This window comes from Streptomyces sp. NPDC006134 (assembly GCF_040628835.1).
Taxonomy (GTDB): domain Bacteria; phylum Actinomycetota; class Actinomycetes; order Streptomycetales; family Streptomycetaceae; genus Streptomyces.
This window is the reverse complement of sequence record NZ_JBEXTV010000001.1, coordinates 168,773-225,092: the sequence shown is the minus strand read 5'-3', so window position 1 is coordinate 225,092 and position 56,320 is coordinate 168,773. Positions and strand designations below refer to the sequence as shown.

Below are 56,320 nucleotides of genomic sequence, written 5' to 3'. Positions count from 1 at the left end.
GCCAGGCCCTGCTCCTCGTCGGGGACGCCGGAGGTGACGGTCAGGCCGTAGGAGACGATCGCGCCCAGGTGGAACATGCTGGCCAGCGAGACGGCGGCGGTGGCGAGCCACACCGACCCGCCGCCCTCGCCGAGACCGAGCAGGGCGGCGGTCAGGACGCCCTGCCCGGCGAGGGAGCCGACCAGCGTGCGGCGGGCGCCGAAGCGGCCGATCACCTTCGGCGCGCAGGCGCCGGCCACCACCGACAGCACGCCCTGCACACCGAAGACCAGGCCGGTGGCGAAGGCCGACAGGCGCAGGACCTCCTGGAGGTAGAGGGTCAGCACGAAGACGACCGTCGACATCATCGAGAAGGTGACCAGGCCGCCCAGGTTGCCCCACGCCACCGTGCGGCGGCGCAGCATCGGCAGGGAGACCAGCGGCGCCTCGCTGCGGGACTCGACGACCGCGAAGGCGGTGAGGAGCAGGACGCCCGCGACCAGGGCGACGAGGACGTCGGTGCGGCCGAAGCCGTGGTCGGCGGCGGTGGACAGGGCGTAGATCAGGGCGAGCAGGCCGCCGGTGACGGTGACCGCGCCGGGGACGTCCAGGCGCGGGCGGTCGGGGGTGCGGGACTCGGGCAGCAGGCCGGGCGCCAGCGGCAGCACGATCAGCGCGAACAGGGCGAGCAGGCCCATGGTGGAGCGCCAGCCGAGGGTGTCGGTGAGGACGCCGCCGGCCACCATGCCGATGGTGAAGCCGAGGGAGAGCAGCGTGCCGGAGATGCCCAGGGCGCGGTCCCGGGCGGGCCCTTCGGGGAAGGTCGTCGTCAGCAGGGACATGCCGGTCGGCACGATCGCCGCCGCGCCCACGCCCTGCAGGGCGCGTCCGGCGAGGAACGACGCCGGGTCCCAGGCGAGCGTCGCCAGCAGCGAGGCCGCGCCGAAGAGGGCGAGGCCGGACAGGAACAGCCGGCGGCGGCCGTACAGGTCGCCCATGCGCCCGAAGAGCAGCAGGAAGCCGCCGGAGGGCAGGGCGAACGCGGTCACCGCCCACTGGAGGGCGGACTGGCCCAGGCCCAGGTCGGCGCCGAGGACGGGCAGGGCCACGTTCAGGACGGAGAAGTCGAGGGCGACCATGAACTGGGCCGCGCACAGCACGAACAGGACGAGCTTGTCGCGGGGCGACAGCCGGGCGGCCGGGGCCGGTGTCTCCCGCGCGGGGGTGGGGGTCGGGGTGGAGGTGTCGATCGCCATGGGCATGATGCTTCCGGCGCCGGAATAGGCGTGGGGAGCGGCCAGTTGTCCTGGTGGTGCCACCACCAGGCATCCGCCCGGCGGGCGCCGGGCGGGCAGAGAGCAGGGGGAGTACGTGCCGGGCGTGATCGAGACCGAGGCGGGCCGGGCCCATCGGCGGCGCGAGCTGCGGGAGTTCCTGATGAGCCGCCGGGCCCGGGTGTCACCGGCCGAGGCCGGTCTGCCGGAGGGCGGAGGGCGGCGCCGGACGCCGGGGCTGCGCCGCGAGGAGGTCGCCGTGCTGGCCGGGGTGGGCGCCTCCTGGTACCAGTGGCTGGAGCAGGGCCGGGACATCTCGGTCTCCCCGCAGGTCCTCGACTCCGTCGCCCGGGTGCTGCGGCTGAGCGACGCCGAGCGCCGCCACCTGTACGTCCTGGCCGGGCTGAACCCGCCCCCGCCCGCGGTGGAGCCGGCCAAGCGGGACATGTGCGACGGGCTGCAACGGCTCCTGGACACCTGGATGCCGTACCCGGCGAACATCATGGACCGGTACTACAACTTCGTGCTGTGCAACGACGCGGCGGTGACGGTGTTCGGCATGCGCCCCGACGGCACGCGCAACTGCCTGGTGGACTTCTTCACCGACCCGCTGTACCGCTCCCGCGCCCGCAGCTGGGAGCACAACGCCCGCGCCGTCGTCGCCCAGTTCCGCGCCGCCTGCTCGGCCAGCCCCGGCGACGAGGGGTTCCAGGAGGTGCTGGCGCGGGCGAAGGCGGCCAGCGAGGAGTTCGCGCGGCTGTGGGAGGAGCGGGACATCGAGGACGCCGGGCAGATCCGCAAGGAGCTCGACCACCCGCTGGTCGGGCTGCTGTGCGTGGAGGCGACGGCGCTGAAGGTGCCCGCCCGGCCGGATCTGACGATCGTGCTGCACACCCCGCTGGACGAGGCGAACACGGCGGCGAAGCTGGAGTGGCTGGCCTCCCCGGAGGGGCGGCGCGGGGCGATGTACCCCGTGGCGGGATGAGCGGCGGGGCGCTCCGTATGCTCACCTCATGACCGACACCAGCGCGCTCGACCCCGAGGACCGCAAGATCGTCACCCTGGCCCGCTCCGCCCGGGCCCGCAACGGCGTCCCCGAGGGGGCCGCCGTACGCGACGAGACGGGACGCACCTACGTCGCCGGCACCGTCGCCCTGGAATCGCTGCGGCTCAGCGCCCTGCGGACGGCGGTGGCGATGGCCGTGGCGTCCGGCGCGAAGTCGCTGGAGGCGGCGGCCGTGGTGACCGAGGCGGAGTCGGCGGCGGCGGAGGACCTGGCGGCGGTACGCGACCTGGGCGGGCCGGGGACGCCGGTGCTGGTCGCCGCGCCGGACGGCACGGTACGGGCCGCGGTGGACGCCGGCTGAGGAACGCGGCGGCCCCCGCCGGGTCCCGTCGCGGCGGGACCCGGGCCGGTGCGGGGGCGCGATGGTACGGCGGTGCCCTGTGGATCAGGGACAATGGGCGCCATGAGCGTTCGCAGTCAGTCATCCGAGCCGTCGGAAACGTCCGAAGCCGTCCATCGGGCGGGCTTCGCCTGTTTCGTGGGCCGCCCCAACGCGGGGAAGTCCACCCTCACGAACGCTCTGGTCGGCCAGAAGGTGGCGATCACCTCCAACCGGCCGCAGACGACCCGGCACACCGTGCGCGGCATCGTGCACCGCCCGGACGCGCAGCTGATCCTGGTGGACACCCCCGGCCTGCACAAGCCGCGCACCCTGCTGGGCGAGCGGCTGAACGACGTCGTGCGCACCACGTGGGCCGAGGTCGACGTGATCGGCTTCTGCCTGCCGGCGAACGAGAAGATCGGCCCCGGCGACCGGTTCATCGCCAAGGAGCTGGCGGGGATCAGGAAGACCCCGAAGGTCGCCATCGTCACCAAGACCGACCTGGTGGACTCCAAGACCCTGGCCGAGCAGCTCATCGCGATCGACCAGCTCGGCCGGGAGCTGGGCATCACCTGGGCGGAGATCGTCCCCGTCTCGGCGACCGCGAACAAGCAGGTCGACCTGCTCGCCGACCTTCTCATCCCGCTCCTCCCCGAGGGCCCCGCGCTCTACCCGGAGGGCGACCTGACCGACGAGCCCGAGCAGGTCATGGTCGCCGAGCTGATCCGCGAGGCCGCGCTGGAGGGCGTCCGGGACGAGCTGCCGCACTCGATCGCGGTGGTCGTCGAGGAGATGCTCCCGCGCGAGGACCGCCCGGCCGACAAGCCGCTGCTCGACATCCACGCCAACGTCTTCATCGAGCGCCCCAGCCAGAAGGGCATCATCATCGGCCCCAAGGGCAAGCGCCTGAAGGAGGTCGGCATCAAGTCCCGCAAGCAGATCGAGGCGCTGCTGGGCACCCCCGTCTTCCTCGACCTGCACGTGAAGGTGGCCAAGGACTGGCAGCGCGACCCCAAGCAGCTGCGCAGGCTCGGCTTCTGAGTCCCGCCCCCTCACGCCCGGTGCGTCAGGCGCCTTCCTTCAGCACCCTGGAGATCAGCGTGCGCTGCTCCTCCGTCAGCCGGGGATCGGCCGCGTACACCGTCGTGCCGTCCACCGTGATCCGGTAGCCGAACCCGTCCGGCACCCCGGCGGGGGGCGTGTCCTGGCCCGCGGCGAGCGCCGCGCGGGCCAGGGCGTGCCACTCGGCCGCGTCGGCGCGCCCCGCGGTGTCCACCTCCGCCCGGCGCTCGATGCCCGCGAAGCCCCCGGTCCGCCTCACCTGAATACGCATGGAACCGTGTCTAGTACGGAACTACGGCGTGCGCACCCCGACCTGCTGCCACGCCTTGTTCACGGCGTCCAGTTCCTCCCCGTCGCCGTAGCGGGCCCGGGCCGCCTTCACCGTCAGCGCGGCGAAGTCCGTGAACCGCGCCTCCTGCTCCAGCTCGCCGCCGGTCAGCACGTCGTACCAGACCTGTCCGGCCCGCTCCCAGGCGTGGCCGCCGAGTTCGGTGGCCGCGAGGTAGAAGGCGTGGTTGGGGATGCCGGAGTTGATGTGGACGCCGCCGTTGTCGCGGTCGGTGCGGACGTAGTCGTCCATCGTCGCGGGCTGCGGGTCCTTGCCGAGGACGTCGTCGTCGTACGCGGTGCCGGGTGCCTTCATCGAGCGCAGCGCCTTGCCGGTGACGCGCGGGGCGAGGAGGTCGGCGCCGATCAGCCAGTCGGCCTCGGCGGCGCTCTGGCCGAGGGCGTGCTGCTTGACCAGGGAGCCGAAGACGTCCGACAGCGACTCGTTGAGGGCGCCGGACTGGCCGTAGTACGCCAGGTTGGCGGTGTACTGGGTGACGCCGTGGGCGAGTTCGTGGCCGATGACGTCGACGGACCGGGTGAAGTCGAGGAAGATCTCGCCGTCCCCGTCGCCGAAGACCATCTGCTCGCCGTCCCAGAAGGCGTTGTTGTACTCGCGGTCGTAGTGGACCGTCGCGTCCAGCGGGAGGCCGCCGCCGTCGATGGAGTCGCGCCCGTACGCCGTCAGGAACAGCTCGAAGGTGGCGCCGAGGCCCGTGTAGGCGCGGTTGACGGTGGCGTCGGCGCCGGGTTCGTCGCCCTCGCCGCGCACCTTGGTGCCGGGCAGGTCGGTGCCGTGTCCGGCGTCGTAGACCGTGCGGTGCGGCTTGCCGGGCTCGGTGCCGGCGCGCGCGACCGCGGCCCGGGCGCCGGCGGTCGCGGCCAGGTGGCGCCGGGTGCGCGCGGAGGCGTCGCGCTGGAGGGTGCGGCGGGCGGGACCGGACAGGCGCGGGTCCTCGGCCTGCGCGAGCCGGTCCAGGACGTGCGGCGGGACGATGGTGCAGAAGACGGGCGGACGGCCCCCGGTGGTGGTGATGGTCATGCTCGCACCATCGCACTGCGTGACTCTCCTGTCACCAGACGCAACCAGGATGGGCGGCGTGCGGGGCCAAGAGGGCCCGTCGATCGGCGCGAAGTGGTATACGGCACTTTTCGCCCCTCTCCTCCCTCCGGTCCCGCATACTGATACGCACCCGCGCATCCGGCGGGCCTCGGCTAGGCTGCGGAGCATCATGCGTTTCGGGCTGCTTCTCCTTAGCTGCCGCGGCGAGGGCCTGTAGTCGAGGCCGACCCCCTCCCCGCGGAGCTTGGTGTTGCGTCGTCGGCCGTCCATCGGACACGCGGACACCGCGGACATCCTGAGGAGCCCACGCGATCATGGCCAATCGCCAGCAGCCCAGTTCCATGCCGATCCACAAGTACCGCGGCTACGAGCAGGTCGACCTCCCCGACCGCACCTGGCCGGACCAGCGGATCACCCAGGCCCCCCGCTGGCTCTCCACCGACCTGCGCGACGGCAACCAGGCCCTGATCGACCCCATGTCGCCCGCCCGCAAGCGCGCGATGTTCGACCTGCTGGTCACGATGGGCTACAAGGAGATCGAGGTCGGCTTCCCGGCCTCCGGCCAGACCGACTACGACTTCGTCCGCTCCATCATCGAGGACCCCGGCGCCATCCCGGACGACGTGACGATCTCCGTGCTGACGCAGGCCCGCGAGGACCTGATCGAGCGCACGGTGGAGTCCCTCCGGGGTGCCAGGCGCGCCACCGTCCACCTGTACAACGCCACCGCTCCCGTCTTCCGCCGGGTCGTCTTCCGCGGCTCCAGGGACGACATCAAGCAGATCGCCGTCGACGGCACGCGGCTGGTGATGGAGTACGCCGGGAAACTGCTGGGCCCCGAGACCGAGTTCGGCTACCAGTACAGCCCCGAGATCTTCACCGACACCGAGCTGGACTTCGCGCTGGAGGTCTGCGAGGCGGTCATGGACGTCTGGCAGCCCGGCCCGGACCGCGAGATCATCCTCAACCTGCCCGCCACGGTGGAGCGTTCGACGCCGTCCACGCACGCCGACCGCTTCGAGTGGATGCACCGCAACCTCTCCCGCCGGGAGTACGTCTGCCTCTCCGTCCACCCGCACAACGACCGCGGTACGGCGGTCGCGGCGGCCGAACTGGCGCTGATGGCCGGCGCCGACCGCGTCGAGGGCTGCCTGTTCGGGCAGGGCGAGCGCACCGGCAACGTCGACCTGGTCACCCTGGGCATGAACCTGTTCTCCCAGGGCGTCGACCCGCAGATCGACTTCTCCGACATCGACGAGATCCGCCGTACGTGGGAGTACTGCAACCAGATGGAGGTCCACCCGCGCCACCCGTACGTGGGCGACCTGGTCTACACGTCCTTCTCCGGCTCCCACCAGGACGCCATCAAGAAGGGCTTCGACGCGATGGAGGCCGACGCCAAGGCGCAGGGCAAGACGGTCGACGAGATCGAGTGGGCCGTGCCGTACCTGCCCATCGACCCCAAGGACGTCGGCCGCTCCTACGAGGCCGTCATCCGCGTCAACTCCCAGTCCGGCAAGGGCGGCATCGCCTACGTCCTGAAGAACGACCACAAGCTGGACCTGCCGCGCCGGATGCAGATCGAGTTCTCCAGGATCATCCAGGCGAAGACCGACGCCGAGGGCGGCGAGATCACCCCGAAGGACATCTGGGCGGTCTTCCAGGACGAGTACCTGCCCAACCCGGCCAACCCCTGGGGCCGCATCCAGGTCAAGCACGGCCAGACGACGACCGACCGCGACGGCGTGGACACCCTCACCGTGGAGGCGACCGTCGACGGCGCGGACACCGTCCTGACCGGCTCCGGCAACGGCCCGATCTCCGCCTTCTTCGACGCGCTCCAGTCCATCGGCATCGACGTACGCCTGCTGGACTACCAGGAGCACACGATGAGCGAGGGCGCCTCGGCGCAGGCCGCCTCCTACATCGAGTGCGCCATCGGCGACAAGGTCCTGTGGGGCATCGGAATCGACGCGAACACCACGCGTGCCTCGCTGAAGGCGGTCGTCTCCGCCGTCAACCGGGCGGCTCGCTGACCAGCCGAATCGGTGGTTTGAGGCCCCGCTCGCCGGAAACAGGCGGGCGGGGCCCCGTCGTATACCGGCCATCCGCGCGAGCAGATCACGGAGAGGTCTCGTCCGGGGTACTGACTCCATGACGGCGATGTGGCTAACATCACGCCATCGCGGCGAGGGTGCCGCGGGGTTACGGAGGTGCGACGTGCTGCCTGGACGGGGACGAAACGGCCGAGCTGCCCGATGTGCGCGCATCCTGGGCACCCGTACCGCATGGACGCCCGCCGGGGACGGGGAGTTCTTCTGCCCCGGCTGCGGGGGCGACCGCAACTACCAGCGCCTCACCGGCCGCCGCCGCTTCACCTTGCTCGGGGTGCCCGTGCTGCCGCGCGGCGAGACGGGGCCGGTCGTCGAGTGCGCGGCCTGCCAGGAGCGCTTCGGCACCGGCGTCCTGGACCACCCGACGACCCGCCGTTTCTCCGCGATGCTCCGCGACGCCGTCCACACCGTCGCCCTCGCGGTCCTCGCCGCGGGCGGCACCGGCTCCCGCACGGCGCTGCACACGGCCGCCGTCGCCGTGCGCGCGGCCGGCTTCGAGGACTGCACCGAGGAGCGGCTGGCCGCGCTGGTCGAGGCGGTGGAGGCGGACACCGGGCGGTACTACGAGGAGCCCTGTGTGCCCGGTCTGGCCATAGAGCTGCACGAGGCGCTGGACCCGCTGGCCCCGCACCTCGCCCCCGCCGGCCGCGCCTCGATCCTGCTCACGGGCGCCCGCATCGCCCTGGCCGACGGCCCGTACACCCCCGCCGAACGGGACGTCCTCGCCACCGTCGGCGCGGCGCTGACCCTCTGCGCCGAGGACGTGACGCGGCTGCTGACGGAGGCGCGTACGCCCTCGTCGTGACCCCTGCCGTCCCGCGCCCGGCGCGACGCCTCCCGCAGGCCGGGGTCAGCCGCAGCGGACGTCCCGCTCGGGCCGCTCCCCGGTGGCCAGGAAGCGGGAGACCGCGCGGTCGCCGCAGGCGGTGCCGTTGGCCAGGTAGGCGTTGTGGCCGGTGGCGTCGTTGGTGACCATGACCGCGCGCCGGCCGAGCGCCTCGCGGAGCTTCAGGGCCCCGGCGAGCGGGGTGGCGACGTCCCGGGCGTTCTGGACGAGGAGGATGTTCGACGGCCCGCGGCCGGTGATCCGCACGGGTGCCTCCCGGGGCGGATACGGCCAGGCGGCGCACAGCAGCGCGTTCCGCGGCATGCCCGCGGTGAGCGGGTACGCCGCCCGGCTCTCGGCGACGTCCTTCTCGTACGCGGCGGCCGAGGCGGGCCAGGCCACGTCGTTGCAGACGGTGCCCACGCTCACGGCGGTGACGTTCTGGAGCACGGCCTCGGGCGGGGTGGCCGGCGCGGGCGGCACCGTGCCGCGCTGCGCGGCCCGTATCAGCTCGGCCAGGGCCGGGTAGCGGCCGGGCGCGTACAGGCTGTCCAGCATGGTCTGGCGCAGCACGTTGCCGTTCAGCTCGGCCGGGTCGGCCCCGGGCCAGGGGATCGGCTCCCGGTCGAGGCGGGCGGCCAGGCGCAGGAACAGCGGCCGTACGTCCGCCGCCCGCCGCGCCACCCGGTCCGGGTTGCCGGGCGCCGCCGCCCACGCCGCGAAGTGGGGGAACGTGTCCTCCACGCCCCGCTCGTACGCGGCGAGCCAGGCGCGGTTGACCCGGACGGGGTCGGGGTCGTCGTTGCTGTCCAGCACGATGCGGTCGGTGCGGTGCGGGAACAGCTCGCCGTAGACGGCTCCCACGTACGTCCCGTACGACACTCCCCACGCGGAGATGCGGCGCTCGCCGAGCGCGGCCCGGATCCGGTCGAGGTCACGGGCCTCGTCGGCCGTGCTCAGGTGCTTGATCAGCTCGCCGCCGTTGCGGGCACAGGCGTCCGCCATGCGGCGGGCGGTGGCGAAGTTGCCGTCGATCGAGCCGTCCGGGGCGGGCCAGGGACGCGTTCTGGTGGGGGAGAGGTCGCCGTACTCCAGTCCGCAGCTCACGGAGGTGGAGGGGGCGAGCCCGCGCGGGGCGAACCCGATCAGGTCGTAGGCGTCCCGGACCTCCTGCGGCAGCCTCTGCCCCTTGCCCGAGGGGTCGTTGAGACTGGAGCCGCCCGGTCCGCCCGGGATGAGGAAGAGCGTTCCGCGCCGGGCGGCGGGCTTCTCGCTCGGGATGCGGGAGACGGCGATGTCGATACGCGGGCCGTCCGGGTCGGCGTGGTCCAGGGGGACCCGGACGGTGGCGCACCGCTGGCGGGGGTCCACGGCGGCGCCGCCCGCGCACGGGGTCCAGTCGAGCGAGGCGGCGGCCGGGGCGGCCGGGGCGGCCGGTGGGGAAGCCGCGGCCACGGAGGCGGTCACGGGCGCGGTGAGCATGAGGAGGACGGCGGAGGCACCGACGAGGGCGGCGCCCCGGCGGAGCTGCTGGGTTTTCCCGGGCTGCGTCATGCCATGAGCCTCACGCACCACCGGCGTCCCTCACATCCGGGCAACAACCCCATTCCCATGGGGGTTTACCCCAGGGCGGGACCTCGGGATGCCCCCGAGCGGACGAACGCCGCCCAGGCCGCCGCCCCGACGACGACCACGGGCCCACCGGGCACCTTGCTGTCCCGGACGGGGACGACGCCGGGGACTCCGTCGGCTACCTCGACGCAGTCGCCGCCGTTGCCGTCGCTGTAGCTGCTCTTGCGCCAGCGGGCGGCGCCGGGGAAGTCGTGGGCGACCTCGACGCAGTCCTCCCCGCCGTTGCCGCCGCTGTAGCTGCTCTTGCGCCAGCTCGCGTTGGTCAGGTCGTACTCGCGCATCGTCTGTAGTCCTCCGCCGCCGACTCGATCAGGGCCAGGGACGCCTCGGTCGACAACGCGGCGGCCCTGAGCAGATCGTAGGACGAGCGGGTTCGCTTCACCACCGTCGGCTCGTCCAGCAACCTTCCTGAAAGCACCCCCTCTGTATAGACGGTCGGCGGCGCGTCATCGAACTCCATGAGCTTCATCAGCTTGCCCATCTCCGGGTGCGCGCCCGCCGCGAACGGCAACACCTGGAGCACGGCCACGCGCTCGCGCGACAGGGCCGCGAGGCGGTCCAGTTGGTGGGCCATGACCTGCGGTCCGCCGACGGGGATGCGCAGCGCCGTCTCGTGCAGGATCACCCAATACACGGGGCGTGTTGCGTCCTTGAGAAGCCGCGACCGGTCCATGCGGCCCTTGATCAGCTCCTCGATGTACTCCTCGGTGGCGAGTGGGTTGTTGGCCAGGAACACCGCCCGCGCGTACTCCCGGGTCTGGAGGAGCCCGGGGACCACCGTCGGCGCGTACTCGCAGATCTCCGTCGCCAGCCGCTCCAGCTCCACTACGTGAGCGAAGTACTCCCGATACGGCTGGTCCTTGATGAGTTTGCGGCACAACCGCTCGAAAATACCGTCGGATTGCAGTACCTCGTCGATCCGCTGGGCGATATCGAGCTGAGGTTTTCGAATGGCCTGCTCGAACTGCCCGATATAGGCACCGGAGACGAAGACGCGCGCCCCCAGTTCCACCTGAGTGAGCCCCGCGTCCTCCCGGCGCCGCTTGAGTTCCGCGCCGAAGAACTCCCAGGCCGCCTGCCGTGATCCGTGTGAACCATTGGCCATGACCAACCCCCTTGAGCTGCTTCGCTCTTGTAGAGCGTCGTCTCCTGCCGAGTGTAGGTGTGGGGCATCATGCTGGAGATATAAAGAGGGAAAAGAGAAAGGGAAGGGGAGCACGTTGAAGGAACAACATTCTGAGCTCTGTGCCGAAGAGGCGGAGGAGGTGGTGGAAGAATTGCGGGCGGCGCTGGCGAAGGCCGGAATTACCCTTCCGTCGCTCGGTGTCGACCCGGTGAGTCTTGCGCGGCGGACGCCCTGCCCGCTCATCGAATTGGGGCGGTGTTCCGTGGAGACCGCCCGCCGGCTCGCGGCGGTGCTGCGGTGAAGCCGCCCGTCGGGGCGTATGTGGTCGACACCCGTACGGGGCGACTCGGGATCGTCATGGGACACGAAGGGCCGTACGTGCAACTGCGTCCGTACGGCGGTGGCCGGGAGTGGGACGCCGACCCGGGTGCCGTGCGCTGCGCCACCCAGGCGGAGCGGATCAGCGCGGTGACGGCGTACGCGAACGCGCGCAGCCGGGGCGAGGTTCCTTGAAGGGGGCGCCGGGGCCCGGGCGGCCGTCAGGCCCTCCCGCGCCGGGCCCCGGCCCACAGCAGGGCCAGTACCACCGCGACCAGGGCGCCGTAGGCCACGCCGACGGCCGCCATGCCCGAGGCCGCCGACCGCAGCCCGGGTCCCGCCGCCGTGAAGAACAGGGCGCCGAACACGGCGACCCCGAGGGACGCGGCGAACTGCTGGGCCGTGTTGACCACGCCGGACGCCGCCCCGGCCGCCTCGGGGCCCACCTCGGCCAGGGCGAAACCGATCAGGGGAGGCAGCAGCAGGCCGTTGCCGAGACTGATCACGGCGAGGGTGGCCACCAGGGCCGGGAGCGCCACCCGGTCGCCGCAGACGGCCAGTTGGGCCACGAGTGCGGCCAGGCCCGCGACCGCCAGCGCGCCCCCGGCCGCGGGCACCGCCCTGCCGTGGCGGGCCGTGAGCCGTCCGCTGAGCAGCGAGGCGGCGCTGAAGAGCACGGCCGCGGGCAGGAAGACGAGGGCCGCGGTGAGGGGGTCCTGGCCCAGCCCGGCCTGGAGCAGGAGGGCGAGGGTGAACATGTAGGCGCCGAAGTAGAGCTGGAAGAGGGCGACCGCGGCCACGCCCGTCACATACGGGCGGTTGCGCAGCAGCGCCGGGTCCAGCACCGGGGCGCCACCGCGCCGTCGCAGGGACCGTTGCCCGCGCAGCGTCAGCGCACCCGCCGGAACGGCCGCCGCCAGGCTCGCCCACGTCCACAGCGGCCAGCCCTGTTCCCGGCCCAGGGACAGGGGCGCGAGGAGCAGGCCGAGGGTCAGCGTCACACCGGCCGCGCCCCGCAGGTCGAAACGGGCGGCCGGGACGCCCCGCGGCGCGGGCGGAGGCAGGAAGCGTACGGCGAGAGCGGCGGCGACGGCGCCCACCGGCACGTTCACCAGGAAGACCGCGCGCCAGCCCAGGCCCGGCACGTCGGCCTGGAGGAGCAGCCCGCCCAGCAGCTGACCGGCTACGGCGCCGATGCCGCCGGCGGCGCTGTACCAGGCGGTGGCCCGGCCCCGGTGGGCCGCCGGGAAGCGGGTGGTGACCAGGGAGAGCACCTGGGGCACCAGCACGGCCGCCGCCAGCCCCTGGGCGAGGCGGGCCGCGACGAGCTGCCCCGGTGACAGGGCCAGCCCGCACAGCAGCGAGGCGAGGGTGAAGGCGGCCATGCCGGTGACGAACATCCGCCGGTAGCCGTACCGGTCGCCTAGGCGTCCGCCGGTCACCAGTCCCGCCGCGTACGCGAAGGCGTACCCGGCGACGACGAGTTCCAGCGCGCCCTCGCTCGCGTGGAGCCCGGTCCGCAGCGCCTCGGTGGCGATGTTGACCACGAAGAGGTCGAAACTCGCCATGAAAGTGCCGCTCAGCGCGACGGCGAGCATGCGCCACTCACGGGGGCCGGGGGTGCCGGGGACGGGCGGGGGCGTGGCCGCGGCTGCGGTTGCGGCTGCGGTGGGGGACGCCGGGCGGCGGGCTGATGAGGTCATGGTCATCATCGCTATCATCGACATCGAATATCCATCAAGTCCATATCCCGGTCGCCCGCCGAGTAATCTGGCGACCCATGAAGCTGTCCCAAGGCGTCGAGTGGGCCGTCCACTGCTGCGTCCTGCTGGTCCAGGCCGAGGAGGGCGAGGCCGTCTCGCGCACCACCCTCGCCGGGTACTACGGGCTGCCCGTCGCCTACCTCGCCAAGCACCTGAAGTCCCTGGTGCAGGGCGGCGTCCTGGTCGCCACCTCCGGGCCGCGCGGCGGATTCCGGCTGGCGCGGCCCGCCGCGCGGATCACCGTGCTCGACGTCGTCGAGGCGATCGAGGGCACCGCCCCGCCGTTCGTCTGCACGGAGATCCGGCAGCGCGGCGCCTGCGCCCTCCCGGCCGACCGCTGCACGGGCCCGTGCGGGGTGGCGCAGGTGATGTACGACGCCGACCGCGCCTGGCGGGACTCGCTGCGCGCGGTCACCGTCGCCGACCTCGCCGGGCGGCTCCCGGCCGACCTGCGCGAGCGTGCCCGCTCCTGGCTGCGGGACCCGTCCGCGCCCCTGCCCGCCTTCCGGTGACGGAGCACCCGTGGTGCTTCCCGTGACGGAGGGGGCGGGCGGGACAGGCAGAATGGGGTCATGAGTCTGTTCCGCGACGACGGCATCGTGCTGCGCACCCAGAAGCTGGGTGAGGCGGACCGGATCATCACCCTGCTCACCCGCGGTCACGGCCGCGTACGCGCCGTGGCCCGGGGCGTCCGGCGGACGAAGTCCAAGTTCGGCGCGCGGCTGGAGCCCTTCTCCCACGTCGACGTGCAGTTCTTCGCGCGGGGCAGCGAGCTGGTGGGGCGCGGGCTGCCGCTGTGCACGCAGAGCGAGACCATCGCGCCGTACGGCGGCGGCATCGTGACGGACTACGCCCGCTACACCGCCGGGACCGCCATGCTGGAGACCGCCGAGCGGTTCACCGACCACGAGGGCGAACCGGCGGTCCAGCAGTACCTGCTGCTCGTCGGCGCGCTGCGCACCCTCGCCCGCGGCGAGCACGCCCCGCACCTCGTCCTCGACGCGTTCCTGCTGCGCTCCCTCGCCGTCAACGGGTACGCCCCGAGCTTCGGCGACTGCGCGAAGTGCGGCATGCCGGGACCCAACCGGTTCTTCTCCGTGGCCTCCGGCGGCTCGGTCTGCGCCGACTGCCGGGTGCCCGGCAGCGTCGTACCCTCGCCGCAGGCCCTGGAACTCCTCGGCGCGCTGCTCACGGGAGACTGGGAGACCGCGGACGCGTGCGAGCCGCGGTACGTCCGGGAGGGCAGCGGGCTGGTGTCCGCGTACCTGCACTGGCACCTGGAGCGCGGCCTGCGCTCCCTGCGGTACGTCGAAAAGTAAGAGCGAGAGCAAGAGCGAGAGCTAGAGGGAGACGAGAGACACATGGCCGTACGCGGATTCCTGGGGCGTCAGCGCCGGGAGTACAAGGCGCCGGAACCGCACCCGTCCGGCGCGCGGCCCCCGAAGCTCCCCGGTGAGCTGGTCCCGAACCATGTGGCGATCGTCATGGACGGCAACGGGCGCTGGGCGAAGGAGCGCGGGCTGCCGCGCACCGAGGGGCACAAGGTCGGCGCCGAGCGGGTGCTGGACGTGCTCCAGGGCGGGATCGAGATGGGCGTGGGCGCGATCTCCCTGTACGCCTTCTCCACCGAGAACTGGAAGCGCTCCCCGGACGAGGTCCGCTTCCTGATGAACTTCAACCGCGACTTCATCCGCAAGTCCCGCGACCAGCTCGACGAGCTGGGTGTGCGGGTGCGCTGGGTGGGGCGGATGCCGAAGCTGTGGCGGTCGGTGGCCAAGGAGCTCCAGATCGCCCAGGAGCAGACCAAGGACAACGACCGGCTCACGCTGTACTTCTGCATGAACTACGGCGGCCGGGCCGAGATCGCGGACGCGGCGCAGGCGCTGGCCGAGGACGTGCGGGCCGGCCGGCTCGACCCGTCGAAGGTGACCGAGAAGACCTTCGCGAAGTACCTCTACTACCCGGACATGCCGGACGTGGACCTGTTCCTGCGGCCCAGCGGCGAGCAGCGCACCTCCAACTACCTGCTGTGGCAGAGCGCGTACGCCGAGATGGTCTTCCAGGACGTGCTGTGGCCGGACTTCGACCGCCGCGACCTGTGGCGGGCGTGCCTGGAGTTCGCCTCCCGCGACCGCCGCTTCGGCGGGGCGATCCCGAACGAGGAGCTGCTGGCCATGGAGGGCAGGCAGCAGTAGGGCGGGAGAACGGCTCCGGGGGGCGCCAGGCGCCCCCCGGGACGGTCACGGTGACCGGATCACTAGATCACTAGGTCACCGGATCGCCGCATCACGGCTGCATCACGCCTTCAGCGCGTCCCGCTTTCAGCGCATCCCGCTTTCACGCGCCTTCACCGCATCACGACTTCGCCGCGCACTCCGCGCACGTGCCGAAGATCTCCACCGTGTGCGCCACGTTGACGTAGCCGTGTTCGGCGGCGATGGCCTCCGCCCACTTCTCCACGGCCGGGCCCTCGACCTCGACCGCCTTGCCGCAGGAGCGGCACACCAGGTGGTGATGGTGGTCGTCGCTGGCGCAGCGGCGGTAGACGGACTCGCCGTCGGCGGTGCGCAGCACGTCGACCTCGCCGGCGTCGGCGAGGGACTGGAGGGTGCGGTAGACCGTGGTGAGCCCGACCGAGTCGCCCTTGTGCTTGAGCATGTCGTGGAGCTCCTGCGCGCTGCGGAACTCGTCGACCTCGGCGAGGGCCGCCGCCACGGCGGCGCGCTGCCGGGTGGCGCGTCCCTTCACGGGCGGTCCAGCGGTCGTCACCGGTTGCCTCCTCACGTCTGCTCCTTGCCCGGGTCATTGTGCCAGCCCGGACCGACAGCGGTCAGACGCCGGCCGCGTCGCCGGCCCCCCGGCTGGCCGGAATCGTGCACTCCGCCGGGTCGCCGGAGGGGTGCGCGGCGGCTGCCGCCCGCGCGCGCCGCCGGGCCAGCGGAGCCGCCAGCGCCGTCAGCACGATGAACGCGCCGATGGTCAGCAGCACGATCGTCGCGCCGGGCGGCACGTCCTGGTAGTACGAGGTGACGGTGCCGCCGAGGGTCACGGCCACGCCGACCGCGACGGCGATGGCGAACGTCGCGGCGAAGCTGCGGCTGAGCTGCTGGGCCGCCGCCACGGGGACGACCATCAGCGCCGACACCAGCAGCAGGCCCACCACGCGCATGGCGACGGTGACGGTGACCGCCGCCGTGATCGCCGTCAGCAGGTTCAGCGCGCGCACCGGCAGCCCGGTGACCCGCGCGAACTCCTCGTCCTGGCTGACCGCGAAGAGCTGGCGGCGCAGGCCCAGGGTGACCAGGACCACGAAGGCGGCCAGGAGACAGATGGCCGTCACGTCGGACTCGGAGACCGTGGACAGGGAGCCGAACAGGTACGAGGTGAGGTTGGCGTTGGAGCCGGTCGGCGCGAGGTTGATGAACATGACGCCGCCGGCCATGCCGCCGTAGAAGAGCATGGCGAGGGCGATGTCGCCGCGCGTCTTGCCGTACCAGCGGATCAGTTCCATCAGGACCGCGCCGAGCACGGAGACCAGGGTCGCCATCCACACCGGCGACCAGGACAGCAGGAAGCCGAGGCCGACGCCGGTCATCGCCACGTGGCCGATGCCGTCGCCCATCAGGGCCTGGCGGCGCTGCACGAGGTAGATGCCGACGGCGGGGGCGGTGATGCCGACCAGGACGGCCGCGACGAGCGCCCGCTGCATGAAGGCGTAGTTCAGGATTTCCATGGTGGGGCTTCTCAGCTCAGCAGTCCGGTGCGGACCGGTTCGGCGCCCGCCGGTGCGTGCGGGTGGACGTGGTCGTGGCCGGGCAGCGCGTGCTGGCCGACGGCCTTGGGGGGCGGGCCGTCGTGCAGGACGCAGCCGTCGCGCAGGACGACCGCCCGGTCGATCAGCGGCTCCAGCGGGCCCAGCTCGTGCAGGACCAGCAGGACGGTGGCGCCCGCCGCGACCTGCTCCCTGAGCGTCGCCGCCAGCACCTCCTGGCTGGCCAGGTCGACGCCGGCCATCGGCTCGTCCATGATCAGCAGCTCGGGGCCGGCGGCGAGCGCGCGGGCGATGAGCACGCGCTGGTGCTGGCCGCCGGAGAGGGCGTTCACGGAGTCCTTGGCGCGGTCCGCCATGCCGACCAGTTCCAGGGCCCGGCGGACCGCCTCGCGGTCGGCCTTGCGGAAGACGCCGAAGCGGGTCCGGGACAGCCGGCCGGAGGAGACGACCTCCGCCACCGTCGCGGGCACGCCGCCCGCGGCCGTGGTGCGCTGCGGGACGTACCCCACGCGCGCCCAGTCGCGGAACCGGCGCCGCGGGGTGCCGAACAGCTCGATCTCCCCGGCGCTGACGGGCACCTGGCCGATGACGCTGCGCACGGCCGTCGACTTGCCCGAGCCGTTCGCGCCGAGCAGCGCGACGACCTCGCCGCGGCGCACGGTGAGGTCGATGCCGCGCAGGACGGGGCGCGCGCCCAGTTCGGCGCGGACGCCGCGCAGGGATATGACGGGCTCTTCCGCGGACCCTTCCACGGGCGCTGCGGCAGATGCTGTGACGGGCGCTGCGGCAGGTGCTGTGACGGGCGCTGCGGCAGGTGCTGTGACGGGCTCGTTCATGCCGCCCTCCGGGGGGTGTGTCACTTCGCTCCCAGGGCCTGCTGGAGGGCCTTGAGGTTGGCTTCCATGACCTGGAAGTAGTCGTCGCCGCGGGACCGGTCGGTGATGCCCTCGATCGGGTCGAGGACGTCCGTCTTCAGGTTCGCGTCGGCGGCGAGGGTCTTCGCGGTCTTGTCGCTGACGAGGGTCTCGTAGAAGACGGTGGAGACGCCGTCGGCCTTCGCCGTCTCCGACAGGTCCTTCACGCGGGCGGCGCTGGGCTCCGACTCGGGGTCGAGGCCGCTGATGGCCTCCTCGGTCAGGCCGTAGCGCTCGGCGAGGTAGCCGAAGGCGGCGTGGGTGGTGATGAAGACCTTGGTCTCGGTGTCCTTCAGGCCCGTCTCGAACTTCGTGTTCAGCTCGCCGAGCCGCTTCACCAGGGCCTCGGTGTTCTTCTTGTAGTCGGCGGCGTGGTCGGGGTCGGCCTTCTCGAAGGCCTTGCCGACGCCCTCGGCGACCTCGGCGTACTTCACCGGGTCCAGCCAGATGTGGGGGTCCTGGCCGCCCTCGGCCTCGTGGCTGTGCTCGTGCTCGTGCTCGTGGCCGTGTTCCTCGGCGTGCTCGTCGGCGTGGTCGCCGGAGTGCTCGTCGGCGTGGCCGCCGACCTCGGTGCCGTGCTCCTCCAGCGAGGTGAGCGCCGCGGCGTCGATCTTCGTCTTGATCCCGGACTGGGTGATCGCCTCGTCGACGGAGGGCTGGAGGCCCTTGAGGTAGAGCGCCGCGTCGGACTCCTCCAGCTGCGCGGTCTGCTTGGCGCTGATCTCCAGGTCGTGCGGCTCCTGGCCCGGCTCGGTGAGGCTGGTGACCTTCACGTGGTCGCCGCCGATCTGCTCGGCGAGGAAGGCCATCGGGTAGAACGACGCGACGACGTCGAACTTGTCCGAGCCGCCTGCCGCCGCGCTGTCGGAGGAGCAGGCGGTGAGGGTGCCGAGGCCGAGCGCGGCGGTGGCCGCGAGCGCGATCCCGGGTATCCCGGATATGCGGTGTCGTCGTACGTTCATGACACTCATTTTCAACAAATATGGAAACGGTTGTCAACAAACGTCCTGAGCGGCCCCCGCGGGACCCGGGGCGGCACGGAAGGGGCCCCCGAGCTGCGGCCCCTACCCGGCACCGATTTGATTGAGGGGGAGCACTCGCCGGTACCCTGAGGCATTCGCTCTGAAGCGTCTCGCTTCAACGCCCGTCGTCGTAATGAAGAGAGCACCGTGGCCGCCGACAAGATCGACACCATCGTCAGCCTGAGCAAGCGCCGTGGCTTCGTATTCCCCTGCAGTGAGATCTACGGCGGTCAGCGCGCCGCCTGGGACTACGGTCCGCTGGGTGTCGAGCTCAAGGAGAACCTCAAGCGCCAGTGGTGGCGCTACATGGTGACGTCGCGCGAGGACGTCGTCGGTATCGACTCGTCCGTGATCCTCGCCCCCGAGGTGTGGGTCGCCTCCGGCCACGTCGCCACCTTCACCGACCCGCTCACCGAGTGCACCTCCTGCCACAAGCGGTTCCGCGCCGACCACCTGGAAGAGGCGTACGAGGAGAAGAAGGGCCGGGCCCCGGAGAACGGCCTCGCCGACATCAACTGCCCCAACTGCGGCACCAAGGGCCAGTTCACCGAGCCCAAGCAGTTCTCGGGCCTGCTGTCCACCCACCTCGGCCCGACGCAGGACTCCGGCTCCGTCGCCTACCTGCGCCCCGAGACCGCGCAGGGCATCTTCACCAACTTCGCCCAGGTGCAGACCACCTCGCGCCGCAAGCCGCCGTTCGGCATCGCGCAGATGGGCAAGTCCTTCCGCAACGAGATCACGCCCGGCAACTTCATCTTCCGCACCCGCGAGTTCGAGCAGATGGAGATGGAGTTCTTCGTCAAGCCGGGCGAGGACGAGAAGTGGCAGGAGTACTGGATGGAGCAGCGCTGGAACTGGTACACCGGCCTGGGCCTGCGCGAGGAGAACATGCGGTGGTACGAGCACCCGAAGGAGAAGCTCTCCCACTACTCCAAGCGCACCGCCGACATCGAGTACCGCTTCAACTTCGGCGGCAGCGAGTGGGGTGAGCTGGAGGGCGTCGCCAACCGCACCGACTACGACCTCTCCGCCCACGCCAAGGCCTCCGGCCAGGACCTCTCCTACTTCGACCAGGAGGCCGGCGAGCGCTGGACGCCGTACGTCATCGAGCCCGCGGCCGGTGTCGGCCGCGCGATGCTGGCGTTCCTGCTGGACGCCTACGTCGAGGACGAGGCGCCCAACGCCAAGGGCAAGATGGAGAAGCGCACCGTGCTGCGCCTCGACCACCGCCTGGCCCCGGTCAAGGTCGCGGTGCTCCCGCTCTCCCGCAACCCGGAGCTGTCCCCGAAGGCCAAGGGCCTCGCCCAGACCCTCCGGCAGAACTGGAACATCGAGTTCGACGACGCCGGCGCCATCGGCCGCCGCTACCGCCGCCAGGACGAGATCGGCACGCCGTTCTGCGTGACGGTCGACTTCGACACGCTGGAGGACAACGCGGTGACGGTCCGCGAGCGCGACTCCATGAAGCAGGAGCGGGTGTCGCTGGACCAGATCGAGGGCTACCTGGCCGCGCGCCTGATCGGCTGCTAGGACCCGCCGGGCCCTCGCCCGGGCCCCGCACGCGCCTCGTCCTCGAACGCCGGGCGGGCCGAGTCACTCGGCCCGCCCGGCGTTCGGCGTCGGCACCGGTTCCGCCCGGCGGTCCCGGACGGGACGGGCGATCTCCTCGGAGGTGACATTCAGGTGGTGGCCGGATGACCGGCGCGGGCCCTGGGCCGTCCCGTCTGATCGCGACGGTGGACGCCCTGCGGTCGGCGCTGGCGAAGAGCGCGGATCTGCTCGGGTTCACGCTCGGCGGGACGATCGGCGAGAAGACGGCGGCCACCGCGGAGGCCGACGGGGTGCCGCGGGAGTTCCTGGACTTCTGCCGGGTGCTGGACGGCGCGGACTGCGGGCCGTCCGTGCGGCTCTTCGGCCTGGAGGAGGCCGTGGAGCACCAGTTCTACTGCGAGCCGGTGGTCGGCTCCCCGCTGCCGCTGTCCCCGGAGAAGCTGTTCTGCGTCGGGGTGATCAACCAGGCGCCCGTGTTCCTCGACCGCACGGGCGGCGGCGTTCTCGGCGCCTTGGAGGAAGGCGCCGACTGGGTCGACGCGGAGCGCTTCGAGCGGCCGGCGCGGGGGCTGGAGGAGTTCTTCCTGGAGCGGCTGGCCACTCCTGCCGCGTACGCGCGGCTCGCCCTGGCCGACGACGAGCCGGCGGAGTACGAGGACTGGCTGAAGCTGCTGCGGCGGGCCGGGCTCACCGGCTGAGCCGCCATACGGTCAGGTCAGCCAGGACGACATGTCGAACGGGCGCAGTCCGGGTGCCTGTCCGCGCAGGTCCGCCGTCCCTCTCGCGCGCATGGGGCCCCGGCACGGGAACCGGCCCCGGCTCCCGTGCCGGGGACTGTTGCGCCGCGGCGCGCGCTCAGGCCACCGTCCGTGGCAGGCGCAGGCTCAGCAGGTCCGCCAGGGCGCCGCCCCCGGCTTGCGCTCCGGCCCTACAGGATTCGGCGTTCGGCGTTCGGTGCGGCCTTTACTGCTCTCTTCTGGCCCACAGAGTGGTCAGATCGATCTTGATGAGGCGTATCCCCTCGCGCCCGGCGATCAGCAGGTGGGCGTCACTGGTGAGGGCGAGACCGTGGACGGGGGACAGCACTGGCAGCGCGGTCATTCGCCCGCTGAGCAGGTGACACAGGTGGAGGCGCCGGTCGGACCAGGCGACGGCGAGCACCGGCCCGGCGTCGGTGTCGGCGACGGCGGGGGCGGTGGGCAGGGCGTTACGGCGCTCCACCGGGTTCTTCATGGGCTCGGCGGTGACGGAGTCCCACAGGGCGACCGTGCCATCGAGGCCCCCTGTGACGACCAGGAGGGTGTTGTCGACCTCCAGGCAGGCCACGCCGGTCACGGCGGAGCGGTGCGGCTGGAACGTGCCGGGCTCGGGGACGGGGCGGCCCAGGGGCCAGAGGTGGACACGGCCGCGCCCGTCGCCGACGGCCGCGTACCGGGCGGTCACCGCGACGGCGGTGGGCCGGTCCGAGAAATCCGGGGGAGCGGCGAGCGAGGCGGCGTTGTGGTGGAGCATGAGCGATCCGAGCCCAATAGGCGCCGGTGCGTCGGGGGTGAGAGGGAGAAGGCGCAGGGTGCCCGAGCGGTCGAGGGCCAGCAGGCAGTCGGACGACACCGGGCCGAGCGCTGCGGGCTGCCACGCGGTACCGGACGGAAGGGGCGCGAGCGCCTGCCCACCGGTGAGCGCGTACTGGGTCAGGCGGCCCAATGAGTCCGCCGAGACGAAGGCGCCGCCGGACGTGTCCGGCGCGGTGCCGGCGGGCAGGAGCGCGAGAGCGGTGGCGGTGCGTGTCGGCAGTGACCAACGGGTCATCCACGGGCTGGCCTCGGCCAGTGGCCGCAGGTACTCGGCCAGCCGTGGGTTCATGCCGACCGAGGCGGTGTGCAGGATCGCGGCCCGCTGGACATCCGGCAGATCCGGCGCGGACAACGCCGGGGCGGCCTCGGCCCAGATGGCCCGTAGACCCGGTGGTTGCGGAATCCTCGGGTCGGCAAGGGCGGCGGTGATGGCCGGCACCGAGCCGTATACCAGATAGCCGGGGTCCCTGAGCAGTTCATGGGCCGTGCCGGCGGCCAGCGCCCGGTCGAGGGCGTGTTCGCGCTCGTCGGGCGTCGCCGCGCGCCAGTCGCTGCCCGGGAGCAGCGGTGTCGCGGCTTCGCCTGGGGGCGCCGGTGAATGCGCGTCCGCATGCGCGACCGTCTGTGAGGCATCCGGCGCCGAGGGCATGTCCACGATCAGCAGGTCTTCCGCACCAAGCAGTTCCGGGGTGTCGGATTCGACGATCATGCGGACGTTCGCCAGCGCTCTCAAGGGAGTGATGAGGTTGTCCACAACTGCGCCGGGCCGGGCGGCGGGCAGGTCTGCGGGACCCCGTCCGGACCGGTGCAGGTCGGTGACGACCAGCAGGACCGGTCGCGGATCGGCGCCCAGACGCCGCAGCAACTCGTCCGGTTCGACCGGGCCGTAGCCCAGATGCCGACCTATCTGCCAGGCCAGGGTCTGGACGACCTGGCCTGCGGCGAGGCCCACGGCGTGGACGGTGATGCGCGGGTCGGAGGATGCCTTCGCCACCCCCGCGACGAACGAGGCCAGCAGCCGGCTCTTGCCCGCCCCTGGCGGGCCGATGACGACGGCGGTGCGCGGTGTGGAGTCCCCGGATCCGCTGACGTCTCCGGAGTCTGCGGCCCAAGACAGCAGCGACTGGGCGGCACGGGCGAGGGGACTGTCGAGGTGCGGCCAGACGGCTGTGGCGGTGTCGGCGCGGGGCTCCGTCCGCACGGCTTATCGCGTCCCAGGAGCCTGGGGGCGGGTGGCTTCCCGCAGCTGGCGGATGCCCTTGGCTCGTTCGGAGGCGGTGTCGCCGTACGACACGTTGTGGGTGAGCGAGGCGTCGGGGAACATCAGCTCCAACCACATCGAGCAGTAGTGGCCCGGCATGAAGCATGCTTCCAGCTCGGTGTGGATGCGGGTCACCTGTTCCGGCTCGATGCCAGCCTCGTACATCTTCGACCAGGTGCGTTCCTCGGGATGCGCGCACAGAGCCCCCGACTCGGTGACCAGGTGTCTGCCGCCGTCCGGATCGGTGAACTCGAACGTCGCGTACGCCTCGACGCTCGCGGTGGTGCGGATGTCCTCCAGCACCAGCGGCCACCAGTTCTCCGGGTCCTCGAAAGCACGGGGGTCGGCGGCACTCAGTGTCTCCAGCGTGGTGCGGAAGGCCGCCGAGGCGTCTTCCGGGGTCTCGGCGGCGCCGAGGACCTCCAGGAGGATGTCCAGCTCCAGCAGCGCCTCGGCGAACAGAGCAGGGGCGGAGCTCACGAACCGGTCGGGCTCGGCGTACCCGATGAGCACCCCCCGGACGTCGCCCTCACCCGTCACGCACAGCTCGAAGGCGCGGTCCGAACCCAGGCGGGTCCAGGAGGCTTGGTCCTCCTCGTCCAGTCGCTTGCCTATGGAGTCCGCGTAGGCGAGCAGGGACTCCGGCTCGTCCGGCAGGGTGTGGAAGTACGGCATCACCCGGAGAGGGAGGAGGAGTGGGTTCGGGGTGGTGCCGAAACGGCGGACTCCGGCAGGGCCGAAGCGGTCGATGAAGGGGGCGCCGGTGGGGGGCACGTCGGTGTCTCCTCGGGGTTCAGTCCATCAGGGCGTTACGCACGTAACGCAGGACCATGTACCAGGACGAGTCGGGGCTCTCCACGGCGACAGGATCGGCCCGGCGCATCAGGGTCAGCAGCCGCTGTTCGGCTCCCTCGGGGTCGAATCCCGCGTCGCCGGCGGCCTCGCCGTCGTATTCCGGCCGTTCCATCTCGAGTTCGTACAAGAAGTACCCCAGTGCATCGACACTGCTGTTGAGTACATGTATGTAGCGATCTTCCGGGATGCAGTACACAACTCCTGTGACGGTGTCGACGGCGACGGTGTCCATGCCGATGCCGCCCAATGTCAGCCAGGATGACATGTCGAACGGGCAGTCGGAGTACCGCTCCTGGACGGCCTGCCAGGCTTCACCACCCACTCTGAGGTCACCGTCGACGAGGTATCCGTCGGCCTCGAACCACTGCTCCCGCTCCGGCAGGCCGACATCTCGCAGGAACGCGCGGGTCGGCTCGTGAGCGATGACGGCGAGCGGTTCGTCGTTCAAGGTGACCAACTCATCGAAGACCGACTCCATCCTGGCTCGGTCGATCATAGGGCTCATCGATGCTTTTCGGCTCTCACTCGGGGACGGCTGTCCGCGATGCTATCAATCAGTGCTGCGGGTGCAGACCCTGGAAGTTGGTCCACGGGCTTCTCTTCGCGGGACGTTCACCCGGGTACATTCTGTTGAGTCGTTCCTCCATCTCGCGGTTTCCACTTTCCGTCGTCCCCGGTCCGAAATCCACACTGTGAGTGACATTGACGTGCGGCATATATTTCTGGATCCATGCCGCGCAGTCACTGCTTTCGCTGCATGGCTCCCGCTCCGTGTAGAGATCCTTCACATGCTGGCCTGTTCCGTTTTCGAGGAATGGCACGCCGAGGACCTTCTCCGAATGGACTGGGTTGTTGCTGCGGCCGACCAGGATGAACTCTTGCTGCTTGCCCTCATGGTCGTACGCCACGTGCGCCGCGGCGTAGTTGTTGCTGGTGAACTTCGGTTGATTGGTCTCCTTGTCCGCATTGTAGTTCCCGTAGCTTTTCTGCTCGTGCCGCGCCAGGGCGGTTGCCCGGGACAGCTCATCCTCGTAGAAGGGCACCTTCGTGGATTCCTTCCGGGGGCGTGCTCTTCTCTGCTCCGGAGTGTCCTTGGGATCCCAGGCGTAGGGGTTGTTCGGGTTCTTGGGTCGAGGTGGCAGCCTGTCCTTGTTCGAGCCGGTCAGCTTCAACGGGATTCCGAGCAGTTCCCGATCGCTGTCCGTCAGGTCGGCAGGACCATTCTGTGTAAGCCGCTGTATCTTCCCCCGGTCGTTCAGAAGGTAGACAGGGGTCTCGCCCAACTGTTGACGCAATTCGTCGCGGCCAGGCTCGCGTCGCTGAATCTTGTGGAGATTATGCGCGATACTCTCATCGTTGTCTCGATGGTTGTCGCGCATTTTTCCTACGCCGCTCTTCATGTCCTCGCCGACATGCTTCGCGGCTTTCTTTGCGCCCTTTTCGATTCCCTCCATAGCTGTATCCAGGGCGCTGTTCACGGCATTCGCGATCGAGTCCTTGCCGCGCGTGGCTCCTTGGCGTCTTTTCGCAGCGTGGAAGTGCGACATGCTGTCGCCGTCGAAGTGGTCGCCCGCTCTCTTGAGCGCGTTCTCCAGCGATGTGTACGACTCCAGGTCGACGCCGATCTTCCCTGCGCCACCGCCGGAACCGCCTCCTGATCCGCCGCCGCCCGACCCGGCGGAGGCGATCTGCATGGACGCCTTCCCCGCGTCATGCAGGGACTCCTTGCCCGCCTGGACGGTCTTGCCGAGGTCCACGTCGTCCTGCAGCCCCAGCGCTTTCGAGCCCGTCTGAACGACCAGGTCCCCGACCATGGCTCCGATCGCCTCCTCGATCGGAGCCGTCACCCGGGACATGATCTCTTCGACGACCTGCTGCTCGACCTCTCTGAAAATTCGTTTCACCGCTATACGGCACGCCTGGGTACCCGCCAGACCCGCCAGTGACGACAACCCCAGGGTCACCGGCGCCGCGGCCACTGCGGCGGCGATTTCCGCCGCGAGTATGCCGAGTTGGGCAATCGCGGCGAGCTTAGCGCCCTCGATCAGCACCGCGACCGCGTCCAGGCCGTCGCCGGCGGCTCGCCCGATGTCCGCCAGGCGGGTCAGGTGCTTGCCTTTGACCTTGTCCCAGTGAGCGGCCAACGCGTCGACGGCGGGCCCCTCGTTGGCGCCGAGCATGTCCTGGATCGACGCGTGCAGGTCGAACGTTCCGTTCTCCAGGCTGGCCGCGAACTCCCGCATGGAGTTCGCCATGGCGCGGTAGTCGTCCTCGTCGACGTTGGGCCACGACACGCCGATCAGGTCAAGAGCCTCGTCCAGATGGCTCGGCAGCACAACGCCCATGAACACCCCCGTGATGGTCGACCTGCGCCCAGACGTCATTCCTGCAGGCGATTGTTGGATCAACAGTGCGGATTTTGGGGAGACTTCGTGCGCATGCGTATGTGCGAGACGGGTGGTCAACAGAACAACAGGCCGTCGCCCACATGGTGCAGGGCCGTGTATCAGGACGACCCCAGGCTCTTCGGGGTGACTGGGTCGGTTCGGTGCATGAGGGCGAGGAGTTGGCCGTAAAGGGTGTCGGGAGCCGTTGCCCGTAGTCGACTTTGGGGCCGTATGCGGGCCGCGCCCTCCCTCCCACCCGCGCGCAGGACCCCGGCACGGGAACCGGGTCCGGGGCCCGTGCCGGGGACCGGCGCGTCGCGGCGCGCGTTCAGGCCACCGTCCGGGGCAGGCGCAGGCTCAGCAGGCCCGTCAGGGTCACCGCCGCCAGCTGGACCAGGAGGGCCGTCATCAGGGCGTCCCGCATGCCCAGGGGCGGGATCAGGGAGAGGAACAGGGTGCCGAGGGTGGCCACGCCCAGGGCCAGGGACGCCTGCTGGGTGGTGGACATGACGCCGCCGCCGACGCCCGCGCGGGCGGGCGGGACCTCCGACAGGACGACCCGGTAGATCACCGGGAGCTGGAGCGCCTGGCCGGCGCCGGCGAGCGCCCCGCCCGGCAGGAGCTCGACGACGCCGAGGTCCGGCCAGGAACGCCAGGCGGCCAGCGCCATCAGGGCCAGGCCCGCGCCCTGGAGCACCGCGCCCGCCGGCACCACGCGGGTGCCGTAGCGGGTGACCAGCCGCGGGCCCGCCAGCGAGAAGACGAAGAACACCACCGCCAGCGGCGCCAGCGCCAGTCCCGCGGCGACCGGGCCGAGCCCCGCGCCCTGCTGCAACGCCACCGCGATCACGAACATGAAGCCGCTGAAGCCGACCGAGAACGGCACGATCAGCACCAGCCCGCGCCGGAACGAGCGCAGGGCGAACAGGCCGGGCGGCACCAGCGGCGTACGGCCCCCGCGGTCCGCCGCGCGCTCCACGGCGTAGAACGCCCCCGCCAGCAGCGGGAACGCCGCCAGCACCGGCCAGGTCCACAGCGGCCAGCCCGCCGCCCGGCCCTCGGTCAGCGGCAGCAGCAGGGTCAGCAGGGCGGCGGCCAGCAGGATCGTGCCGGGGCCGTCGACCGGCTCCGGGCGCGGCGAGCGGGTCTCCGGGACCGCGCGGGCGGCCAGCACCAGGCCCGCCAGCACCACCGGCACGTTCACCAGGAAGACCGAGCGCCAGCCGGTGCCCGCGACGTCCGCGGCCACCAGGACGCCGCCCAGGACCTGCCCGGCCACCATCGCCAGGCCGGCCGTCGCCCCGTACAGGCCCATGGCCTTCGCCCGCCGCGGGCCGGACGTGGTCGCCTGGATGGTGGCGAGGACCTGCGGCAGCATCGCGGCGGACGCCGCGCCCTGCGCGACGCGCGCCGCCACCAGCGGCCACGCGCCGGGGGCCAGCCCGCACGCCAGCGAGGTCAGCCCGAAGGCCGCCATGCCGCCCAGGAAGAGCCGCCGCCGGCCCAGCAGGTCGCCGAGCCGTCCGCCGAGGACGAGCAGCACGGCGTACGCCACCCCGTACCCGGCGACGACGAGTTCCAGGACCGCCTCGTCCGCGGACAGGTCGGCGCCGATGGCGGGCAGGGCGACGTTGACGATGAAGAAGTCGACGAGGGGCAGGGCCGCGCCGAGCAGCACGGTGAACAGGCCGAGGCCGCCGAGGACCGGGGGCGTCGCCGGGCCGCCCGGCCGGACAGGACGTGAAGTGATGGTTTCGGTCACGGGGACGAGCCTGAGGCGGCGTTCAGACGGGTACCAGAGTGTCCTCATCCTGGTACCAGGAGTACCTGGCAACAGGGTCCGGGCGGCGGCAGGCTGGGTCCATGACGACCATGGCCGAAGAGACGGTGGCGGGCGGGGCACGGCTCCGGGAGGCGGCCCCGGGCGGGAAAGGGCTTCGGGAGGCGGCCTCGGAGGGGGTGCGGCGGGGGCAGGCGTCCTCGGTGGTGCGGCGGCACGAGCTCGCCGCGTTCCTGCGCAGCCGCCGCGAGCGCATCACCCCCGAGCAGGTCGGCCTGGTCCGCGGGCCGCGGCGCCGCACGCCGGGGCTGCGGCGCGAGGAGGTCGCCCAGCTCTCCTCCGTCGGCGTCACCTGGTACACCTGGCTGGAGCAGGCCCGCGACATCCACGTCTCCGTGCAGGTCCTCGACGCCCTCGCCCGCGCCCTGCTGCTCGACGCCACCGAGCGCGCCCACCTCTTCCAGCTGGCCGGGGCCGTCGACCCGGCGCCCGCCACCGCCTGCCCGGCGCTCACCCCGGCGCTGCGGGCCGTGCTGGAACAACTGGAGCCGTATCCGGCCTGCCTGCAGAACAGCCGGTACGACATCCTCGCCTACAACCGCACCTACGGGCTGCTGCTGTGCGACCTGGACGCGGTGCCGCCCGAGGACCGCAACTGCATGATCCTCTCCTACACCAACGAGGAGTGGCGTTCGTCGATCGTGCACCTGGAGGAGGTGCAGCGGGTGATGGCCGCCCGCTTCCGCACCGCCATGGCCAAGCATCTGGGCGAGCCCGCCTGGAAGGCGCTGCTCAAGCGGTTGCGGGACCAGTCGCCCGAGTTCCGCGCGGCCTGGGAGCGGCACGAGGTCGTCGCCCACCGCGGCAAGCGCAAGGAGTTCCGCAACCGGTACGTCGGCCGCCTCACGGTCGACCACACCGACCTGTGGCTCGGCCCGGAGACCGGCCCGCGCATGGTGACGTACGCGCCCGCCGACGACGACACGCGCGAGCGGCTGGCGCGGCTGCACGCCATCGCGCTGGAACGCCGGGCCACATCGGCGGGATGACCGCCCCGAGTGCGGGAACACGGGTCATAACGGAAGGTGATGTTCCCAGAGTATTCCCACACCCCCGCGGTGTTCCCACAGGGCGAGGACAGTCATGGCTGAGCAGACGCCGGCGCGCGAGCCGGCACAGAAGTCGGCACACACATCGGCGCAGACGCTTCCGCAGCCGCTGCACGCGGCGGCCTCGGTGCTGCAGAAGGTGCCGGGCGCCGGGATGGTCGGCAAGGCGGCGGAGGGGGCGCTGGACAGGATCGGGGCCGTGTCGCCGCGCGGGCGGCGGGTGGCCGTGTACACCGGGGCCGGAGTGCTCGGCGTCGCCGGGCTCGTGGAGTGGCCCGTGGCGCTCGCCGGGGCGGCGGTGGCCTGGCTGACGCAGCCCCGGCCGGACAAGTCGGCGGGGGCGGAGGCGGCGCGGACCGTGCAGGGCGACGGCGCGGCGGCTCCGGCTTCCGCCGGGGAGGGTGCGTCGGCCGGTACCGCCGGCACCTCCGCCGGGGGCGGCACGAGCAAGGCGGCCAAGTCCTCCGCCGGGAGCGGCACGAGCAAGGCGGCCAAGTCCTCCGCCGGGGGCGGGACCGCCGCCAAGACCACCGCCAGGACCGCCACCGCGGCCCGGCGCACGACCAAGAGCGCGGCCAAGACCTCCGCCGCGGCCGGGGGCACGGCCAAGAGCGCGGTGAAGAAGGCGGCGGCCGGCACCAAGGCCACCACCCGGAGCACGAGCGCCGCGAAGAGCCGTTCCGGCGGCGGGAGCACCGGCCGCGGCACCACCTCCGCCACCACGCGCCGCACGTCCGGAACGTCCGGCACGGCCCGCAAGGCCACGGCGTCCGCCGGACGCAGCAGCGGCAGTAGTAGCAGGAGCGGCGGCGGTACGGCGACCCGTACCCGGAAGGCAGGCTGAGAGGAAACGATGCTCGGTGGACTTCTGACGCGTTCCCAGGGCGCCGTCGCCGCGGCCGTCCTGGCCGGGCCTCGGCTGCTCGCGCGCGGCACCGCGCCCGCCGTGGGCGTCGCGGCCGGTGCCGTGGCGGGCACGGCACGGGCCGGCGTGCGGAGCGCGGACTTCGCCGCGCGGGCGGCCCGGGTCGCCCGCGCCGCGCTGCCGGGCGGCACCCGCGACTGGCGGGCCGGTGCCCGCGCCCACCTCGCGCTGACACCGGTCGCCCACGACGAGGTCCGGCGGGCGGGCGGTGTGGCGCGGGTGGCCCGGCGGGTGGCGGCGGCCCTGGCCGAGCACCCGGACGTGGCCCTCGCCTACTGGGACTCCGGCCTGTCCCGGCTGGTGGTGACCGCGACCGAGGAGGCGTTCACCGACCAGGTGGTCGACCGGGCGACCGCGCTCGCCGAGCGGCACGGCCTGGCCCGCGCCGACGACCTCGTGGAGGAGCCCGCCCACCCCGGCGACCCGGCCTCCGTGCGCGTCGCCGCGACGGCCCTCGGCGCCGACGTCCTGGGCATCGCCGCCGGACTGACCGCCTCCGCGCTGCGCCTGCCCCCCACCCCCCGCCTGGTCACCGCCGTCTCCACGCTGCTGCGCGAGAACCCGACCTTCCGCGCCTGGCTGCGCGCCCGCCTCGGCGACCAGCGCATGGAGGTGGCGCTCGCCGTCGCCAACGCGGCCGTGCACGGCGCCGGGCAGAGCCCGACCTCCCTGGTGCTCGACGGCGCGCTGCGCGCCTGCCAGCTCGCGGAGGCGGTGGCCCGGACGGCCATGTTCGAGACCGTGCACGACCGGCTGTGCGCGCCGGACCGGGGCAGCCTGCCCGCCGACGCCGCCCGCCGCCCGCCGCTGCGCACCTCCCCGGCGCAGCAGTACGCCTCCCACGCCTCGACGGGCAGCGTGGCGGGCGCGGCGGCGACTCTGCTCGTCAAGCACGACCTGGCCGAGGCCGCCGAGGCGGTGCTCGCCGGTTCGCCCAAGGCCGCCCGGTACGGGCCCGCCGCCTTCCACGCCGTCCTCGGCGGCGCGCTGTCGCGCACCGGCGTCCTGGTGCGGGACCCGGCGCGGCTGCGGCAGTTGGAGATGGCCGAGATCGTCGTCCTGCACCCCAGCGCGCTGCGCGCCCCCGGCGCCGGGGCCGACCCGTGGACGGAGTCCGTGCTGGACGCGGCGCGCCGCGCCCGGCTGCGCGTGGTGATGGTGGAGGACCCGGCGCTGGCCGACTTCACCGGCCTCGCCGACCAAGTCGTCGGCGCCGACCGCCCGTTGAGCGAGGTCGTGGACGAGCTGCGCGAGGAGGGCGGCGTCGTCACCGTCGTACGGCCCCGGCCCGGCGACGACGCGGAGGTGGCCGCCGGGCTGCTGCGCGGGGACGTGGCCGTCACCCTCGCCGACGACGAGTGCCCGGTGGCGTGGGGCGCGGACGTGCTGTGCATCAACGGCCTGGCCGACGTGTGGCGGCTGCTGCGGGCGGTGCCCGCGGCGCGCGGCGTCGGGCGCCGGTCGCAGGTGCTGGCCCGCTCCGGCGCCGCGCTGTCCGGGCTGCTGGTCGCCGTCGGCGAGGCCCGCAAGGGCGGCGGCGGTGCCCCGCTGCCGGGGCTGCGGCACGCGCCGGTCGACGCGAGCGCGGCGGCGGCCCTGCTGTCCGGGGCCCGCGCGGCCCTCCGCGTGGCCACGGCCCGCGCGCCGCACCCCCGGGCGCGGGTGGCCTGGCACGAGCTGGACCCGGCCGGCGTACGTGAGCGGCTCGAACACGAGAGGGAGCCGGAGCCGTCCGCCGTCGAGCAGGCGACCGCCCGGGTGAAGGCCGCCGTCGACCGGGCGAGCCGCACCCCCGCGCTCGCCCCGGTGCGCTGGACGGTGCAGCTGGCCGGCGCGGTGCGCAACGAACTCGACGATCCGCTCACCCCGGTGCTGGCCGTCGGCTCGGCCGCCGAGGCGATCCTCGGCTCCGTCATGGACGCCCTGCTCGTCGTCGGCGCGCTCGACCTGAACGCGCTGGTCGGCGGCTTCCAGCGGCTGCGCGCCGAACGGGCGCTGGCCGGGCTGCTCGCCCAGCAGAAGCAGAAGGCACGGGTCGCCCAGGAGGAGTCCCGCGACGGGGCGGGCGAGGCCCGGGTCGTGGACGCCGCCAAGCTCTCTCCGGGCGACGTCATCGACCTCAAGGCGGACGACGTGGTGCCCGCCGACGCCCGCCTGCTGTGGGAGGACGGGCTGGAGGTGGACGAGTCCGCGCTGACGGGCGAGTCCCTGCCGGTCGACAAGTGCGTGGCCCCCACGCCGCACGCCCCCGTCGCCGAGCGGCACTGCATGGTCTTCGAGGGCACCACCGTGGTCGCCGGGCGCGCCCAGGCCGTCGTCGTCGACACCGGCGAGCGCACCGAGGCCGCCCGCGCCGTCGCGCTGGCCGCCCGCACGCCGTCCGCCGCCGGTGTCCAGGCCCGCCTCCAGGAACTCACCCGCAAGGCGCTGCCGCTCACCCTGGCGGGCGGCGCCGCCGTGACCGGGATCTCCCTGCTGCGGGGCGCCCCGATCCGGCAGGCGGTCAGCGGCGGCGTGTCGGTGGCGGTGGCGGCCGTCCCCGAGGGGCTGCCGCTGGTGGCGACGGTGGCGCAGCTCGCCGCCGCCCGCAGGCTCGGCCGCCGCGGTGTCCTCGTGCGCACCCCGCGCACCCTGGAGGCGCTGGGCCGCATGGACACCATCTGCTTCGACAAGACCGGCACGCTCACCGAGAACCGGCTGCGGCTGGTGAAGGCGTCCGACGCCGGCGGCACGGTGTACAAGCTGGGCGAGCCGGACGCCGCCGGGACCGTACGGGTCGCCGCCCGCGCCTGCCCCCGCCTGAACGGCGACGGCGCCCGGCCCACCCACGCCACCGACGAGGCGGTGCTGGACGCCGCCGGGGACGACCCCGAGTGGGAGCAGATCGAGGGCCTGCCCTTCGAGACCTCCCGCGGCTACGCCGCCGCCGTCGGCCGCGCCGGGGACGGCACGCCCGTTCTCGTCGTCAAGGGCGCCCCGGAGACCGTGCTGCCCGCCTGCCCCGACCTTCCCTCCCACGCCTCCGACACGGCGCACGACCTGGCCGCCGACGGGCTGCGCGTGCTGGCGGTGGCGCAGCGCCCGCTGACGGACGACGAGAAGGCGGGCGACCTCCTCGAACGCCCCCTGGAGGAGCTGGACCTGCACTTCACCGGCCTGCTCGCGCTCGCCGACGTGGCCCGCGAGACCTCCCCGGCCCTGGTGCGCGGGCTGCGCGAGGCGGGCGTACGGCCGGTGGTGCTGACCGGCGACCACCCGCAGACCGCCCGCGCCATCGCCACCGACCTGGGCTGGCCCGAGGACGCCGTCGTCGTCACCGGCGACGAACTGGCCGCCGCGGACCGGCGCCGGCGCTCCCGGATGCTGCGCGACGCCGACGTGGTGGCTCGCGTCGCGCCCGAGCAGAAGCTCCAGGTCGTGGAGTCGCTGCGGGACGCCGGGCGGGTGGTCGGCATGGTCGGCGACGGCGCCAACGACGCCGCCGCCATCCGCGCCGCCGACATCGGCGTCGGCATCAACGCCCGCGGCTCGGCCGCCGCGCGCAACGCCGCCGACCTCGTCGTCACCGGCGACGACCTGCTCGTCCTGGTCGAGGCGGTGCGGGAGGGCCGGGCGCTGTGGGGCAGCGTCGCCGACGCCATCGCCATCCTCATCGGCGGCAACGCGGGCGAGGTCGGCTTCGGCATCCTCGGCACCGTCCTCGGCGGTTCGGCGCCGCTGTCGACCCGCCAGATGCTGCTGGTGAACCTGTTCACCGACCTGTTCCCGGCGATGGCGGTGGCGGTGACCTCGCCGGAGAGCGACGAGGAGGAGGGCGGCGAGGCCGACGCGCCCCTCGGTACGGCGGTCCTGGGCGAGCCGCTGATCCGGAAGATCCGGCACCGGGCGCTGACGACGGCCCTCGGCGCGACCGCCGCCTGGCTCTTCGGCCGGTTCACGCCCGGCACGGCCCGCCGGTCGACGACGATGGCCCTGTGCGCGGTGGTCGGCACCCAGCTCGCCCAGACCCTCGCCGACCGGCGCGGCAGCCACCTGGTGCAGGCCACCTCCCTGGGCTCCGCCGCCGCCCTGGTCGCCCTCGTCCAGACCCCGGCCGCCAGCCACCTCTTCGGCTGCACCCCGCTGGGCCCGCTGGCCTGGGCGGGCGTGGCCGCGGCGATCGCCCTCGCGCTGGCGGGGCAGCGGGCGGTGCCGCGCCTGGAGGAGGCGGTGATGAAGCGCTGGCCGCAGGTGGCGGAACGGCTGCCGGTGCCGGTGGGGTGAGAGGGGCCCGGTTTCCCGGGAGGCGGCAGGGGTCCGGCCCTGCCCCGCCGCCTCCCGCGCCGGGGCGGGGCCGGACCCCTGCCGCCTCCCGCGCCGGGCCGGGGGACGACGGCCGGCAGCCGGCCCGTCCGGATCCGTCATCGGCCGGCGGCCGGCCGGACGGGGGTCTCTGGCAGCATGAGCCCGTGAACACAGAGAACGACGCGGCCGACGGGCTCCGACTGCTGATGGGCTTGGAGGTCGGCGCCGTGTCTTTCGTGCGCGACCACGTCGAGCTGCACTTCGACGGGCCGGTACTGCGGGCCTTGAGCAACCCCCTGGGCGTGTACGGGGGGCGCGAGTGGCACTTCCCCGCTCCGGGGTCGCTGGACCTCATGCACCGCTACATCGGTGAGACCGTCGACGGCTGCGAAGAGGACCCCGGACGGTTTCTCGCCCTGCGCTTCGGGGAGCACCGCTTCGTCGTCCCGCTGGACGACGGGTCGAGCCTGGGGCCCGAGTCGGCCCACCTGGTCGGCGTCGACGAGGACGGCAGGACTTCCCCCCTCGGCGGAATGTGGATCTGGTAGGCGAGGGCCGCGCCGGCCCGGCGCCGGCCCTCTGCCGACCGGAGCCACGGGGGCCGGGTCAGATCCCCGCCGTCTCCCGCGCCGGGGCCGGCTGAAGCCGGTCCGCCGTGCGTTCGGCGGTGCGGCGGGCCCAGGCGCCCGTGGTCAGGGCGCCGAGGGCGAGGACGGCGACGCCGCAGGCGGTGAGGATCCACCAGCCGGGGCGGGCGGCGGAGACGAACGCGTCCCGGTACGGCGCGGAGCCCACGCCCGCCGCGAGCACCGCGCCGATCACCGCGACGCCGAGGGTCGAGCCGAGCTGGCGGCTGGTGGAGGCGACGGCGGCGGCGACGCCGGCCTGGGCGCGGGGCATGCCGGAGACGGCGGTGTTGGTGATCGGCGCGTTGACGAAGCCGAAGCCGACGCCGAACAGGACGTACCCGAGGAACAGGGTGACGTCCGAGGTCTCGGCCTCGAAGAGGGCGAACAGCAGCCCGCTCGCCGTCATCGCGCAGCCCGCGACCAGCAGCGAGGCCCGCGGCCCCCGGCTGCCGACCAGACGGCCGGACAACGGGGCGCACAGCAGGGTCGGCACGGCCATCGGCAGCATCCACAGGCCCGCGTGCAGGGCGCTCAGCCCGCGTACGTTCTGCAGGTACAGCGTCGACAGGAACAGGAAGCCGCCCATCGCGGCGAACCCGCACACGGCGATCACGGTGGCCCCGCTGAACGGCGCCGAGCGGAAGAAACGCAGGTCGATGAGGGGCTCGGCGCGGCGGGGCTCGTACAGCAGCAGCCCGGCGAGGGCGGCCAGCGCCAGCACGGCGAAGGGCAGCACCGTCGCCGGGCCCGCGTTCGGCACCTCGATGATCGCGTACGTCAGCGCGCCGAACAGCACGATCACCAGCAACTGGCCGACCGGGTCGGGGCGGCGGGCGCGCGGGGCGCGGGAGTCGGGGACGTACCGCAGGGTGAGCAGCAGGGCCGCGAGCCCCACCGGCAGGTTGATCCAGAAGATCGCGCGCCAGCCGACCGACTCCACGAGCAGACCGCCCACCAGCGGACCGGCGGCCATGGAGATGCCGACCACCGCACCCCACACGCCGATGGCGCGGGCCCGCTCGCGCGGGTCGGTGAAGGTGTTGGTGATGATCGACATGGCGACCGGGTTCAGCATCGAACCGCCCACCGCCTGCACCATCCGGAACGCGACCAGCGCCGGCAGGCCGGGAGCCAGGGAGCACAGCACCGAGCCGAGCGTGAAGACGACCAGGCCCGTCATGAAGACGCGCTTGCGGCCGATCCGGTCGGCCGTGGAACCGGCGAGCATCAGCAGCGCGGCCAGCACCAGGGTGTAGGCGTCGATCGCCCACTGGAGTCCGGAGGTGGTCGTGCGCAGGTCGCGCTGCATGGACGGCAGGGCGACGTTCAGCACGGTGTTGTCGAGGCTCACGATCAGCAGGCTCATGCAGCAGATGGCGAGCACGAGCAGGCGTCGGCGGTGGCTGAGCTCGGGCATGGGAGCCATCGTACGACGGTTTCGATAGTGCGGTTAACTAATGACCGTTGCATGTACATGGTGGGGAGCCGTGCCGGGCACGTCCCGGCGTACGCGACAATGGAGGAATGTCCACGCCCACCCTGCCCACGACGGCCCCGACGTTGCAGATCGGCCCGCACACGGTCCAGCCGCCCGTCGTGCTCGCCCCCATGGCGGGCATCACCAACGCACCCTTCCGCACCCTGTGCCGGGAGTTCAGCGGCGGCAAGGGCCTGTTCGTCAGCGAGATGATCACGACCCGGGCGCTGGTCGAACGCAACGACAAGACCATGCAGCTGATCAAGTTCGACGCGAGCGAGCGCCCCCGCTCGATCCAGCTGTACGGCGTCGACCCGGCCACCGTCGGCAAGGCCGTCCGCATGATCGTGGACGAGGACCTCGCCGACCACATCGACCTGAACTTCGGCTGCCCGGTCCCCAAGGTGACCCGCAAGGGCGGCGGCTCCGCCCTCCCCTACAAGCGGAACCTGCTGCGCGCCATCCTGCGCGAGGCCGTCTCCGGCGCCGGCGACCTGCCGGTGACGATGAAGATGCGCAAGGGCATCGACGACGACCACCTCACCTACCTCGACGCCGGGCGCATCGCCGTCGAGGAGGGCGTCACCGCCATCGCCCTGCACGGCCGCACCACCGCCCAGCACTACGGCGGCACCGCCGACTGGGACGCCATCGCCCGCCTGAAGGAGCACGTGCCGGAGATCCCGGTGCTCGGCAACGGCGACATCTGGTCCGCCGAGGACGCCCTGAGGATGGTGCGCGAGACCGGCTGCGACGGCGTCGTGGTCGGCCGCGGCTGTCTGGGACGGCCCTGGCTCTTCGCCGACCTGGTCGCCGCCTTCGAAGGCCGCACGGACGGCTTCGTACGGCCCACCCTGCGCGAGGTCGCCGACGCCATGGTCCGGCACGCCACCCTGCTCGGCGAGTGGCTCGGCGACGAGCAGCGCGGCGTCGTCGACTTCCGCAAGCACGTCGCCTGGTACCTCAAGGGCTTCTCCGTCGGCTCCGAGATGCGCAAGCGCCTGGCGATCACCTCCTCCCTGGAGGAACTGCGGGCCGGCCTCGACGAGCTGGACCTCGACCAGCCCTGGCCGTCCGGCGCCGACGGCCCCCGCGGCCGTACGTCCGGCAACAACCGCGTGGTGCTGCCGGACGGCTGGCTGAAGGACCCCTACGACTGCGCGGGCATCGGCGAGGACGCGGAACTGGACACCTCGGGGGGCTGAGCGAGGGGCGGGCGGCCTGGAACGGCCGTGGTCCGGACTGGAACGGCCGTGGTCCGGACTGGAACGGCCGTGGTCCGGAGTGGTCGTGGTCCGGAGTGGTCGTGGCCCGGAGTGGTCGTGGTCCGGAACGGGCGTGGCCCGGCGCGATTCCGTCGGCCGCTGTCAGCGGCGTGTGCCGCGCAGCGCCACCGCCGGGATCACCGCGAGGGCGAGGGCCCCTGCCGCCGCCGCCAGGACCGGGTAGCCGCCGCTCCCCATCACCAGGCCCGACGCCATGCCGCCCGTCGCGCCCGCCACGGACATCCCCACGTCCGCCAGGCCCTGCACCGCGGCGCGGTCCCCGGCGGGGGCGGCGTCCGTGATCAGGGCCGTGCCGCCGAGCAGGGCCAGGTTCCAGCCGACGCCGAGGAGGACGAGCGCGCAGGCCGACAGCGCGACGGAGGCCGGCGGGGCGAGGGCCGCGAGCAGGCCGGCGCCCAGCAGGACGGCACCGGCCGCGTCGGCGACCCGCCGCCCGCCGACCCGGTCCGCGAGCAGGCCGATCAGTGGCGACGGCAGGAACATCGCGCCCACGTGCAGGGCGATGACCAGGCCCACCGCCTGCGTCGTATGGCCGTGGCCGGCCAGGTGGACGGGCGTCATGGTCATCACGGCGATCATCACCAGCTGCGCGGTGATCATCACGGTGGCGCCCGTGACGACACCGGGGGCACCGCGCACCGGGCGGCGGGGCCCGGCACCGGGCTCGTCCGGGGCACCGTGGGGACCGTGGGGTTCGGCGGGCCGTGCCGGGAGCAGCGGCTCCGGGCGCAGCCACACCAGCAGCACCAGGGCCGCGGCCGTGTAGGCGGCCGCCGCCAGCAAGAAGGGCCCCGCCAGCCGCGGAACGCCCCAGGCGTGGGCGAGGGCACCGGTGGGGCCGACGAGGTTCGGGCCCGCGATCGCGCCCAGCGTCATGGCGAACAGCACGGTCCCGGCGGCCCGGCCGCGCCGCTCGGGCGGGGCGAGGTCGGCGCCCGCGTAGCGCGCGAGCAGCCCCGTGGCCGTACCCGCCCCGTACACGAAGAGCGCGGCCAGCAGCAGGACGGGCCAGCGCGCCGCGGCCCCCGCGACCACGCCCGCGCTGCCCAGCGCGGCGGCCGCGTTGCCGAGTGTCAGACCCGGGCGGCGCCCGAAGCGCTGGCACACGCGTCCGAGGGCCGCGGCCCCGAGGGCTCCGCCGGCGGTGAACAGCGCGGCCGGCAGCCCGGCCAGGCCGGCCGAGCCGAACAGGTCCTGGGCGAGCAGCGCGCCGACCGTGATGCCGGCCGCCATGCCGGCGCCGCCGAGCGCCTGCGAGACGACGAGCACCGTCAGGGCGCGGCGCCGCGCCCGGGAGAGGTCCGCCGCCGCGTCCGCCGTGTCCGCCGCGGCCGTCGGGGCCGCCTGGGTCACGTGCGGTCCCGCGCCGGGGCCGCCGGGCCGCCGGACGTCCGCACGGTGACGGCTCCGCCGGTGTCACCGGCGCTGTCGGTGCCGGTGGTGCCGGTGGTGCCGTCGGCCAGGGCGGCTATCTCTCCCAGGGACAGGCCGAGTTCGTCGTGCAGGAACCGCACGATCGTCCAGTGGGGCAGGGCGTCCGCGTCGAAGGGCCCGAACGCGGCCGTGTAGAGGGGGATCCAGCGCAGGGCCTCCTCGGCGGCGGTCTCCCGCCCCGGGGCTTCCTGGTAGGCGTCGTAGGAGATGCTCCGGTGGTGGATGAAGTGGCCGCCCGGCAGCCGCTGTTCGCACAGCTCGCGGTACTCGCGCGTCTGCAGGATGAGGTAGTGCCATATCTCGTCGATGTCCTGCTCGACGGGGAGGAAGAGGCCGCCGAGCCGGTCGGGGTGGCGGGAGACGAGGTAGAGGTAGCGCAGGCACTCGCGGACCTGGTGCCGGACGACGGACGTGGCCGGAGCGTGGGGCTTGCCCGCGAAGTGCCGTACCACTTCGTCGTGCAGGGCCGGGCCGAGCAACTCCTCGGCGGTGGGCGCCGGTCCGGCTGCGGTGGTCGAGAGGGCGTGGGCTGCGGAGATGGGCATGAGGCTCCTGTCGGGTGGCCGCCGCCGGGCGCGCCGGGCCGGTACCCGTGCGACGGGACGGCATCCGCGCAACGGGATGGCGCCCGCGTAACGGGACGGCCGGTGCGGAGGCGGGGTCAGGACGGGTCGGGCACGGTCAGCCAGGCGTACTTGCCGGAGCGTCCGATGGCTATGCCGGCGCGGTGCTCCACCCGGCAGGCGCGTCCGGTCAGGGCGCCGACGGACGCGGACAGTCCGGCCGTCTCGCCGGGGGTGAGCGGCGCGCCGTCGAAGGTCGTGTACGACAGCCGGCACTCGTCCTCACCGGTCAGGCGCAGCTGGTGCAGGAAGACACGGGCGCAGACGCCGGCGACGCGGGCATCGAGGTCGGCCTGGGAGACGGGCCCTCCGGGGGTGGGCAGCAGCTCCTTCTCCCGTCCGCAGAAGGAGACGATCCGCTCCGGGTCGGCGCTGCCGTCGCGGGTGCGGACACAGTCGCCGGACCGGTAGCGGACCAGCGGCATGTACGGGTTGCGGACGCTGGTGACGATGAGGCTGTGGATGCCGCTGCCCGGTGCCACCGGGATCAGCTCCACGCTCATGTCCTCCAGGTAGGGCCGGTAGCGGCCTTCGGCGTCGCTGTAGAAGAGGTAGCCGAGTTCGGTGCTGCCGAAGAGGTCGACCACGGGGCAGTCGAAGTGGGCGCGCAGGTAGGCGCGGACGTTCGACGGCGTGTACTCGTAGGCGTGGACGATGCCGGCCGGGCGGGGAAAGCCGCCCCACAGACCCCAGGCGGAGACTTTGCGGACCAGGTGCGCCAAGTGGTAGCCGGAGCAGTCCAGCAGGTAGGAGCCGCGGGGGTGGGCGCCGGCCACCTCGCGGATCTCGGCGAGCATGCGCTCGACCTCGGCACGGTCCCAGTCGGCCGGATCCAGACGGCGGTTGAGGTACAGCGTACGGTCGTCCAGCCAGCGCTCACCGGGGGTGGCGCCGGGCTTGCGGGCGTTCACCCGGGTCACGTGCTCGGTGGCGAGGACGGTGGTCAGGGAGACCCGCCGGGCGCCGTCGTGCCACGAGGCGCGGAGATCGGGGTGCTCGCTCCACAGGCGGTAGTAGGAGCGGAGCAGGAAGTAGGGCGGCCGGATGAGCTGCATGCGGGCGTGGTTGGTGCCGGTGGACAGCACGAACTCGGCGTCTCCCGCCTCCAGCGCGCGGGCCAGTTCGGGGGTCATCCAGTTGTCGGGGAAGCCCCGGGCGATCTCCGGCTTCTCCAGGATCGGGAAGTGGCCGCGTTCGAGGGAGGCGCGGTAGATCGGGATGTCGCGCACCTTGTCCAGGACGTCGGCGCTCGGCAGGCGGTTCACGGGGCTCTCCGGGGCGGGATCGACGGCGGGAGGAGCGAGCGCGGCCTGCCGGCGTGGTGACGGCCACGCCGGCAGGCGTGGGGTGGGTCAGCGGGTCAGGAGATGCAGCCGCTCTTGGGCGTGGCGCTGATGCAGCCGCTCTTCGGTGTGGCGCTGATGCAGCCGTCCTTCGCGGCCTGGGCGGAGTTGGCGGCGACCCACTTGCGCCACACGGACTCCTCCGTCATGCGCTTGATGAGCTGATCCATGGCGAAACCTCCTGAAGTGGAAGGTGTGCAAGGGCTGGAAGGAGTGCGAGGGGTGGTGCGGGGTGGAGGGGGAAGGGGCAGGGGGCGTGAAAGGTACGGGAAGAATCCGGTATTTGCTCGCGAAAGGGCGGGTTTGTGCCGATCGCCCATCGACATCGAAGGTAAAGAGATGGTCAATCGTGAGTCAAGGGGAGGCTGATCGATTGACCTGAACCGCACCCCGGCACGCGGCGGCCGGCTGGGGCCGCGGCCGTACGCCGTCGCCCGTGCTCCACGCTCCGTGCTCCCTCCCCGCGACCGCCGCCTCCCGCCCTCCCGGCCGTGGAGCCGCCGCCCCGGAGGTGTCCGAATCCATACCTCCCGGCGGCCTCCGGGGCCCCGGCCGGGGCTGCGGCGGGCACGTGGGCCGCACTCGGCTCCCCCGTGCGGGAATGGATCACGCCCCGCCGTGGCTGTCGAGCTGTGGGTCATGTCGGGTGGCGATCGCGGCACTCGGCTTCACCGGCGAACTTTGAGGGAGTGTCATCGTCATGTCCGTTACACAGCCCGCCGTCGAACGTGTGCGTGTCTCCGCGGAGCCCGACTGGTACGAGTCGGCCGGCATCTCGCTCGGCATCCGGGTCGGGAACCTGGTCTTCACCTCGGGACAGGCCCCGATCGACGCCCAGGGGGCCACGGTCGGCGTGGGGGACTTCGAGGCCCAGGCCCGTCAGGCGCTGGCGAATCTGTCCACGGTGCTGACGAACGCGGGCTCCAGCCTCGCCGACACCGTCAAGGCGACGGTGTTCGTCACCGACATCACGCAGCAGGACGTCTTCGCCCGGCTGCGCGCGGAACACTTCCCGGACAAGCCGCACCTCGCGGAGTCGTTCGTCGAGGTCTCCTCGCTCGCCGACCCCGAGTGGATGATCGAGATCGAGGCGATCGGTCTCATCCGCTGAGGAGCCACCAGGCTCCGCCAGGGTCCGCCAGGGCCTGCTAGGCCCCGCCCACCGCGGTGAGCAGCGCCAGCGGTGCCGCCGCCGAGCGGGACTCCCGGACGCACGCGTACGGATACGGCACCGGCTCCGGATGGCTGTCGCGGCCGTACCCGGCGAGCACCTCCGGCAGCCGGTGGCCGGTCGCGGCCGCCGCGCCGACCAGGCCGTGCGCCACCGCGCGGGCCTCGTCGTGCAGGCCGTAGCGGGCCAGGCCCAGCGCGATCAGCGCGTTGTCGTGCGGCCACACCGAGCCGCGGTGGTACGACAGCGGGTGGTACGCCGGCTGCCCGGCCGCCAGCGTCCGCACCCCCCACCCGGAGAAGAAGTCCGGTTCCAGCAGCCGTCGGCCGACCAGCTCGCCGTACTCCTTGTCCAGCAGCCCCGACCACAGCAGGTGCCCGGCGTCGGAGGCCAGCGCGTCGACCCGCCGGCCCGCGCCGTCCAGCGCGAGCGCCGGGAAGGAGTGCTCCGGCATCCAGAAGTCCCGCTGGAAGCGGTCGCGCAGGTCGCCGGCGGCCTGCTCCAGCAGGTCCGCGTAGACCGGGTCCCCCCACACCGCGCGCGCCAGGTGCGCGGTGCGGCGCAGGGCGTCGTACGCGTAGCCCTGGGCGCCCGCCGCCATCACCGCGCCGTGCGGCCGGGTGCCGTCGGCGGAGCAGATCGCGCCGGGGGAGTCCTTCCAGTTCTGGTTGGCCAGGCCGCCCCGGTCGGCGCGGTAGACCAGGTAGCCGCGCGAGGTCAGCCCGCCGTGGTCCAGCATCCAGCCGACCGCCGCGCGGGCGTGCGGCTCAAGGCGCCGGGCCAGGCCCGTGTCGCCGGTCCGCTCGACGTAGGCGCCCAGCAGGACCAGGAACAGGGGAGTGGCGTCGACGGAGCCGTAGTACCGCCCGTAGGGGACCTGGCCGAAGTGGGCCAGCTCGCCGTGCCGGACCTCGTGCACGATCTTGCCGGGCTGGGCGACGGCGTCCGCGCCGGTGTCCGTCGCCTGGGCCGCGGCCAGCGCCAGCAGCGTGTCGGCGGCCGGCCGCGTCCGGTAGGGGAGGAGGAACAGGGAGGTCAGCAGGGCGTCGCGGCCCAGCAGGGTCAGGAACCAGGGCGCCCCGCCGGCCGGCACGCGCACCTCCTCGCCGTCCGGGCCTACCGCCGGAATCCGGAGGGCGGCCAGGTCGGCCAGCCCGCGCGCGCAGGCCGCGGCGAGCTCCGGCCAGCCGGCCGGGAACGCCACGCCCTCGGCGAACGCCTCCTCCTCGGCCCGGAGCCGCTCGCTCACCGCGGCCGGGGAGCGGGGCACCCGCAGGGCCCGCTTCCCGCCGTGCGGGCGGGCCATCACCCGCAGCAGCAGCTCCACCGTGCCGTGCGGGGGGAGGTCGAGCGTCCACACCAGGCGGCGGGCGCCGGTACCGGTCTCCTCCACCGCGTCCGGGGCGGGCTCGGCCGTCACCGCCGTACAGGAGCGCCACGTGCCGCGCCGGTAGGCGAACTCCACGCCGTGGCCGAGGACGTCGCGGGAGCGGACGGCGCCGGGCTTGGCGTAGGTGCGGTGGTCGGAACGGAGTTCGAACTGGTCGGCGAAGTCGGCGTCGGCGGTGAGCGCGAGACGCACGGACGCCGGCACCGGGCGGTTGCTGGTCACCCGCAGCGACTCCACGAACGAGCCGTCGCCGACGGCCTGTTCCCGGAAGAGCGTGTACGCCGGCGGCTCGTCGCGTCCGCCGCGCGGCACCAGCACGCAGCGCGCGGTGTCCTCGCCCGCGACGGGCGACAGGGCCTCGGGCACGGCGCCGTCGACGGTGAGCTGCCACCGGCTCAAGTGGCGCGCGTCGCGCACGAACAGCCCGTCCGGGACGCTGCCGCCCCGCACGCCGCTGATGTCCCCGCGATCACCCACGGCGGCGAACGTCCCGCCGTGCACGAGCAGATGATGCCGGTCGGTCATCCCCGGCCCCTCCCTTGTCGCTGCGGCCGACGGCGTCACCCGGGGCCGGCGGCTCCGGCCCCGCGCCGGGGCGCGCGATCCGTCCGGGGCTACCGTGCTCCCGAAGTCGTCGCCCGTCCGTCCGGCCGGCCGGCTGCCCGTCCGGTCGCCCGCCCGGCCGACCGGTTCGGCGGTGGCTACCGTAGAGTTACGCCTATTTAACACGCAAAACCCACTATGTAATGCAGAGTTGGGAAACACAAGGGGGTGCGCATGAACGGACGGCCCGCGAGAGCGGACAGGGGTGCCAGGGCGAGCGGCCAGGCGAGCGCCGGCGATCTGCTGGAGCTGGTGCGCAGCGGCCGTGCCACCACGCGCGGGGCGCTCCAGCAGGCCACGGGGCTGTCCCGGGCCACCGTCGGCCAGCGTCTGGACCGGCTCTTCCGCGCGGGCTGGCTGCGCGAGGGCGCCGGCGGCCCCGTGGACTCCCCGCACGGCGGGCGGCCCTCCATCACCCTGGAGTTCGACGACGAGCACGCCGTCGTCCTGGCCGCCGACCTTGACACCCGGCACGCCCGCGCCGCCGTCCTGACCCTGACCGGCGAGATCCTCGCCGAGCACGGCGGGACCCTGGTGATCGAGGACGGCCCGGACGCGGTCCTCGGCGAGCTGGGCCGCTGGTTCGCGCGCCTGCTGGAGGCGTCCGGCCACCGGGCCGACGAGGTCTGCGGCGTCGGCCTCGCGGTGCCCGGCCCCGTCGACCACGCCACCGGCCGGGTGGTCCAGCCGCCGATCATGCCGGGCTGGGACGGCTACGACATACGCGGCCGCCTGGGCCGGGCCCTCACCGAGCACACGGGCGCGCCCGCCGTGCCGGTCCTGGTCGACAACGACGCCAACCTCATGGCCTACGGCGAGCAGCGCACCGCCCACCCGGACTGCTCGGCCTTCGTCCTGGTGAAGGTGTCGACCGGCATCGGCGCCGGGGTCGTCGTGGACGGCTCGGTCTACCGGGGCGTCGACGGCGGCGCCGGGGACCTCGGCCACATCCGCGTCCCCGAGGGCGCCCGGGCGCTGTGCCGGTGCGGCTCCCACGGCTGTCTGGCCGCCGTCGCCAGCGGGGGCGCCGTGGCCCGGCGGCTGGCGGAGGCCGGGGTCCCGGCGGAGTCCGGCTCGGACGTGCGGGAGCTGCTGGCGGCCGGGCACCCGGAGGCGGCGGCGCTCGCCCGGGAGGCCGGGCGGCTGGTCGGGGACGTGCTGGCGACGGTCGTGACCCTGCTGAACCCCGGGGTCTTGATGATCGCCGGCGATCTGGCCGGAACCCCCTTCCTCACCGGCGTGCGGGAACTGCTGTACCAGCGGGCGCTGCCGCGCTCCACCGCCCACCTGGACGTCGTCGCCTCCGGGCTCGGCGAGCGGGCGGGGCTGGTCGGGGCGGGGGCGCTGGTGGTGGAGCACCTGTACGCGCCGGAGCGGGTGGAGGAGCGGCTGCGGGCGCTCGGGGTGTGACAGAGACGTTTCTCCTGTGCTCGCCGGTCCATCGATCGGCCCCTCGGCCGGTCCGCATGGTGAAATCCCGTCGGCTGTGGCAGCGTGATTCTCGCCACCCTTGATAAGGGTTGCGCTCAGATGAGCGGATCAAGGGCGACTGCACTTCTCAAAGGGTGGCACTCAGTGCCACCCTTTGATCGTTCATCGAGCGAAAACAGACGTGACGAATCGCGCTCATCTGAGCGCCCCGAGCGTTCGGGCGGGGGTTGATTCGTTCAAGAAATGAATGCATGGCTGTCCGGTCGCGCACCGCGCCCTGACTTTCGATCCGCTGGCGGACGAGTGGTTACAGGCGTATGACGCGCAAGTGGACGTACCCATGAGCCTTCGATCTGGGTACATTCCCCGTCGTCAGGGCAGCCACCGCGTCCTCGAGGAGTCGAGACCCGTGTCGGAAAACAAAGATCCCCAGGGAGCTGGGCCGGGCACCAGTGTTGAGGGCGTGAAGTTCGTTTACGACTTCACCGAGGGCAACAAGGACCTCAAGGACCTTCTCGGCGGAAAGGGTGCCAACCTCGCCGAGATGACCAACCTGGGCCTTCCGGTCCCTCCCGGCTTCACCATCACCACCGAGGCCTGCAAGGTCTACCTGGAGAGCGGAGAGGAACCGGCGGCACTGCGTGACGAGGTGAGTGCGCACCTCGCCGCCCTCGAAGAGAAGATGGGCAAGAAGCTCGGCCAGGCCGACAACCCGCTCCTCGTCTCCGTCCGCTCCGGCGCCAAGTTCTCCATGCCCGGCATGATGGACACGGTCCTCAACATCGGCCTCTCCGACACGTCGGTGCAGGGTTTGGCCGCGCAGGCCGGCGACGAGCGGTTCGCCTGGGACTCCTACCGCCGCCTCATCCAGATGTTCGGCAAGACCGTCCTCGGCGTCGACGGCGACCTCTTCGAGGAGGCGCTGGAGAAGGCCAAGGCGGCCAAGAAGGTCACGGTCGACACCGAGCTGGAGGCCGCGGACCTGAAGAAGCTGGTCACCACCTTCAAGAAGATCGTCAAGAAGGAGGCCGGCCGGGACTTCCCGCAGGACCCGCGCGAGCAGATGGACCTCGCCATCAAGGCGGTCTTCGACTCCTGGAACGGCGAGCGCGCCAAGCTCTACCGCCGCCAGGAGCGCATCCCGCACGACCTCGGCACGGCCGTCAACGTCTGCTCGATGGTCTTCGGCAACCTCGGCCCGGACTCCGGCACGGGCGTCGCCTTCACCCGCGACCCCGCCTCCGGCCACCAGGGCGTCTACGGCGACTACCTCCAGAACGCCCAGGGCGAGGATGTCGTCGCCGGCATCCGCAACACGGTGCCGCTCGCCGAGCTGGAGCGGATCGACAAGAAGTCGTACGACCAGCTCATGCAGATCATGGAGACCCTGGAGAACCACTACAAGGATCTCTGCGACATCGAGTTCACCATCGAGCGCGGCCAGCTGTGGATGCTCCAGACCCGCGTCGGCAAGCGCACCGCCGGGGCCGCCTTCCGCATCGCCACCCAGCTCGTGGACCAGGGCCTGATCGACGAGGCGGAAGCCCTCCAGCGCGTCACCGGCGCCCAGCTCGCCCAGCTGATGTTCCCCCGCTTCGACGAGAACGCGAAGGTCGAGCAGGTCGGCCGGGGCATCGCCGCCTCGCCGGGCGCGGCGGTCGGCAAGGCCGTCTTCGACTCGTACACGGCCGTCAAGTGGTCCCGCTCCGGCGAGAAGGTCATCCTCATCCGCCGCGAGACCAACCCCGACGACCTGGACGGCATGATCGCCGCCGAGGGCATCCTCACCTCACGCGGCGGCAAGACCTCCCACGCGGCCGTCGTCGCCCGCGGCATGGGCAAGACCTGCGTCTGCGGCGCGGAGGAGCTGGAGGTCGACACCAAGCGCCGCCGTATGACCGTCCCCGGCGGGCACGTCGTCGAGGAGGGCGACGTCATCTCCATCGACGGCTCCACCGGCAAGGTCTACCTGGGCGAGGTCCCGGTCGTGCCCTCCCCGGTCGTGGAGTACTTCGAGGGCCGCATGCACGCGGGCGCCGAGGACGCCGACGAACTGGTCGAGGCCGTCCACCGCATCATGGCCTTCGCCGACCGCAAGCGCCGCCTCCGCGTCCGCGCCAACGCCGACAACGCCGAGGACGCGCTGCGCGCCCGCCGCTTCGGCGCCCAGGGCATCGGCCTGTGCCGCACCGAGCACATGTTCCTCGGCGACCGCCGCGAGCTGGTCGAGCGCCTGATCCTGGCCGACACGGAGGCCGAACGCGAGGAGTCCCTGAAGGAACTCCTCCCCCTCCAGAAGAAGGACTTCGTCGAGCTCTTCGAGGCGATGGACGGCCTGCCCGTCACCATCCGCCTCCTCGACCCCCCGCTGCACGAGTTCCTCCCCGACATCACCGAACTGTCGGTCCGCGTCGCCCTCGCCGAGTCCCGCCAGGAGCCGCACGAGAACGAACTGCGCCTCCTCCAGGCGGTCCACCGCCTGCACGAGCAGAACCCGATGCTGGGCCTGCGCGGCGTACGCCTGGGCCTGGTCATCCCCGGCCTGTTCACCATGCAGGTCCGCGCCATCGCCGAGGCGGCGGCCGAGCGCAAGGCCGCCAAGGGCGACCCCCGCGCCGAGATCATGATTCCGCTGGTCGGCACGGTCCAGGAGCTGGAGATCGTCCGCGAGGAGGCCGACAAGGTCATCGCCGAGGTCGAGGCGGCTTCGGGCGCGAACCTGAAGCTGTCCATCGGCACGATGATCGAGCTGCCGCGCGCCGCGCTGACCGCCGGCCAGATCGCGGAGGCCGCCGAGTTCTTCTCCTTCGGCACCAACGACCTGACCCAGACGGTGTGGGGCTTCAGCCGCGACGACGTGGAGGCGTCGTTCTTCACCGCGTACCTGGAGAAGGGCATCTTCGGCGTCTCCCCCTTCGAGACGATCGACAAGGACGGCGTCGGCTCCCTCGTCGCCGCCGCCGCGAAGGCCGGCCGCGCCACCCGCCCCGACCTGAAGCTCGGCGTCTGCGGCGAGCACGGCGGTGACCCCGAGTCCGTCCACTTCTTCCACGAGGTGGGCCTCGACTACGTCTCCTGCTCCCCGTTCCGCATCCCGGTGGCCCGCCTGGAGGCCGGCCGCGCGGCGGTCACGGCGGAGGGCAGCGACCACCGCTAGCCCCACCCGGGGCGGTCCAGCCCCGGAGCCGCCGTCTGTCACCCGACCACCCTCACCGATCGGCGGCGGCTCCGGATCACGAAAAGAGGGCGGCATCCCGTGCGGGGGGTGCCGCCCTCTTCCCTGGATTCGGTCTCCGGGATGCGTTCCGGCAGGACGTCAGCCGTACGTCCGCAGGGTGGCAACGAGTTGCCGTGCTTCCTTCGCGCCGCGCCGCATCAGGACAGCGGCCACTGTGTGGAGCTCGTTCCACGAGTGAGGGCGTCCGACGTCCGCCGCGTCGGGGGAGATCTCCAACGCCACGGAGACGGCTTGCGACGCCTCGCCCGCCTCGGCCAACGCGTGCGCCAGGCACGCCCGGTACCACGTCCTGTCGCGCCGGTATGCGTCGGGCAACGCGGCGAGCCCCACAGTGAGATGGCCGATGGCCGCCTTCCAGTCGCGCAGATGGAGCGCGGCCATGCCCCGCTGCAACGTGAACCACGTCTCGCCGTAGAAGTACATCCACGGCGGTTCGTCCTCCGGGTGCTGCGCGGCGCGGCCGATGAGGTCCTGCGCTTCGTCCAGGAGCCGGTCGGCGTCGGCGGCGTCGCCGTTGAGCGCGTGCCCTCGGGCGGCCATCTGAGCGGCCATGCCCTGAACACCGAGGGAAGTGCCGGGGGCGGACCAGCGGGCGGCCTCCGCCAGGCGTACGCACCGGTCTCCGCGTCCGCCGGACCACGCCATGTGCGCCTTCATGCTGAGCGTCGTGGCGGCCATGTCGGCGTCACCGGCCTCCAGCGCCCATTCGTGACTGCGGTCGTACCAGGCGAGCGCGGCCGCCGTCTGTCCCTGGTCCTGAGCCATCCACGCCAGGAACTGCGCGTGCTCGGACGCAAGACGCACCACCCGGTCCGCCAGCGGTCCCCGTGCGCTGCCGTACAGATCCACGACCGTCCGGAGCTGCTGACGCATCAAGCCCGCCAGGGGCCGTGACCCGATCTCGTCCTCGGCCCGGCGGTGCTCCGCCAGCAGCCGGTCGAGCCAGTCGAGTGTGGGAACGTCCACCCGGTGCTCACCGTCGACCACGCTCGTCACCCGAGCCAGCAGGTCGTCGTCGGGCCCTGGACCGGGCACGGTGAGCGCGGGGACCGGAGAGCCGGTGCGGGGCTTGTCGGTGGCCAGAAGGCGCATCGGCACGTGAAGCCCGTCCACGATGCGTTCCCGTACCTCCACAGAGGTGACCTGCCGCCGACCGTGCTCGATGGTGGAGACCTCGGGCTGGGCGAGGCCGACGCGCTCTCCGAGCTTCGTCTGGCTCAGCCCGGTGAGCCGCCGGTAGGTGCGGAAGACAGCACCCCAGTCCCCGGCGACGACTGCCGAGACCAGCTGTGGATGGGACCACAAGTCCGCGTGGGATTCCCCCATACGTCAAATATAGGGCGCACCTATAGGACCATGGCATGGCTTTGAGCAGGGGAGATCGCGAGGCTCTTCGCGGAAGGACCCCCGCGACCGTGCGACCGGTCCGGGGGCGTGGTCACCAACCTGCCTCGGAGGCTGACGACATGCTCCAAATTACCGCCGGTCTGCTTCGCTCGACGCTGCGGCTGCTGCTTCCTCCGGCGGGCCGCCATCGGGCGACGGAGCAGTCCTCCGTCGTTCCCCCAGCTCCTCGTCGTCCGTGCGGAACCGCACGGGACGGCGAGGCCATCGGGCTCGTCCGGCCGTACGTCGTCGCCCACGAACGCCGCGTAGAACGCGAACGGCGTCTTCGGCGCCGTGCCGGGCTGGTGTGGGCGCCGAAGGGCGTCGCCCTCTCGGAGGTGGCCGCGTGAAGACTCGCCCCCGCCTTCTCCCGTGGTCCGAGGACGGCAAGCGCGTCTACCTCCACACCAGCGACCCGGACAGTCTCCTGTCCAGGCTGGCCGACGAGATGGAGGAGGCCCAGTTGCGCATCGGCGGCCAGGTGTTCGGAGCCGCCCGGGACCTGCTGGCCGACCCGGAGGCGTCGCTGCCGGAACTCCGCTACGCGGCGGCGCGGTTGAGCGAGTGCCTGTACGACGCCCTCCGCGTCGCGGAGTCGCGCGGTGGACGTCTGGCGGACGCCGAGGGCGAGGGCGGCGATGAGGAGGACAATGAAGAGGAGGACGACGACGATGGGTATGGCGAGGACGCCGAGGCGGCCTGTGGCGCGCGGTAGCGGCTCCGGAGCCCGCGGCACTACGCCCGCGTCCTGACCCCGGGGGCGTCGGGCATCGCCCGGGTGGCCGGGCCGGGGGCGAAGCGGCTCCACGCCAGGTGCCCGGTGCGATGCGGCCCGTCGGCCACCGGGACCGGCGCCGGTCCGGGGGGCCTCGGGACCACGGGATGCGTCCGATGCCGGTGGCCGACGGGCCGCACCGGCCAGGGACGAGCCCGTGCCGACGCCCTGGGCGGGTGACTGAGCGGCAAACCCGTCCGAGCCCCCGCCCCCGGCGACGAACCCTCGCGCCGGCAGATGGGAGCGCCCGTATGCTGGCCGTGTACCGCCTGTCGAGGGCACACCGGGACCGCCGGGCGGGCGAGGAGGTGAAGGGGAATGAGTGTCGCCGCCGATCACACCGGTCCCTGGACCGTCGCCGACGTCCTGGCCCTCCCCGAAGACCGCACGACCCGCTACGAGCTGCTGGGGGAGTCGCTCGTGATGTCCCCCGCCCCCGGCGTCCGCCACCAGCGGGCCTCGTTCCGCCTCCACGTCGCCCTGGACGCGGCCGCCCGGGCCGCCGGCGCACCGGTGGAGATCCTCGAAGGCGTCAACGTCGTCCTGCCCTCCGGGCTGGTCGTGCCCGACCTGGTCGTGGCCGACGCCGGTGCGACCGCCGACGACCCCGTCACCATCGACATCGACGCGGTCCGGCTCGTCGTCGAACTCGTCTCCCCCGGCAACCGCACCATGGACCGCAAGATCAAGCCCATGCTGTACGCGGAAGCCGCCGTCCCGCACTTCTGGCGCCTGGAGCTCGACCCGGCTCCGATGCTCGCCGTCCACGAACTGGAAGGCGGCCGGTACGTGGAGCGGGCGATCGCTCTCGCGGGCGTGACCACCCACTTGGACGCCCCGTTCCCCGTGGCCATCGATCCGGCCGGACTCTCCCGGCAGTAGACGCCGTCCGACGGCGACACCGACGGCGACCGGCCCGTCTCCGCGACCCCACGCCTCGCACGCGACCCGCCCCTCCCGTGCCCGGACGCCCCGGACGGCAGGTTTCCCTCCCCGTACACGCGCTTGACAACCCGCTTCGGACAGCGGGCGCGAGGCATACCCTGGACATGAGGTGGTGCCGATGTCCGCAGGATTGGCCGACAACGTCAAGAGGCTCCGGCGCGTGCGGGGATGGAGCCAAGAGCAGTTGGCCGAAGAGGCCGACCTGTCGGTGAGCACGGTACGGAAGCTGGAGCAAGGCGGTCACGTCTCCATGGAGACGCTCGCCGCTCTCGCGACCGCGTTCGGCGTTTCCACGTCGGCGCTGTTCGCCAGCGAGGCGCCCAAACCCCAGCTCGGCCCGCAGGATGAACAGAACCGGCGGAACCTGGCCGAGCTGAGGCGCGCGCTCATGCCTCCCGTCGGGCTCGCGGCCCTCGCCCCGGAGCCCGGTGAGACCGTCGAGCCGTCCGCCGTCCGGCGACGCGTCAAGGACGGCCACGCGCTGTATCAGGCCGACCGCTACAGCTCTGTCGCCCGCAAACTCCCCGCCCTCCTACGTGACTCCGAAGCGGCCGTCGTCGCTCTTCACGGCGTGGAGAAACAGCACGCCATGATCGCTCGCGCTCACGCACTGCTGCTCACCGGGAAGTACCTCACCCAGGTGCGGCAGTACGACATGGCGTACTTCGCGCTCGCCGAGGCGATCCGCCTCGCTCGTGAGACCGGACAGACTCGGCTGGCGGCAACGGGAGTCGTCGGTCTGTGCTGGCTGTTGTTGCGTCAGGACCGCTTCGACGAGAGTGAGCAGCTCGCCGCACAGACGGCGGGGGAGGTCGAGCCCCGCATGTCCCGGGCGACTCCCGAGCAACTCGCCCTGTGGGGCGAGTTGTGGCTCCGGGTGGCTGCCGCCGCCCGGCGCAACAGCCGACCGGACGAAGCCGAGCACGCCCGCCGCATGGTGGCCACCGCCGGGGGCGCGATGGCGCGCGAACACACGGACTTCCCCACGCATTGGAGTGCCTTCGGCCCGGTGACCGCCGCGGCCAAAGCCGTTGAGGACCTCGCCCTCGCAGGCGACGCACGGGGGGTTCTCCGCAAGGCCGAGGAAGGACCGCTGAGTCCCAAAGGCATCAAGAACCTGGGGCGGCTGAGCACGAACAACTGGGGCCGTCATCGGCTGGACGTCGCACGGGCACACGCACAGCTGGGGTCCCACCAGGACGCCATGGACGAGCTGACGGGCTTGCGCGAGGAGGCCGGCGAGTGGCTGCTGCATCAGCCGATCGCGCGCCGAGTGATGGAGGACATCCTCAAGAAGCGCAAGCGGACGTTGACCCAGGAGATGCGCGAGATGGCGTCGTACCTGGGAGTAACCGGATAACTACCACGAGGCGCGGTACTTCGCGGTCCGAACCCGGCGAATTGCCACGGACCGTGTATGGCGGCACGTTTCCCTGGTTTCGTACGGTCGGCATGTCCTGATGGCCCGCTACGGAAGTGGGACGCGCTGGCCACCTGTCTCCCTCAGGGGCGCCAGTGGTGCCGCTTGCTTCACGGGCTGGCGGCCACTGACCGGTTCGCTGGCGCTTCCCCGGCGAGCGCATCAGGAGCCTGATCACAAAAGAGGTGCCCCGGCGGCGGCCAGGCCCCGGGGCGCGGCCGACGCTGAAGAGGAGCGCCGACATGCGCAAGGGTATCGAAAAGCTCTTTAGGGTGATTCTTCCTGCTTCCGGGAAACGGCGGACGCCATCCGTCCCGGAAGCAGCCCTCCGCCTCCGTCTTTTCCGCACGACCCGTCCCGCGGCCTGGCGCGTGCCCATGGGCGACGACTCGGCCGTAGCCCTGGTCCGGCCGTACGTCGTCGCCCACGAACGCCGCGTAGAACGCGAACGGCGTCTTCGGCGCCGTGCCGGGCTGGTGTGGGCGCCGAAGGGCGTCGCCCTCTCGGAGGTGGCCGCGTGAGGACCCGCCCCCGCCTTCTGCCGTGGTCCGAGGACGGCAAGCGTGTCTACCTCCACACCGGTGACCCGGACAGTCTCCTGTCCAGGCTGGCCGACGAGATGGAGGAGGCCCAGTTGCGCATCGGCGGCCAGGTGTTCGGAGCCGCCCGGGACCTGCTGGCCGACCCGGAGGCGTCGCTGCCGGAACTCCGCTACGCGGCGGCGCGGTTGAGCGAGTGCCTGTACGACGCCCTCCGCGTCGCGGAGTCGCGCGGTGGACGTCTGGCGGACGCCGAGGGCAAGGGCGGCGAGGATGAGGATGACGAGGACGATGAAGACGAAGGCGAAGACGAAGACGAAGAGGAGCATGGCGAGGACGCCGAGGCGGCCCGCGGCACTACGTCCGCGTCCTGACCCCGAGGACGTCGGGCATCGCCCGGGTGGCCGGGCCGGGGGCGAAGCGGCTCCACGCCAGGTGTCCGGTGCGATGCGGCCCGTCGGCCACCGGGATCAGGGCGGTCCAGGGGTCCGCTGTGGCCCGAGGGGCGGATGAACGCCGGCATCACCAGGACGTGCTCCTCGTGGCCGGGCACCACGGTCTCCACGCGGAGACGGCGTTCAACGCGGTCGCCGTGTCGCTGTAGCCGCCGTGGTTCCCGTGGTTCCCGGTGGCCCTGGAGCGGGTGCGTACGGCCGGACGTCACTGGTTGTCCATGGACTGTCAACCCTGCCCCCCTAGGGTCCGTGACCGCGCGACCCCGCCGGCGTCCGCCGGCGGGGCGGTCACGGACCCTCTGGAGTGAGAGTGGAACGTCGTACCCTCCTGCGTGCCGTCGCCCTCGGCGGCTCCTCCGCCGCCCTGGGCGGCACCCTGTGGCGCGGCGCCGCCTACGCGGCCCCGGCCCAGCCCGGCACCGGCCCCTACGGGCCGCTGGGCGCGCCGGACGCCAACGGCATCAGACTGCCGAGCGGGTTCACCAGCCGGGTCGTCGCCCGGTCCCGGCAGACGGTCCCCGGCACGTCGTACACCTGGCACGACGCCCCGGATGGCGGGGCCTGTTACGCCGACGGGACCGGCTGGATCTACGTGTCCAACTCGGAGATCAGCCCGGGCGGCGGGGCGGGCGCCGTGCGGTTCTCGTCGACGGGCGCGATCACCGGCGCGTACCGCATCCTCTCCGGCACCCGCACCAACTGCGCGGGCGGCAAGACCCCGTGGAACACCTGGCTCTCCTGCGAGGAGGTGGACCGCGGATACGTGTACGAGACCGACCCGTGGGGCGCGAAGGCGGCGGTGCGGCGGGACGCCATGGGGCGGTTCAAGCACGAGGCCGCGGCGGCCGACCCGGTCCGCAAGGTCGTCTACATGACGGAGGACGTCAGCGACGGCTGCTTCTACCGCTTCCGGCCCACGACCTGGGGCGATCTGTCCTCCGGCACGCTGGAGGTGCTGGTGGCGGGCAGCGGCACCACCAGCGGCCCCGTGAGCTGGGCCCGGGTGCCCGACCCGACCGGCGCCACCGCCACCCGCGACCAGGTCTCCGGCGCCAAGCGCTTCAACGGCGGCGAGGGCTGCTACTACGCGAACGACACCTGCTGGTTCACCACCAAGGGCGACAACCGCGTGTGGCAGTACAACGCCGCCGCCCAGACCATCGAGCTGGCCTACGACGACTCCCTGGTGCCGTCCGGCGCGGCCCCGCTGTCGGGGGTCGACAACGTCACCGGGTCCGCCTCCGGCGATCTGTTCGTGGCCGAGGACGGCGGGAACATGGAGATCTGCGTGATCACCCCGGACGACGCGGTCGCCCCCTTCCTGCGGATCGACGGCCAGTCGGGGTCGGAGATCACCGGCCCGGCGTTCTCCCCGGACGGCACCCGGCTGTACTTCTCCAGCCAGCGGGGGACGAGCGGGAGTTCGTCGGGCGGGATCACCTACGAGGTGAAGGGGCCGTTCCGGTCGTGACGGCCCCGTGCCTCCAGGCGCGCGGCGGTCAGGCCGCCGCGCCGCCGTCCACCACCAGGTCCGCGCCCACGACCGACGCCGCGTCGTCCGACGCCAGGTAGAGGACCGCCGCGGCCACCTCGTCGAGCGTGGAGGCCCGGCCCAGCGGGGCCTCGGTCCGCATGCGCTCGGCGCGGTCGGCCTCCGTCTCGCCGGGCATGAGCGACATGGTGGTCTCGGTCGGGCCCGGGCTGACCGCGTTGATGCGGACGCCGTCCGCGATGTGGTCCAGGGCCGCGCCCCGGGTCAGGGCGGACACGGCCGCCTTGCCGGCGACATAGGCGGTGGCCCCGGGCAGGCGCCGGTGCGCGCCGAGGTTGGAGGCGATGTTGACGATGGCGCCGCCGCCGGGCTGGGTG

General features: G+C 72.8%; 48 protein-coding genes and 3 pseudogenes (2 of these 51 cut by a window edge). 26 read left to right on the top strand and 25 right to left on the bottom strand.

Going from position 1 to position 56,320, the window contains the following annotated elements:
* A protein-coding gene (locus tag ABZ340_RS01050; protein WP_358779602.1) for an MFS transporter crosses the window boundary here: on the bottom strand, positions 1-1,235 show its 5' portion. The gene continues 184 nt to the left of window position 1, outside the view; only the first 1,235 of its 1,419 coding nucleotides appear in the window; it begins with the start codon at positions 1,233-1,235; the stop codon falls past the left edge of the window.
* Positions 1,236-1,416: 181 nt separating this feature from the next.
* Between ABZ340_RS01050 and ABZ340_RS01045 the strand changes: the two genes are divergently transcribed.
* The 3 genes from ABZ340_RS01045 to era all read left to right on the top strand — a co-directional run bounded on the left by ABZ340_RS01045 (position 1,417) and on the right by era (position 3,682).
* Complete coding sequence (locus tag ABZ340_RS01045; protein WP_358779645.1) at positions 1,417-2,238, top strand: helix-turn-helix transcriptional regulator; 822 nt, start codon at positions 1,417-1,419, stop codon at positions 2,236-2,238.
* A 28-nt stretch (positions 2,239-2,266) separates the two neighbouring features.
* Positions 2,267-2,620 carry a cytidine deaminase gene (locus tag ABZ340_RS01040; protein WP_358779601.1) on the top strand — a complete coding sequence of 118 codons (354 nt, stop codon included), beginning with the start codon at positions 2,267-2,269 and terminating at the stop codon, positions 2,618-2,620.
* 102 nt (positions 2,621-2,722) lie between these two features.
* Positions 2,723-3,682: a GTPase Era gene (gene era, locus ABZ340_RS01035; RefSeq protein ID WP_358779600.1), complete on the top strand. Its 960-nt coding sequence runs from the start codon at positions 2,723-2,725 to the stop codon at positions 3,680-3,682.
* Between the two features lie 25 nt (positions 3,683-3,707).
* Here the strand turns inward: era and ABZ340_RS01030 are convergent, their stop codons facing one another.
* Together ABZ340_RS01030 and ABZ340_RS01025 are read right to left on the bottom strand one after the other, a co-directional pair.
* Positions 3,708-3,974, bottom strand: a complete 267-nt coding sequence (locus ABZ340_RS01030; RefSeq protein ID WP_358779599.1) for a protealysin inhibitor emfourin — start codon at positions 3,972-3,974, stop codon at positions 3,708-3,710.
* Positions 3,975-3,995: 21 nt separating this feature from the next.
* On the bottom strand, positions 3,996-5,066 hold the full coding sequence (locus ABZ340_RS01025) for a M4 family metallopeptidase (protein WP_358779644.1): 1,071 nt from the start codon (positions 5,064-5,066) through the stop codon (positions 3,996-3,998).
* 341 nt (positions 5,067-5,407) lie between these two features.
* Here ABZ340_RS01025 and leuA point away from each other — a divergent pair, with 341 nt between their 5' ends.
* Both leuA and ABZ340_RS01015 read left to right on the top strand, forming a co-directional pair.
* A complete protein-coding gene (gene leuA, locus ABZ340_RS01020; protein ID WP_358779598.1) occupies positions 5,408-7,129 on the top strand; it encodes a 2-isopropylmalate synthase in 1,722 nt (573 codons plus the stop codon).
* Positions 7,130-7,313: 184 nt separating this feature from the next.
* Complete coding sequence (locus ABZ340_RS01015) at positions 7,314-8,012, top strand: TerB family tellurite resistance protein (RefSeq protein WP_358779597.1); 699 nt, start codon at positions 7,314-7,316, stop codon at positions 8,010-8,012.
* A 45-nt stretch (positions 8,013-8,057) separates the two neighbouring features.
* Here the strand turns inward: ABZ340_RS01015 and ABZ340_RS01010 are convergent, their stop codons facing one another.
* The 3 genes from ABZ340_RS01010 to ABZ340_RS01000 all read right to left on the bottom strand — a co-directional run bounded on the left by ABZ340_RS01010 (position 8,058) and on the right by ABZ340_RS01000 (position 10,770).
* The gene (locus ABZ340_RS01010) at positions 8,058-9,587 is read right to left on the bottom strand and encodes an alpha/beta hydrolase (protein WP_358779596.1); all 1,530 of its coding nucleotides are present in this window, start codon (positions 9,585-9,587) and stop codon (positions 8,058-8,060) included.
* A 65-nt stretch (positions 9,588-9,652) separates the two neighbouring features.
* Positions 9,653-9,946 carry a DUF397 domain-containing protein gene (locus tag ABZ340_RS01005; protein WP_358779595.1) on the bottom strand — a complete coding sequence of 98 codons (294 nt, stop codon included), beginning with the start codon at positions 9,944-9,946 and terminating at the stop codon, positions 9,653-9,655.
* Positions 9,928-10,770: a helix-turn-helix transcriptional regulator gene (locus ABZ340_RS01000; RefSeq protein ID WP_358779594.1), complete on the bottom strand. Its 843-nt coding sequence runs from the start codon at positions 10,768-10,770 to the stop codon at positions 9,928-9,930. Before ABZ340_RS01000 ends, ABZ340_RS01005 begins: the two co-directional genes overlap by 19 nt.
* A gap of 115 nt (positions 10,771-10,885) precedes the next feature.
* On the opposite strand from ABZ340_RS01000, the gene ABZ340_RS00995 reads away from it, so the two are divergent.
* Complete coding sequence (locus ABZ340_RS00995; RefSeq protein WP_358779593.1) at positions 10,886-11,092, top strand: hypothetical protein; 207 nt, start codon at positions 10,886-10,888, stop codon at positions 11,090-11,092.
* Positions 11,089-11,304, top strand: coding sequence for a hypothetical protein (locus tag ABZ340_RS00990; protein ID WP_358779592.1), 216 nt, complete (start codon positions 11,089-11,091; stop codon positions 11,302-11,304). Before ABZ340_RS00995 ends, ABZ340_RS00990 begins: the two co-directional genes overlap by 4 nt.
* A 26-nt stretch (positions 11,305-11,330) precedes the next feature.
* On the opposite strand, the gene ABZ340_RS00985 is transcribed toward ABZ340_RS00990, so the two are convergent.
* Entirely contained in the window at positions 11,331-12,836 is a 1,506-nt protein-coding gene (locus tag ABZ340_RS00985) for an MFS transporter (protein ID WP_358779591.1), read from the bottom strand.
* 53 nt (positions 12,837-12,889) lie between these two features.
* Between ABZ340_RS00985 and ABZ340_RS00980 the strand changes: the two genes are divergently transcribed.
* The 3 genes from ABZ340_RS00980 to ABZ340_RS00970 are packed head-to-tail and all read left to right on the top strand — an operon-like array spanning position 12,890 to position 15,067.
* Positions 12,890-13,384 (top strand): Rrf2 family transcriptional regulator, encoded by a 495-nt coding sequence (locus tag ABZ340_RS00980; RefSeq protein WP_358779590.1) that lies wholly within the window; start codon positions 12,890-12,892, stop codon positions 13,382-13,384.
* A 60-nt stretch (positions 13,385-13,444) separates the two neighbouring features.
* Entirely contained in the window at positions 13,445-14,191 is a 747-nt protein-coding gene (gene recO, locus ABZ340_RS00975; protein WP_358779589.1) for a DNA repair protein RecO, read from the top strand.
* A 42-nt stretch (positions 14,192-14,233) separates the two neighbouring features.
* Complete coding sequence (locus ABZ340_RS00970) at positions 14,234-15,067, top strand: isoprenyl transferase (RefSeq protein WP_358779588.1); 834 nt, start codon at positions 14,234-14,236, stop codon at positions 15,065-15,067.
* Positions 15,068-15,227: 160 nt separating this feature from the next.
* On the opposite strand, the gene ABZ340_RS00965 is transcribed toward ABZ340_RS00970, so the two are convergent.
* From ABZ340_RS00965 to ABZ340_RS00950, 4 genes are all read right to left on the bottom strand, one after another.
* Complete coding sequence (locus ABZ340_RS00965; protein WP_358779587.1) at positions 15,228-15,641, bottom strand: transcriptional repressor; 414 nt, start codon at positions 15,639-15,641, stop codon at positions 15,228-15,230.
* Positions 15,642-15,702: 61 nt separating this feature from the next.
* Positions 15,703-16,605: a metal ABC transporter permease gene (locus ABZ340_RS00960; RefSeq protein ID WP_358779586.1), complete on the bottom strand. Its 903-nt coding sequence runs from the start codon at positions 16,603-16,605 to the stop codon at positions 15,703-15,705.
* An 11-nt stretch (positions 16,606-16,616) separates the two neighbouring features.
* On the bottom strand, positions 16,617-17,396 hold the full coding sequence (locus tag ABZ340_RS00955) for a metal ABC transporter ATP-binding protein (protein ID WP_358779585.1): 780 nt from the start codon (positions 17,394-17,396) through the stop codon (positions 16,617-16,619).
* A 104-nt stretch (positions 17,397-17,500) separates the two neighbouring features.
* Positions 17,501-18,520: a metal ABC transporter substrate-binding protein gene (locus ABZ340_RS00950; RefSeq protein ID WP_358779584.1), complete on the bottom strand. Its 1,020-nt coding sequence runs from the start codon at positions 18,518-18,520 to the stop codon at positions 17,501-17,503.
* 207 nt (positions 18,521-18,727) lie between these two features.
* Here ABZ340_RS00950 and ABZ340_RS00945 point away from each other — a divergent pair, with 207 nt between their 5' ends.
* Positions 18,728-20,110: a glycine--tRNA ligase gene (locus tag ABZ340_RS00945; protein ID WP_358779583.1), complete on the top strand. Its 1,383-nt coding sequence runs from the start codon at positions 18,728-18,730 to the stop codon at positions 20,108-20,110.
* A 164-nt stretch (positions 20,111-20,274) separates the two neighbouring features.
* Positions 20,275-20,829: a hypothetical protein gene (locus ABZ340_RS00940; RefSeq protein ID WP_358779582.1), complete on the top strand. Its 555-nt coding sequence runs from the start codon at positions 20,275-20,277 to the stop codon at positions 20,827-20,829.
* A gap of 265 nt (positions 20,830-21,094) precedes the next feature.
* Here ABZ340_RS00940 and ABZ340_RS00935 read toward each other — a convergent pair whose 3' ends face one another.
* The 5 genes from ABZ340_RS00935 to ABZ340_RS00915 all read right to left on the bottom strand — a co-directional run bounded on the left by ABZ340_RS00935 (position 21,095) and on the right by ABZ340_RS00915 (position 27,970).
* On the bottom strand, positions 21,095-22,906 hold the full coding sequence (locus ABZ340_RS00935; protein WP_358779581.1) for a WD40 repeat domain-containing protein: 1,812 nt from the start codon (positions 22,904-22,906) through the stop codon (positions 21,095-21,097).
* 3 nt (positions 22,907-22,909) lie between these two features.
* Positions 22,910-23,740, bottom strand: a complete 831-nt coding sequence (locus ABZ340_RS00930) for a nucleic acid/nucleotide deaminase domain-containing protein (protein WP_358779580.1) — start codon at positions 23,738-23,740, stop codon at positions 22,910-22,912.
* 19 nt (positions 23,741-23,759) lie between these two features.
* Entirely contained in the window at positions 23,760-24,317 is a 558-nt protein-coding gene (locus ABZ340_RS00925) for an SUKH-4 family immunity protein (protein WP_358779579.1), read from the bottom strand.
* Positions 24,318-24,375: 58 nt separating this feature from the next.
* Complete coding sequence (locus tag ABZ340_RS00920; RefSeq protein WP_358779578.1) at positions 24,376-26,166, bottom strand: nucleic acid/nucleotide deaminase domain-containing protein; 1,791 nt, start codon at positions 26,164-26,166, stop codon at positions 24,376-24,378.
* 370 nt (positions 26,167-26,536) lie between these two features.
* Entirely contained in the window at positions 26,537-27,970 is a 1,434-nt protein-coding gene (locus tag ABZ340_RS00915) for an MFS transporter (RefSeq protein WP_358779577.1), read from the bottom strand.
* A gap of 101 nt (positions 27,971-28,071) precedes the next feature.
* Here ABZ340_RS00915 and ABZ340_RS00910 point away from each other — a divergent pair, with 101 nt between their 5' ends.
* The 4 genes and pseudogenes from ABZ340_RS00910 to ABZ340_RS00895 all read left to right on the top strand — a co-directional run bounded on the left by ABZ340_RS00910 (position 28,072) and on the right by ABZ340_RS00895 (position 34,854).
* Positions 28,072-29,037 (top strand): helix-turn-helix transcriptional regulator, encoded by a 966-nt coding sequence (locus tag ABZ340_RS00910; RefSeq protein WP_358779576.1) that lies wholly within the window; start codon positions 28,072-28,074, stop codon positions 29,035-29,037.
* Positions 29,038-29,131: 94 nt separating this feature from the next.
* Positions 29,132-29,422, top strand: a pseudogene (locus ABZ340_RS00905) (hypothetical protein); the annotation flags it as partial.
* Positions 29,423-29,950: 528 nt separating this feature from the next.
* Positions 29,951-34,285, top strand: a complete 4,335-nt coding sequence (locus ABZ340_RS00900; protein ID WP_358779575.1) for a cation-translocating P-type ATPase — start codon at positions 29,951-29,953, stop codon at positions 34,283-34,285.
* Positions 34,286-34,470: 185 nt separating this feature from the next.
* Complete coding sequence (locus ABZ340_RS00895) at positions 34,471-34,854, top strand: hypothetical protein (RefSeq protein ID WP_358779574.1); 384 nt, start codon at positions 34,471-34,473, stop codon at positions 34,852-34,854.
* A gap of 58 nt (positions 34,855-34,912) precedes the next feature.
* Here the strand turns inward: ABZ340_RS00895 and ABZ340_RS00890 are convergent, their stop codons facing one another.
* Positions 34,913-36,352: an MFS transporter gene (locus ABZ340_RS00890; RefSeq protein ID WP_358779573.1), complete on the bottom strand. Its 1,440-nt coding sequence runs from the start codon at positions 36,350-36,352 to the stop codon at positions 34,913-34,915.
* A gap of 107 nt (positions 36,353-36,459) precedes the next feature.
* Between ABZ340_RS00890 and dusB the strand changes: the two genes are divergently transcribed.
* Complete coding sequence (dusB, locus tag ABZ340_RS00885) at positions 36,460-37,617, top strand: tRNA dihydrouridine synthase DusB (protein WP_358779572.1); 1,158 nt, start codon at positions 36,460-36,462, stop codon at positions 37,615-37,617.
* A 162-nt stretch (positions 37,618-37,779) separates the two neighbouring features.
* Here dusB and ABZ340_RS00880 read toward each other — a convergent pair whose 3' ends face one another.
* The 4 genes and pseudogenes from ABZ340_RS00880 to ABZ340_RS00865 all read right to left on the bottom strand — a co-directional run bounded on the left by ABZ340_RS00880 (position 37,780) and on the right by ABZ340_RS00865 (position 41,268).
* Positions 37,780-39,051, bottom strand: coding sequence for an MFS transporter (locus ABZ340_RS00880; protein WP_358779571.1), 1,272 nt, complete (start codon positions 39,049-39,051; stop codon positions 37,780-37,782).
* A gap of 107 nt (positions 39,052-39,158) precedes the next feature.
* Positions 39,159-39,677 (bottom strand): annotated as a pseudogene (locus tag ABZ340_RS00875) (hypothetical protein); the annotation flags it as partial.
* Between the two features lie 116 nt (positions 39,678-39,793).
* A complete protein-coding gene (locus ABZ340_RS00870; RefSeq protein WP_358779570.1) occupies positions 39,794-41,020 on the bottom strand; it encodes a hypothetical protein in 1,227 nt (408 codons plus the stop codon).
* Between the two features lie 95 nt (positions 41,021-41,115).
* Positions 41,116-41,268 carry a hypothetical protein gene (locus tag ABZ340_RS00865; protein WP_358779569.1) on the bottom strand — a complete coding sequence of 51 codons (153 nt, stop codon included), beginning with the start codon at positions 41,266-41,268 and terminating at the stop codon, positions 41,116-41,118.
* A 530-nt stretch (positions 41,269-41,798) separates the two neighbouring features.
* Here ABZ340_RS00865 and ABZ340_RS00860 point away from each other — a divergent pair.
* Positions 41,799-42,209 (top strand): RidA family protein, encoded by a 411-nt coding sequence (locus tag ABZ340_RS00860; protein ID WP_358779568.1) that lies wholly within the window; start codon positions 41,799-41,801, stop codon positions 42,207-42,209.
* A gap of 37 nt (positions 42,210-42,246) precedes the next feature.
* On the opposite strand, the gene ABZ340_RS00855 is transcribed toward ABZ340_RS00860, so the two are convergent.
* Positions 42,247-44,184, bottom strand: a complete 1,938-nt coding sequence (locus ABZ340_RS00855) for a glycogen debranching N-terminal domain-containing protein (RefSeq protein ID WP_358779567.1) — start codon at positions 44,182-44,184, stop codon at positions 42,247-42,249.
* A 252-nt stretch (positions 44,185-44,436) separates the two neighbouring features.
* Between ABZ340_RS00855 and ABZ340_RS00850 the strand changes: the two genes are divergently transcribed.
* Positions 44,437-45,672, top strand: a complete 1,236-nt coding sequence (locus ABZ340_RS00850) for an ROK family protein (RefSeq protein ID WP_358779566.1) — start codon at positions 44,437-44,439, stop codon at positions 45,670-45,672.
* A 484-nt stretch (positions 45,673-46,156) separates the two neighbouring features.
* Positions 46,157-48,850, top strand: coding sequence for a pyruvate, phosphate dikinase (gene ppdK, locus ABZ340_RS00845; protein WP_358779565.1), 2,694 nt, complete (start codon positions 46,157-46,159; stop codon positions 48,848-48,850).
* A 159-nt stretch (positions 48,851-49,009) separates the two neighbouring features.
* Here the strand turns inward: ppdK and ABZ340_RS00840 are convergent, their stop codons facing one another.
* Positions 49,010-50,257, bottom strand: a complete 1,248-nt coding sequence (locus ABZ340_RS00840; RefSeq protein WP_358779564.1) for a helix-turn-helix domain-containing protein — start codon at positions 50,255-50,257, stop codon at positions 49,010-49,012.
* A 406-nt stretch (positions 50,258-50,663) separates the two neighbouring features.
* On the opposite strand from ABZ340_RS00840, the gene ABZ340_RS00835 reads away from it, so the two are divergent.
* The 5 genes from ABZ340_RS00835 to ABZ340_RS00815 all read left to right on the top strand — a co-directional run bounded on the left by ABZ340_RS00835 (position 50,664) and on the right by ABZ340_RS00815 (position 54,370).
* Complete coding sequence (locus ABZ340_RS00835; protein WP_358779563.1) at positions 50,664-51,032, top strand: hypothetical protein; 369 nt, start codon at positions 50,664-50,666, stop codon at positions 51,030-51,032.
* A 378-nt stretch (positions 51,033-51,410) separates the two neighbouring features.
* Complete coding sequence (locus tag ABZ340_RS00830; RefSeq protein ID WP_358779562.1) at positions 51,411-51,974, top strand: Uma2 family endonuclease; 564 nt, start codon at positions 51,411-51,413, stop codon at positions 51,972-51,974.
* A gap of 181 nt (positions 51,975-52,155) precedes the next feature.
* On the top strand, positions 52,156-53,397 hold the full coding sequence (locus ABZ340_RS00825) for a helix-turn-helix transcriptional regulator (protein ID WP_358779643.1): 1,242 nt from the start codon (positions 52,156-52,158) through the stop codon (positions 53,395-53,397).
* Positions 53,398-53,834: 437 nt separating this feature from the next.
* Positions 53,835-53,978 (top strand): hypothetical protein, encoded by a 144-nt coding sequence (locus ABZ340_RS00820; protein WP_358779561.1) that lies wholly within the window; start codon positions 53,835-53,837, stop codon positions 53,976-53,978.
* On the top strand, positions 53,975-54,370 hold the full coding sequence (locus ABZ340_RS00815; RefSeq protein WP_358779560.1) for a hypothetical protein: 396 nt from the start codon (positions 53,975-53,977) through the stop codon (positions 54,368-54,370). Before ABZ340_RS00820 ends, ABZ340_RS00815 begins: the two co-directional genes overlap by 4 nt.
* Here the strand turns inward: ABZ340_RS00815 and ABZ340_RS00810 are convergent.
* A pseudogene (locus ABZ340_RS00810) lies at positions 54,354-54,500 on the bottom strand (LysR family transcriptional regulator); the annotation flags it as partial. The gene ABZ340_RS00815 and the pseudogene ABZ340_RS00810 overlap by 17 nt on opposite strands.
* 261 nt (positions 54,501-54,761) lie before the next feature.
* Here ABZ340_RS00810 and ABZ340_RS00805 point away from each other — a divergent pair.
* Positions 54,762-55,922, top strand: coding sequence for an alkaline phosphatase PhoX (locus tag ABZ340_RS00805; protein ID WP_358779559.1), 1,161 nt, complete (start codon positions 54,762-54,764; stop codon positions 55,920-55,922).
* A 28-nt stretch (positions 55,923-55,950) separates the two neighbouring features.
* Here the strand turns inward: ABZ340_RS00805 and ABZ340_RS00800 are convergent, their stop codons facing one another.
* Positions 55,951-56,320, bottom strand: partial view of an SDR family oxidoreductase gene (locus ABZ340_RS00800; protein WP_358779558.1) — the 3' end only. Its footprint extends 395 nt past the window's final position; only the last 370 of its 765 coding nucleotides appear in the window; its start codon lies off the right edge, out of view — the gene reads right to left on this strand; it ends in the stop codon at positions 55,951-55,953.

What these genes read in the sequence shown, in the direction of transcription:
- ABZ340_RS01045 (WP_358779645.1), top strand. Translation starts at nt 1,417, where the DNA reads ATGAGCCGCCGGGCCCGGGTGTCACCGGCCGAGGCCGGTCTGCCGGAG.
- ABZ340_RS01040 (WP_358779601.1), top strand. Translation starts at nt 2,267, where the DNA reads ATGACCGACACCAGCGCGCTCGACCCCGAGGACCGCAAGATCGTCACC.
- era (WP_358779600.1), top strand. Translation starts at nt 2,723, where the DNA reads ATGAGCGTTCGCAGTCAGTCATCCGAGCCGTCGGAAACGTCCGAAGCC.
- ABZ340_RS01030 (WP_358779599.1), bottom strand. Translation starts at nt 3,974, where the DNA reads ATGCGTATTCAGGTGAGGCGGACCGGGGGCTTCGCGGGCATCGAGCGC.
- leuA (WP_358779598.1), top strand. Translation starts at nt 5,408, where the DNA reads ATGGCCAATCGCCAGCAGCCCAGTTCCATGCCGATCCACAAGTACCGC.
- ABZ340_RS01010 (WP_358779596.1), bottom strand. Translation starts at nt 9,587, where the DNA reads ATGACGCAGCCCGGGAAAACCCAGCAGCTCCGCCGGGGCGCCGCCCTC.
- ABZ340_RS01005 (WP_358779595.1), bottom strand. Translation starts at nt 9,946, where the DNA reads ATGCGCGAGTACGACCTGACCAACGCGAGCTGGCGCAAGAGCAGCTAC.
- ABZ340_RS01000 (WP_358779594.1), bottom strand. Translation starts at nt 10,770, where the DNA reads ATGGCCAATGGTTCACACGGATCACGGCAGGCGGCCTGGGAGTTCTTC.
- ABZ340_RS00985 (WP_358779591.1), bottom strand. Translation starts at nt 12,836, where the DNA reads ATGTCGATGATAGCGATGATGACCATGACCTCATCAGCCCGCCGCCCG.
- ABZ340_RS00980 (WP_358779590.1), top strand. Translation starts at nt 12,890, where the DNA reads ATGAAGCTGTCCCAAGGCGTCGAGTGGGCCGTCCACTGCTGCGTCCTG.
- recO (WP_358779589.1), top strand. Translation starts at nt 13,445, where the DNA reads ATGAGTCTGTTCCGCGACGACGGCATCGTGCTGCGCACCCAGAAGCTG.
- ABZ340_RS00970 (WP_358779588.1), top strand. Translation starts at nt 14,234, where the DNA reads ATGGCCGTACGCGGATTCCTGGGGCGTCAGCGCCGGGAGTACAAGGCG.
- ABZ340_RS00960 (WP_358779586.1), bottom strand. Translation starts at nt 16,605, where the DNA reads ATGGAAATCCTGAACTACGCCTTCATGCAGCGGGCGCTCGTCGCGGCC.
- ABZ340_RS00950 (WP_358779584.1), bottom strand. Translation starts at nt 18,520, where the DNA reads ATGAACGTACGACGACACCGCATATCCGGGATACCCGGGATCGCGCTC.
- ABZ340_RS00940 (WP_358779582.1), top strand. Translation starts at nt 20,275, where the DNA reads ATGACCGGCGCGGGCCCTGGGCCGTCCCGTCTGATCGCGACGGTGGAC.
- ABZ340_RS00925 (WP_358779579.1), bottom strand. Translation starts at nt 24,317, where the DNA reads ATGATCGACCGAGCCAGGATGGAGTCGGTCTTCGATGAGTTGGTCACC.
- ABZ340_RS00920 (WP_358779578.1), bottom strand. Translation starts at nt 26,166, where the DNA reads ATGGGCGTTGTGCTGCCGAGCCATCTGGACGAGGCTCTTGACCTGATC.
- ABZ340_RS00910 (WP_358779576.1), top strand. Translation starts at nt 28,072, where the DNA reads ATGACGACCATGGCCGAAGAGACGGTGGCGGGCGGGGCACGGCTCCGG.
- ABZ340_RS00900 (WP_358779575.1), top strand. Translation starts at nt 29,951, where the DNA reads ATGCTCGGTGGACTTCTGACGCGTTCCCAGGGCGCCGTCGCCGCGGCC.
- ABZ340_RS00890 (WP_358779573.1), bottom strand. Translation starts at nt 36,352, where the DNA reads ATGCCCGAGCTCAGCCACCGCCGACGCCTGCTCGTGCTCGCCATCTGC.
- dusB (WP_358779572.1), top strand. Translation starts at nt 36,460, where the DNA reads ATGTCCACGCCCACCCTGCCCACGACGGCCCCGACGTTGCAGATCGGC.
- ABZ340_RS00865 (WP_358779569.1), bottom strand. Translation starts at nt 41,268, where the DNA reads ATGGATCAGCTCATCAAGCGCATGACGGAGGAGTCCGTGTGGCGCAAG.
- ABZ340_RS00860 (WP_358779568.1), top strand. Translation starts at nt 41,799, where the DNA reads ATGTCCGTTACACAGCCCGCCGTCGAACGTGTGCGTGTCTCCGCGGAG.
- ABZ340_RS00855 (WP_358779567.1), bottom strand. Translation starts at nt 44,184, where the DNA reads ATGACCGACCGGCATCATCTGCTCGTGCACGGCGGGACGTTCGCCGCC.
- ABZ340_RS00850 (WP_358779566.1), top strand. Translation starts at nt 44,437, where the DNA reads ATGAACGGACGGCCCGCGAGAGCGGACAGGGGTGCCAGGGCGAGCGGC.
- ABZ340_RS00840 (WP_358779564.1), bottom strand. Translation starts at nt 50,257, where the DNA reads ATGGGGGAATCCCACGCGGACTTGTGGTCCCATCCACAGCTGGTCTCG.
- ABZ340_RS00830 (WP_358779562.1), top strand. Translation starts at nt 51,411, where the DNA reads ATGAGTGTCGCCGCCGATCACACCGGTCCCTGGACCGTCGCCGACGTC.
- ABZ340_RS00825 (WP_358779643.1), top strand. Translation starts at nt 52,156, where the DNA reads ATGTCCGCAGGATTGGCCGACAACGTCAAGAGGCTCCGGCGCGTGCGG.
- ABZ340_RS00820 (WP_358779561.1), top strand. Translation starts at nt 53,835, where the DNA reads ATGGGCGACGACTCGGCCGTAGCCCTGGTCCGGCCGTACGTCGTCGCC.